Here is a 57671-nt window from a genome sequence, read left to right as displayed (position 1 = left end):
TAAACTGACAGCCATTCCATATATAGATGCCGTACCAAGGTTGTTAAAAGAACAGTTTTTTACAGTAATATCTTCTATTCTAACAACATCGTCTGCATCATGGTTTACAGTCTCAATTGCCATTCTACCTATATCCTGAAATTTACTATTAATTATCACTATATTTTTGGATCTGTAAGGTCCTTGAGAAACAAATTTTAGTCCATTGGTATTTGTGTAAGGACAAGTAAAGTTACATCCATCGAAAAGGATATTTTCAGCACTTGCATTATTAAAATAAATAAGGCCACCATAATCAAGTGATTTTGAAGTATAGATTGAATTAAAACCTATATTTTTGAAAGTAATATTTTGTGCTTCTTCTTCAAATCTTATTAAATTTTCCAAGTTTCCCTCAATTATAACCCCATCAGCCCCTGAAATATTTAGGTTATATATGTTTCTTAAGTTAATTCTAGAAGTTAGGGTATAAGTGCCTGAAAGCAAATACAAAGTAGCTCCTGATTTTATATTTGCAATAAGTTGTTCAACCGTACTAATAACTATTGCGTTTTGGGGAATTGTTTCTTGAGTTTCCTCTAAGGAATAATAATAGTTCTGTCCAATTAGGGAATTACCACCCACAAGGAAAAATAAAAAATATAGGAGTACTCTCATTATAATACAATATACGTGTTTGTTCCTGTTTTTCTTAGAATTCCTCCTGTGTATGCCTTATTATTTCCTATGGTTGCATTCCCTGAATTTACACCATTTAATATAACTCCTGAACCTTCTAATGTTAATGTAGTTCCATGAACTTCAATATTGATAACATCGCCAATTTTCATAGCCGAAAATCCGGCATTGATAGTTAACGTAGCCGAGGAGGTGCATGCAATTGTATTCCCAATATCCGATTGCGATATATTCCTTGAAGAAGGAATAATAATTACAGTTGGTTTTTTTAAATACGCGTTATCAACTTGTATTAAAATTTCTGTTTTTATACTATCAACTTCCGCTTGGGTATACAATTTTGGAGCATTTTTTAAACTGGTGTACTCACTGTCAAAATCATCGCTAGCATCGGTATCCCAATTCGCAAAGGAAATCGAGTTTCCACCAGAAATGGAAAGTTCTGTGTTTTCCAAATTTAATGATTGAACAACACTTCCACCACCATCAAGATTTACCACCAAGCTATCTACCTGGTTTTTGGTATATAATTCGGGTACCTCGGTTAAGTCTTTAAATTTGCCGCTAAATAGGGAAGGAGTGTTTTCTAAGTCTATATAATTTCCACTAAATAGTGCGGGGGCGTTTTTTAAGTCGGAATAAATTCCGGAGAAGTCATCACTAACGTTGGTATCCCAGTTTTCAAAAGAAATAGCGTTTCCTCCAGAGATAGAAAGTTTAGTGTTTTCCAAAGCTAATGACTGGGCAACTCCGCCACCACCATCAAGATTTACCACCAAGCTATCTACTTGGTTTTTGGTATATAATTCGGGTACCTCGGTTAAGTCTTTAAATTTGCCGCTAAATAAGATAGGAGTATTTTCTAAATCTATATAATTTCCACTAAATAGTGCAGGGGCGTTTTTTAAGTCGGAATAATTTCCTGAAAAATCATCGTCAGCGTTTGTATCCCATTTTTCAAAGGAAATAGAATTTCCTCCAGAAATGGATAAGGTAGCTTGTTCTAAGTTTAAATTTTGAGGCACACTACCTGTTGTTTCAATTCTACTAATAAGATTGTCAATTTCCAGTTTGTTATAAAGCTCTGGTTTATCCAGAAGATCACTAAATTTCCCTGAGAAATCATCGTCAGCGTTAGTATCCCATTTTTCGAAAGAAATAGAATTTCCTCCAGAAATGGATAAGGTTGCTTTTTCTAAGTTCAAATTTTGAGGCACACTACCTGTTGCTTCAATTCCACTAATAAGATTGTCAATTTCCAGTTTGTTATAAAGCTCTGGCTTATCCAGAAGATCACTAAATTTCCCTGAGAAATCATCTTCAGCGTTAGTATCCCATTTTTCGAAAGAAATAGAATTTCCTCCAGAAATGGTTAAGGTTGCTTTTTCTAAGTTCAAATTTTGAGGCACACTACCTGTTGTTTCAATTCCACTAATAAGATTGTCAATTTCCAGTTTGTTATAAAGCTCTGGTTTATCCAGAAGATCATTAAATTTCCCAGAGAAATCATCGTCAACGTTAGTATCCCATTTTTCGAAGGAGATAGAATTTCCATTTGATATTCTAAGTTTTTCACCATTCAATTCCAGCATTTGAGGAATATCACCTGAAGTTTCAATTTTTGCAAGCAGCGCATTTATTTCCTGCCTATTATACAATTCTGGTAAATCATATAAATCCACATAATTGCCGCTAAAAAGCTTAGGCTGGTTTTTTAAATCTTGATAATCTCCGGAAAAATCGTCTGTAACATCGGTATCCCAATTGGATAATTTTATACTATTTCCACCAGAGATGGAGAGACGATCATTAATCAAATTTAAAGTTTGGGCTAACCCACCATCAACATTCACATCTACAAAAAGTTTGTCTATTTCCTCTTTAGTATAAAAATCTGGTAAACTAGTTAAATCCAGATAATCGCCAGAAAAGTCATCCTGTGCATTTTTATCCCAGCCATCGAAAGTAGAATTATCGGCATTCACTTTGAGATCTAAATCTGAAATTTGAGACATAGAAATATTACCAGTAAAAGCATCTGCAGTTTTTGCATGCAAAGCATAAGGTACGCTAAGCATTTCGCTAATTCCGGTTATTGAATAATCCCTACCACCATTTGGATCCACTTTGCTTTCTATAAAATAAGGTCCCTGTGACCAATTAATTTTTGAAAATTCCCCAATTATTTTGGTTCCTGTTCCAATTTGGAAAGAAACTAATCCATTAGCATTTGTTGCTATCAAATGAGATTCCTCATAAACAATTGAACCATTTGCTGAGCCTTGTTTAATCAGTATCTTAACAGTAACATCTGAAGCACTAACAAGTTTATTACTACTATTTCTAATAACACTTTGGTAACTCATTTTATCAGGAGTTTGGGCAACAACCTCAATAATTGTAGTAGCCATCAATATAAAGCTAAGTATCCATTTCATTTCTTTATCTCTTTATCTCTTTAATATTTTAACTGTTTTCATATGCTGGCCATCTTCTGTAAGATAGAGAAGATAAAGTGCCGATTGAAGATTATAAGTATTTACTGTTGTTTTTGGTTTTATGAGTTTACTTTGCATAATCAATTTTCCAGAAAGGTCGAACAATTTATAAGTGATATTTTTATCTTTCAAGTCAGAGGTTTCAATTATAAAGTAATCCACTACAGGATTTGGATAGGTTGATAATTTAATTTTAGTTTCTGTTAAGGCTGGTTTTGCAGCTGTATTTTCAATATCAGGCTGTTGTATTCCTTCGTATACAATATAATCGTTATCGGAATTTACATTGTAAAAGATCTGACCAACAGAAAAAGCTATAGAACCTCCATTGCCTACCCCATCACCTCCTGCGGTATCAGTTATCGCCGATAATATAATAGATTCGTCTTTATTAGCAAAATCGGTGGGTTGACATTGAGGTATAGCATATGCCAGTAGTGCACATACCAAGGGTAGGTATTTCATATAGATTGTAGTGGATTTGGGGCACTTATGTTCGGGGGGAGGGAACTAAATCAGGATATTATTACAATAAAAAATACCCTTATAATGCTTAAAAAAGTCCTTTAAAACTTTTAATTTCAGGGTTAAATTTATAATCGATGTTGGCTTTATTCTGAAAGTCATAACATATCTCTAACAAGAACATACCCAATCTATTTCCATTATATTCCAAAATAAAATCACCAGGAAAATCCTCATGGAATATTTTGTTGCATTTTTCTATTGCGTTGAGTAGTAACTCAGAATTATTTGCTAATAATAATTCGCGGGAAAGAACTGATTGAACCTTCAAAGATGCAGAAAGCATCTTTTCTTTTTCCAGTATTGTACTTATATTCTCACCTAAATTTTGATTGAAGCTTTCAGGGTCAGAAACTAATCTATTCCAAAAACTGTTTAAAGTTTCAATGCCTTCAATTTTCCAGTTGTAGGAATTTGTCTTTTTTTCAACATTCAATGAGGAAGCTTTTTGCTCAATTTCGTTTTTGAAGAAAAATATCTTATTAAAAATAAAATGAGAATTTGCTTTTAATTGATCTATAGAAAAAGAATCTCCGCTCATATATGTAGTTTTATATCGGTCAAATATATTAAAAAATCGTTAAAGAGCACTATTTAAATAATATTTAACATTTTTAACGTTATGATAGTAAACTAATTAGAATCGTTCTGAAATCTTTATATACTCTTTTGACTTTTTTTAATGTTAAAAATTATTTCGGATAAAATGCAATGTTAATTGCTTTTAAGGATGGAAACGAAAATTTTGAAATAAAAGACTGAACCCGTATTTATACGATAGCGTAAAACCAGTATACCACGATAACTACGTAGAGTTTGATATAACTAAAAGCGCTTCAGAAGGTTTACAAGCAAATGCTTATTTTTTTAAGAATTCCGAATGGGCATAGGAATATTTAATCTACTGTCATAGGGATGTTGAATTTATCAGTCTATGGAAAACTGCACTTGGAAATTATTCTGATAAAATCGTAGTAGATTTAGGATGCGGGCCTGGGAATGTCTTTGCCAATTTTGAAGAAAAGCCTAAACTTTTAATTGGAATTGACGTTGCAGTAAAATCTTTGGATTTTGCAAAAAAAATCAGGATATCTTCCCGTTCTGGCAGATGTATCTAACCTCCCTTTTAAAAGTGGTTTTGCAGATACTGTAATTTTAAATGCTGCTTTGCATCATTGTGATGATATGCCTGCTGTACTTTCAGAAGCAGCCCGTATTTTAAAACCCTGAGGAACTATTATTACCGATCATGATCCTCAAAAACCTGCATGGAATTATAAAGGTTTGGCCTTATTGCTTTGGAAAAGCAGAACTCTGTTTTATAGACTAACCGGATATGGATTCCATAAGGAAAAGGGACAGCAATATTGGGCTTTAAAAACGGAAATCCATCATAAACCGGGTCATGGTGTTTCAAAAGAACTTTTTGAAAAGAGCTTAAAACCAAATGGTTTTGATGTGAAAATTTACACTCATAACCATACTGTAGACACCAAAATATTTGATGGAAATATTGATAAGGCAGCCTTTAAATATAGATTAGGTGATATACTTTTCGGGAGAAATCCAAATTCGCAATTTAGTGCACTTCCTTTAATGTGTGTAGCCAGGAAAAATATGGACGCTACAATTACCATGAATATGGCTTAGAAAACCGGGTAAACTGTAATTATAAAATGCTGACGTCCTTTATAATCCCAAGTGATAGTTTTTTTTAGCTTCTACTGCAGGGGAAAAAATCTCTGAAGGACCAAATAAATTTTATCGACTTAAAATTCTGTTTCTATATCTTCTATAGCTTCATCAAATGACGCATAAATAAGTTATTAAGTGTAGTTTCTCCAGGGTATTTAAAAATCTTCAATTGATGCCTGACATTATAGTTTCTAGAATAGTCTTTAGATAATTAGATATCTTTATATTCCATCAATATAAAATCCCTGCTTTAATGCTGTAAATCAGTAATTTAGTCTTGATGTTTATCAATTTATTAGTTGCTTAAGAATTCACAAGGACTTGCTAGATTAAATTGTCGAGTTTCCTAAAGTTCTATTTTCAGTTAACTTCTTTTCAAATTCACAGTTTTATTGTGTTATTTTTATTTCTCCACGGAATACGCGCGCAGCGGAAAACCTGTTAGATATTTTATTAGGAGAGATAGTAACTTTTCCCATAATAATTTTTCAAGGGTAGCTGTTTCATCGAAAATTACGGTGAAAACTAATTTGGTTCCTAGAGCAACAACTGGTTAATTAATGATAGGACTTTCTATAAACCATTCTATTTTCAGCCGCAGTATCCTTATCAAGGATCGCAAGTAGAATAAAAAATACCGGTGTATTGCTACAAGCGCAATTTTACAACTAAACAATGTTGGGGATTTAATCTTGAACTTTAAATATAATAGGTATTGCATATTGAACTATTACAGGATTTCCTCGTTGCTTTCCTGGTTTCATTTTTGGTAATGCCTGGATTACTCTCTGTGCTTCCAGTTCTAATTTTGGATGAGGAGCTCGAGTAAGTACATCTATAATATCACCATTGGTATCAATTTTAAACATTACATTTATTTTGTTGATGCCTTTTAAGCCAAGCTGGCTTCCAAGTTCTACATTGAATTCTTTATTGATGAATTTGGTGATCTTTTCACTCATACAATCTTTCCGTTCTGTGTTATTGCTTAAATTTTCGCAACCGGGAAATATTGGAACGTCTTCAATTAAAATAAATGGAACCGTTTCGATCTCATCGTCCTTTTTTACTTCAATAATAGCATCTACATTGGCTATTGGTTCAGTATCTATTTCTGAAGATTTAATAAGGTCTTCTTCCTTATCTTCATCATCGGGGATCAATTTAATTTCATCTGGAGCCACGGGCAACTTTGGGGGTGGCGGAGTAGGTAGTATCGTTATTGGTATTTCCAATTCATCTACTGGCCCATTTAAGGATTGATCTTGCACTATTTCTGCTTTTTCGTAGCAACGCCATTGTACAACGAAATAGGCGATTAAAAGCACCAGGATTAGACCAATTTGCAAGAATAATACGGTTCGCTTGTTAAGATCTGCTTTTGTAGTTTTTTTTTACTTCCATAATTTTGAAGGTTTAAAAAATATATAGAAAGGCTGAATTAGTTGCATTTGAGAATTATCAATTAACATGCCTAATGTTTATGTTATTAATATTTAATTGTTTATTTCATGAATATAATGACGGACTTAATCTAAAATGATTGAATAAATGCATAAAAAGTTTGGAAAGTGTTTTAGGAGATCAATAAATTGATTCAAAATGATGCTAAGCTTTTTGTTTTCAAAATCGATAACAGAAATGAATCTAAATCATTGTCGTCCGACAAAAGATATTAGATCGCTGCGCTGCAAGATTCAAGACGTCAGACTTTATTCCAACTAACTAAAAATAAATATTTTAATCTGTATGAATTTTCCAAAAAGAGAAAAATAATTCTGTGTTCCAATAGAAAGCTCCTAAACATTGAAAACAGTCTTAATCCACGTAACTTCTAGCCCCACTGAAATCCTGAATTTTTTTACCTGACAGTACTAAATCTAAATATCAAAATTATTATGATTTCTGAATCATAGATTTTTACTCAAATAGTATATAGTTGATTTCCTTATAGTGTTTTATTTTGGGGTATAATTATAGATTAATAATATAATTATAAGTTTAGCCTAATCATCATAGTTTTTATCGATTGAAAATTTAATATTATAAATAAATATTATCATAGATTTGAATTATAAATAATATAAAACTTTAAAAATGTCTAACGATAATTCTAGCAATCCAGATAATCACAAAGTTTGGGAAGTAAACGAATCTAGCAAGTGTCCATTTATGGGAGGAGCTAAAAATTTCTCTGCAGGTAGTGGAACTTCAAATAGTGATTGGTGGCCAAACTTATTAAATTTAAAAATCTTACGGCAACATTCTAAGGAATCTAATCCTTTGGGGACAGATTTTAATTATGCAGAAGAGTTTAAAAAATTAGATCTGGAAGCAGTAAAGAAAGATCTTTTCGATCTAATGACAGATTCACAGGAGTGGTGGCCTGCAGATTATGGTCATTATGGACCATTTTTTATTAGAATGGCATGGCATAGTGCAGGAACTTATAGAATAGGTGATGGTAGAGGTGGAGCTAGTTCTGGTTCTCAACGTTTCGCACCCTTAAACAGTTGGCCAGATAATGCAAATCTTGATAAAGCACGTTTACTACTATGGCCAATAAAACAGAAATACGGAAATAAAATATCTTGGGCAGATTTAATAGTATTAACAGGAAACTGTGCTCTAGAGTCTATGGAGTTTAAAACCTTTGGTTTTGCTGGTGGACGAGAAGATATTTGGGAACCAGAGGAGGATATTTACTGGGGATCTGAAGGAGAGTGGTTAGGAAATGAAGAGCGCTACTCTGGCGATCATGAGTTAGAGAATCCACTTGGGGCTGCTCATATGGGTCTCATCTATGTTAATCCAGAAGGACCAAATGGAAATCCAGATCCAATTGGATCAGCACGCGACATTCGTGAAACTTTTGGTCGTATGGCAATGAATGACGAGGAAACGGTAGCACTTATTGCTGGAGGACACACCTTTGGAAAAACACACGGCGCTGCAGATCCTGAAGAATATGTAGGAATAGAGCCAGCAGGAGCAGGGATAGAAGAACAAGGATTAGGATGGAAAAATTCTTTTGGTACAGGAAATGGAGCTAGCACTATAACTAGTGGTATAGAAGGTGCATGGACAGCATCTCCAGCAAAATGGACCAACATGTATTTTGATAATCTTTTTAAATACGAATGGGAATTAACCAAAAGCCCAGCTGGTGCATACCAGTGGAAACCAAAAAATAATGAAGGAGCTGGGACTATTCCTGATGCACATGACCCTACTATAAGTCATGCTCCATTTATGTTAACTACAGATCTTTCTTTACGTGAAGATCCAGCATACCTTAAAATTTCCAAGCGCTTCCATGAGAATCCTGATGAGTTTGCAGACGTATTTTCTCGTGCTTGGTATAAATTAACGCACCGTGATATGGGACCAGTATCACGTTATTTAGGACCAGACGTTCCAAAAGAAGAACTAATTTGGCAGGATCCAGTTCCAGCAGTAGATCATGAATTAATAAATGATCACGATATAGTAGAACTAAAGAAAAATATTCTTGATTCTGGATTAACTGTTTCTCAGTTAGTATCAACTGCATGGGCATCAGCTTCTACTTACCGGGATTCGGATAAACGTGGTGGAGCAAATGGCGGACGTTTGCGTTTAGCCCCGCAAAAATATTGGGAGGTGAATAATCCTTCAGAACTGTCAAAAATATTGGATACTTTGAAAGAAATTCGCTCTAATTTCAATAACAGGCAATCCGGAAACAAACAGGTTTCTATTGCAGATTTAATTATTCTTGGAGGAAGTGCTGGTCTAGAAAAAGCAGCAAAAAATGGAGGACATGAAATAAATGTAGAATTTACTCCAGGTCGTACAGATGCATCCCAGGAGCAAACAGATATTGATGCATTCGCACCTTTAGAGCCGAATGCCGATGGTTTTAGAAACTATTTTAGAAACCAAGATCATATTGCTGCTTCTGCTGAACAAATGTTAATAGATCGTGCACAATTGCTTAAACTTAGTGCCCCAGAACTTACAGTTCTTATAGGTGGTATGAGAACTCTGAAAACGAATTTTAATGATTCTAAGCATGGTGTGTTTACAGATAGACCAGAAACTCTTACGAATGACTTTTTTATAAATCTATTGGATATTCGTACGAAGTGGCACCCGAATCCTGATGATAAAAATGTATTTGAAGGTTCAGATCGTACAACAGGTGAGGCTAAAGGAACTGCAACCAGAGCAGACCTTGTATTTAGTTCCAACTCGGAGTTACGTGCAATAGCTGAAGTCTATGGTTACAAAGATTCACAGGGAAAATTTGTGAAAGACTTTGTAAATGCTTGGACCAAAGTGATGAATTTAGATCGTTTTGATTTAAAATAATTTAAAATACAGCAATTGTAGCAAAGAAAATAATCCCGTAAACCTAGTGTTTATGGGATTTTTGTATTTTTGAATTATTGGAAAATGGCTTAAAAAGGTTGGATAAATATTAAAGCAATAATTAATTTACTGTAGTTAAATTTTATTGTGATTTTAGTTTAGTCTAAAAATACAGAAAGATGCCATCAAATTTGTTTTGGGCTTGCCCTGTATTTTTAACTTACATTCATTTTTTAGGCAGTGAAAATTAGTCCTTGAAAGTTAGTACGAAGGTAGTTCCCACATTTACTTGGCTGGTTACAGCTATTTTACCACCTAAACTTTCCATGTGGCTTTGTACAAGATAGAGCCCTATTCCCTTGCTGTCCCCATTATTATGAAAACTTTGATGAAGGCCAAATATAGATTCTCCAACCTTTTCCATATCGAACCCAATTCCGTTATCCGAAAATGATAACTGGATCCCATTATTCACTTTTTTTGATTTTATAGTAATTGCTGGAGCTATTTTTGGGTTGCAATACTTAATTGAATTAGAAATAAGATTAAGCAGAATGCTCTGTAAGTAAAAAGAACTAAAGTTTACTTCGGGAGCTTCAGAGAAATCTGCGTTGAAAGTAGTATTCGATTTTTGAATCAAGGTATTTATCGAATTAAGAACCATGAAAAGGGTGTCTTCCAGACTTATAACTTCAACCTGAATATTTATTTTTTTCTCTTGACTCACAGCATCTACATACTTGTCTAGAGTGTTTTTCATTTGAATTGTAGAAGAATTAAGCAATTCTATATATTCCAGCGTTTGTTCATCTTCGATCTTAGAAAGATCTAATAAGCTAAAAAGAGATAGAAGATTGTTAACAGGTGCCCTTAGATCATGTGTTGTGGTGTAGGTGAATTTTTTAAGATCGGCATTTAATTTTGCTAGATCTATTAGCAGTAAATTTCGTTCTTCCTCCAGTTTTTTAACATGAGTTATATTTTTTGCAATGGCATATATCAATTTACTTTCGGGCTCCGAGATCGATGTCCAGGAAAGCCATATAATATTTCCACTTTTCGTGAGATACCTATTCTCAAAATTTAAAACAGGGTTTTTCTCTCTAAGATTATCTCTAAAGCGAGAAGTTTTAAGTCTGTCTTCAGAATAGATAAAATTGCTAACAGGACTATCAAGTAGTTCCTCCATGCTATATCCAAGAATATTTGAAAACGCAGGATTTACTTTCTTTAAATTTCCATTATGGTCTGCAATGCAAACAATATCTGGAGTTAGTTGAAAAAACTGCTCCAGGTTAAAAGAAATTTCAGCTGTGGAATCTGGGAAAATTGAATTGCTATCGCTTTGCATATGAAAGGAAAATTGAAATTTAACTTATCTTCTACAAGATAGTCTAATAATTGTTTGGAGCCATACATAGAAGCAGTTACTAATAACCTCAATAAATTTAGATGTAATATTTAAATTAAAAGTAATCATTTCACTTCTGCTATATTGAATATTAGATTTTCAAAATATTCTGAAAGCGATCAAATATAATCGTTCTAAATTCTTTCATTACAAGTGGGGTAGTGACAGTTGGTAATCCAATTTTAATTTCAACAAATTTTGAATTAGCATTAAGTCTTTTCAAAAGAGATGAAACTGAAATACAAACCCTATTCACGCCAATAAGAGATAATTATAGCTTAAATATTTTTTGTAAGTTTAGTAACTGAGAAAAAATTAAATGAAAATCATACATATAAGTGCCGAATGTTATCCTATTGCTAAAGTTGGCGGATTGGCAGATGTTGTAGGAGCTTTACCTAAATATCAAAATAGCGCAGGAACTTCAAGTCAAGTAGTGATGCCATTCTATAAAAATAAATTCACCCAAGCCCATAAATTTAAAACTGTATATGAAGGGCATTTAAAAATGGGGAATGAATCCCTGAGTTTTAAAATTTTAATTCCAGAAAAAGAGAACTTAGGATTTGAGATTTATTTGGTAGATATTCCCGAATTATTATTTAAAGAATATGTGTACTCTGAAGATGACACCGAAAGATTTTTGGCCTTTCAAATTGCTGTCTTAGATTGGATAATTCAGAATAAACAATTGCCAGATGTTATTCATTGCCATGATCATCATACAGGGCTGATCCCTTTTATGATGTCTCACATAAATAAATACAAAAAATTAAAGAACATACCTTCCGTATTTACCATTCATAACGCACAATATCAAGGTTGGTTCTCTCATGATAAAATAGATCTAATTCCAACATTTCCCTTATCTCATATAGGACTGTTAGATTGGGATAACAGTATTAATCCGCTGGCTACAGCCATTAAAAGCGCTTGGCAAGTTACCACTGTTTCTCCAAGTTATATGGAAGAATTGAAAGTTAAAGCGAATGGATTGGAAAGTTTAATTAGTTCTGAAAGTCAGAAATGTAGTGGGATATTGAACGGAATAGATACAAAGGTGTGGGATCCGGAAACGGATGATATGATAGCGTCGAAATATGGTATTTCAAACTGCGATTCCGGAAAGCAAGCTTCTAAGGATTGGTTATGTGATAAATTTGGATTAGAGCCAGAAAAACCATTATTCGTTTTTATTGGTAGGCTTGTAGAAGAAAAAGGAGCCGATCTTTTCTATGAGTTGTTTGAGATGGCTTTAAAAAATCTCGATATTTCTATACTTTTATTAGGTTCTGGAAACAAAACGCTTGAGGAGCAACTGAAGAAGCTTACCAGCAAATACCCAAAAAAGTATAACGCATTTATAGGCTATGATGAGGTGCTCTCTCATGAAATGTATGCAGGAGCGGATTTTTTATTGATGCCTTCTCGTGTGGAGCCTTGCGGACTTAATCAGATGTATTCCATTAGGTATGGAACAATTCCCATTGCAAATAAAATAGGAGGTTTAAAAGATACAGTGGTGGATATTTCTGAAGGTGGGTTTGGTTTTTTACACACTGATAATACGGTAACGGGAATCTATAAATCTATAAAAAGAGCAACTCAGTTTTATAGCGATTCTTCAAAGTTAAAAGAAACCAGAAAGATGATCATGCAAATAGATCATTCCTGGGATGCATCGGCTGAGAAATATATTAATTTATACAAATCTTTAATTCAGTATTCATGATCAACGACAAGGTATTAGCAATTATTATGGGCGGTGGCCAAGGTTCCAGATTGTATCCATTAACAGCAACAAGGTCTAAACCGGCAGTTCCAATAGCAGGGAAATACAGGTTGGTAGATATTCCTATTTCCAACTGTATCAACTCAGATATAAAAAGAATGTTCGTGCTTACCCAGTTTAATTCAGCATCATTAAACACGCATATAAAGAACACCTATCATTTCAGTTTTTTTAGTTCTGCCTTTGTAGATGTGTTAGCTGCTGAACAAACTCTTCAAAACAACACTTGGTTTCAAGGAACTGCAGATGCTGTGAGACAAAGTATGCATCATTTTTTAAATCATGATTTTGAATACGCACTTATACTTTCAGGAGATCAATTGTATCAGATGGATTTTAATGACATGCTGAAAGAGCACATAGAACGAGATGCTAAAATATCTATCGCTACCCTTCCGGTTTCTGAAAAAGATGCAACCTCATTTGGAATTCTTAAAACAGACGAAAGTAATTTGATTACCTCATTTATCGAAAAGCCAAAAACCGAACTATTAAAAGATTGGACTTCACCGGTAAGTGAAGAGATGGAAGCAGAGGGAAGAAATCATCTGGCCTCGATGGGTATCTATATTTTCAATAAGGATCTTTTGGTAGAACTCATGAATGATAACTCAACCGTTGATTTTGGAAAAGAAATAATTCCGCAGAATATCGATAAACATAAAACGCTAAGCTATCAATTTGAAGGTTATTGGACAGATATAGGGAATATAGAATCCTTTTTTGAAGCTAATCTTGGCTTAACAGATGATATCCCAAAATTTGATCTTTATAATAGTTCGAAACGAATTTATACCCATGCACGCTTACTTCCTACTTCCAAGATCTCTGGTACTATTCTGAACAAAGCGGTAATTGCTGATGGTTGTTTGATAACTGCTGCCAAAATAGAACGTTCCGTAATTGGAATTCGTTCTCGAATAGGAAGTGGAACTACTGTAAGTAATACCTATATGATGGGAAGTGACAGCTATCAAACTTTAGAGGATTTGGAACAAAGGGACACAAAGATCCCAATGGGAATTGGTGAAAACTCCAATATTAATAACGCCATTTTAGATAAAAACTGCTGTATTGGAAATAATGTAAAAATTAATGGTAGTGCGCAGTTGGAAGAAAAGGAAACTGATACTTATTTTATAAAAGAAGGAATCGTAGTAGTGAAAAAGGGAGCAATTATTCCAGATGGCTATGAGATTTGAGATTATTACTCATTATAGAGATCTCGTCACCCTGAATTCATTTCAGGGTCTCAACTAATTGTAATGATTAACAGTTTTACGAGATTCTGAAATTTCCGAAGCGTCGGGACAGAAAGACGTCCCTTGTAAGTTTATGAAACTTTACAGACAATCAAACATTTTAATTAGCAGCCCAAAAATATGTCCAAGGTAAAAGCTCACAGTTTATTTACAGATTTTGATATTTCTTTATTTAGAGCGGGTAAACATTTTAAACTTTATGAAAAGTTTGGTGCACACTCTATGCAGTTTGAAGGAGAGGATGGTGTGTACTTTTCGGTTTGGGCACCTTCTGCAAAATCTGTTGCAGTGGTGGGCGATTTTAATTTTTGGGATGGAAAGGAGAATATGCTAAATGTGCGTTGGGATTCCTCCGGAATTTGGGAAGGATTTATTCCTTTGGCTAAAAAAGGAATGCGTTATAAATTCAAGATAACTTCCAATAACAATAATATAATTACCGAAAAAGTAGATCCTTATGCACACTATTTTGAAAAATCTCCAAATACTGCCTCTATAATCTGGGACATCAAAGATTACAGCTGGAAGGATAAGAACTGGATGGGTTATAGGAAGGACAAAAATGACCTTGATAAACCATATTCTGTATATGAAGTACAGCTTGGGTCTTGGAAGAAAAACCCGGAAGGGGAATTTTTAAGCTATAGAGAACTAGCGGTTGAACTGGTGAATTATGTGAAGGAAATGAACTTCACTCATGTTGAGCTAATGCCTATCATGGAATATCCTTATGATCCTTCTTGGGGCTATCAGCTTATAGGATATTTTGCACCTACTTCTCGTTTCGGCTCTCCTCAGGATTTTATGTATTTAATAGATGCTTTTCATCAGAATGATATAGGAGTAATTCTGGACTGGGTACCTGCGCATTTTCCTGCAGATGAACATGGATTGGGCTTGTTTGACGGGACTAATCTTTATGAACATCCAGACACCAAAAAAGGATATCACCCAGATTGGAAAAGTCTGATTTTTAATTATGAGCGTAATGAAGTGCGTTCATTTTTAATAAGCAATGCTCTTTTCTGGCTGGAATATTATCATATAGATGGACTGCGGGTAGATGCAGTAGCTTCAATGATATATCTGGATTATTCCAGAGAAGAAGGAGAGTGGGAACCAAATATATTTGGAGGTAATCAAAATTTGGAAGCTGTATCTTTTTTGAAGGATTTCAATACTGCGGTGTATAATAATTTTGAAGGAGTGCAAACCATAGCAGAAGAATCTACTGCTTTTTCCGGTGTTACAAAACCTGTAGGTCAGGGAGGTTTAGGTTTTGGAATGAAGTGGATGATGGGATGGATGCATGATACGCTGGCTTATTTCAGCAAAGATCCTATCCATAGAAAATTTCATCAGAATGAGTTAACATTTAGTCTGGCTTATGCATTTACGGAAAACTTTATGTTACCGCTTTCTCATGATGAAGTTGTACACGGTAAAAAGTCACTTTTAAGCAAACAGACCGGAGATGAGTGGCAGCGATTTGCAAATTTAAGAACCCTATATGCATTTATGTTTATGCATCCTGGTGCGAAGCTCTTGTTTATGGGATCCGAATTTGCTCAGTATGAGGAATGGAATTTTGAAAAGAGTTTAGATTGGAATTTATTGGAATTCTTACCGCATAAAGGTATGCTGAATTTCGTAAAAGATCTCAATCTATTCTACAAGGAAACGCCGGCGCTCTATGAAAAAGCATTTAGTACTGAAGGATTTGAGTGGATCGCATATGATGACAATGAAAATTCGGTGCTTTCCTTTTTAAGAAAGGGTCATGATTCCCAAAATGATGTATTTGTGGTTTGTAATTTCACTCCAAGCCTAAAGGAAAATTATAAAATCGGACTAAACAAAAGAGGATATATCAAGGAGATCTTCAATAGCGATCTACTGCCTTATGGAGGTAGTGGGGTTAAAAATGCTGAAAGTGTTGAGGTATCCCAAAATTCTTGGAATCAAGGAGGATTTTCAGCAAATATTACGCTTCCACCTTTAGGAGTGGTAGTTTTTAAGCACATAGATGAGTAATAGTAAAATGTTGGAAATTAGGCGCTTTAATTGCATTTTAAGTAATAAAAGGACTTTATTATTATGGAATAGTAACTAACAGATTTTGGTTTTTTTAGTACGTTTATAAATTATTTTTTAGAACCCTATCTATGATCACTAATACAGAATTAGCACTAAAAGGAAATCAGTTTCCTAACAATATAGTTTCCTATAATAAGAACATTGACGTTCTGGATTTTCGAACGGAAAATGATGTAACGCTTCAAATAACCATTGTTCGAGATAGTGTTATAAGATTCCGATATTCCACAACATCCAACTTCGACAAAGATTTTTCGTATGCCATCACTAAATATGCGAGGACTGGCTATAATTACTTAGAGATCGAGGAAGCGGCGGAAGATTATATAATCACTACTCAAAAACTAATCTGTCACATAAATAAAATAAATCTAAAAGTAAATATTTATGATGCCAAGGATAATACCTTGATTAGTCATGATGAGTTAGGATTCCATTGGGAGGAGAGTTATGAGTTTGGAGGAGATATTGTTAAGATGAGCAAAACCTCTCAGGATGGTGAAAGCTATTATGGCTTGGGGGATAAGCCTTCGCATTTGAACCTTAAAGGAAAAAGATTTGAGAATTGGGTAACAGATTCTTATGCCTATGGTAAGGATACAGATCCAATTTATAAAGCAATACCGTTTTACACGGGCTTACATCACGGGAAATCTTACGGTATATTTTTCGATAATACCTTTAGAACCTTTTTTGACTTCGCTCATGAGCGTAAGAACGTAACCAGTTTTTGGGCACAGGGAGGGGAGATGAATTATTATTTTATCTATGGTCCAAAAATGACCGATGTAGTTGCTAATTATACCGATCTAACTGGAAAGCCTCATCAACTACCAGCACTGTGGACGCTTGGGTATCATCAATGCAAATGGAGTTACTATCCGGAATCTAAAGTTAAAGAGGTAACAGCCAAATTCAGAGAGCTACAAATACCATGTGATGCTATCTATTTGGATATAGATTATATGGAAGGCTTTAGATGCTTTACCTGGAATAAAGAATATTTCCCAGATCCAAAGCGAATGGTGCAGGAGCTGCTAGAGGATGGATTTAAAACCATAGTGATCATAGATCCGGGAATTAAAATAGATAAAGATTACGAGGTTTTTAAAGAAGGATTAGAAAACGATTATTTCTGCAGACGAGCCGATGGTCCTTATATGAAAGGAAAGGTATGGCCGGGAGAATGTTATTTCCCAGATTTCACGAATCCGAAAGTGAGAGATTGGTGGGCTGGATTATTTAAAGAACTTATAGAGGATATCGGAGTAAAAGGGGTTTGGAATGATATGAATGAACCTGCAATAATGGAAGTTCCCAACAAAACCTTTCCAGATGATGTAAGACATGATTACGATGGAAATCCATGTAGCCATAGGAAAGCACATAATGTTTACGGAATGCAAATGGCTAGGGCCACTTATCAGGGATTAAAAAAGTTTGGATATCCTAAGAGACCATTTGTAATAACACGTGCAGCATATGCTGGTACACAACGATACACTTCTTCTTGGACAGGAGATAATATAGCTACCTGGGAACATTTATGGATCGCTAATGTGCAGGCACAGCGAATGGCGCTTTCAGGATTTTCATTTATTGGAAGTGATATTGGAGGATTTGCAGAACAACCTAACGGAGAGCTATATGCACGTTGGATCCAATTAGGAGTGTTTCATCCTTTTTGCAGAACTCATTCTTCAGGAGATCATGGAGAACAAGAACCATGGATGTTTGGAGAGGAGATCACTAGAGTAGTTAAAAAATTCATTGAACTTAGATATCAACTTTTACCTTATTTGTATACCTCTTTCTGGCATTATTTAAATGAAGGAACCCCCATTTTGAAATCTTTAGTTTTATATGATCAGGAAGATATTCAAACTCATTACAGAACAGATGAATTTATATTTGGAGACCAGATACTCGTGTGTCCAATTATAGAAGCTAATTCTAAAGGGCGAAGATTATACCTTCCTAAAGGGAACTGGTATAACTACTGGAATAACAAGTTCAGTTCTGGCGGTAAGGAGGTTTGGGTAGAGGCAGATCTGGATAGTATGCCGCTATTTATAAAAGAAGGAGCTATAATCCCCAAATACCCAATTCAGCAGTATGTAGGAGAAAAGGAGATTAATGAGGTAGTATTAGAGGTCTATTATAAAAAGGGAAAAGAAAATTCGTTTCTGTACGATGATGCTCATGATGGTTATGATTATACCAAGGGCAGATTCAGTTTAAGAACCTTCAAACTTACCGGAAAAACGAACGAGTTGATCATTCAGCAACACAAAGCAGGTACTTTTATCACAGGTTATAAAACTTTCAAATTAAAATTGATTGGAGTACCGTTCAATATCTCCAAAATTCAGATAGATAATGAAGAAATAGATTTTGAGGCGGTAAAAGTAAATGGAGACAACACCTTGATCATAGATAAAGATTTTACCTCGCTTCATATCATGCAGTAATGGATTGTTAATTAATGAAATGTCTGTTAGATAAAGAAATTTAGCTTTGTGCTTTCTATTCTAAAAGTCATTAAACAAAGAATTTCCATCAAGATTACTTGATGGGAATTTATAATTTTAATCCCTCATTGAGGGTTTAATTCCCCGAGGCTTGCCTCGAAGTTTTAAAAGTATTTCCCTCCCGAACCATCGGGACATTAGCTCGTGGGCTTGCCCCGAGGTTCTTGATTTCAATCTAGAACTACCTTAGGCTCGGCAACAACCAATGGGATTTTGTTTAGTATTTGGAGTTCTAATAAAGGAACAAAATTTCTATTTCAAGAGGTAGCTATAGCCTCTATTTTCACAATTCATAGAACCATTTTACTGTTACTAAGTTTAGCTTTTAGCTGTTTGAATTGGTCTAAAAATTAAAATAATATATTCTCAGAGGTATGTGCAGTAGAGGTTATTTTAATGTGCTTATGCGTTGTGCATTCAAAATAATAAGCACCAAGATTATTGCAGTAACAAAGAGAATAGATCCGAATGATATTCCCATATCCATTAGCGTTCCAAAAATTAGCGGACCTAAAGCCGTACTTAAAACCATGAACATGGTGAAAACGCTTCTAATGGTTCCTAACTTTTCGGTTCCGTAAACTTCCGCCAGAACTGCAGATTTAACCGTTCCAGCCATCCCAACACTAATTCCGGCAAGGATTAAAAAAGCCAGGGCTCCAAAAATACTATCGGAAAATGCAAATGGGAGTAATCCCAAAGTAAAAGGGATCAGGTAGTAGCGAAACATTTTCTTGCCAGAATGTTTATCTACTAATACGCCCCCGTAAATTGAAAATATGACTCTGGTTAATGCGTATACGGTGAAAAAACTGGCATATAATGAAACCGACCATCCTTTATCTTCCACCACCACATACTGATAGAAAAAGACAGCGGTTATGGTAAAACTGAGTGCAAAGCTTACCGGCATTAAGATGAAAAAGGCTTTGGTTTTCAGTAGATTTTTGTACTCCTTAATTAAGGATCCTGCCGAAGGTTTGGTTGCCATTTCCAATGCTTTATCAAAATGTGTAAGATCAGAAAAATATAATCTGAATAGATATAACAATAGGAAAGCTGCACTGGCCATCGCGGCAACTTCATAATCATACCAAAGAATAAGTGTTGAAATAAAAATAGGGAAAATAGCCTCACCAATGGCGTAACCTAGCGAAGCGATACTCAAGGCTTTTCCTCTATCCAGATCATAATGTCTTGACATGACCGTTAGGCTGATATGGCTCATTAATCCCTGACCGGTTAATCTTAGCCCAATAAGGGCAATTATAAGAATAGCGATACTCAAATGAGAAATTCCTAAAAGAAAAGAAGAAACAGCAAGTAATGCTACGGTAATTGACGTTATTATTTTAATAGGTTTATGATCCACAAGATGCCCTACAGATAGCATAATGACTGAAGAAGTCACTGTTGCGATCGCATAAATACTTCCAAAAAGCCCATTAGAAATGTCGAAAGTTTTTAGTATTTCAGGTACATAAATAGAGATCAAAAAAGTTTGCCCAAAACTGGATAGAAAAGTGAGCATCCATCCAAAACCTACTTCTTCCCTGTTCTTTCTAAAAAATTTGATTAATCCTGCCAAAAATAATGTTTATAAAATTTCTAAAACTTCCAATTTGCAAAAGTATGAATACAAATTAGATTTTGGTGAACGGCTTTTTCTTAGGCTTTCTGTCAAAGAAACAAAGTAATAATAGTTTATAAAAAAAAGCCACTTATTCAAGTGGCTTTTAAATTTCTTAATCCTGAACTTGAAAGACAAATTCGAGGGAATACTAGAGCATAAGGATATTTAGAAATACGCTGTTAAGCTAAATATTCTTTTAAACTCTTTTTTATGATTTTGAAGATAAATTATCTCTAGGTTCTGTATGTTCCCTTTTATCCTTAACCTGGTGGTTTATTTTCTTTCCTTGCGTGGCTTCGTGATTAATGGATTGTTCTTTTTTACTTGTTTTCTCTGGGTTTGGACTGTCTTTACTCATAATTATGTTATTTAAATTATTAGATTTAATATTTTGATTTAGTATAGATAAGTGAGGCTTTTACAAAATTTAAAAAAGATATTGTTTTAATTTTATAATTTTAATCCCTCATTGAGGGTTTAATTCCCCGAGGCCTGCCCGAAAAGAATTTCATTCAGGCGGGCTTGCCTCGAATTTTTAAAAGTATTTTCCTTCCGAACCATCGGGACATACCTCGTGGGCTCGCCCCGAGGTTCTTGATTCTGAAAATTCACCTCTTACAATATTATCCTCTACTTTTTTTTGCCCTCTTCTTTTTTCTTGTCACCTTCTTTCTTCTCGTCTTTTCTCTTTTCGTCTTTAGCGATTCCTTCGGCATGAGGGATTGGGTGCTTCCCTACTTTATCATCATAATTTGGTGTTTTCATTTTGAATATTTTTAAATTAAATACTATTTTGAAGAAACTTTTTCTCCTTTTATTGAAATTACTTTTTATAAATATTATTTTAAATTATACTAACATTCTTTAACATTTTTATGTTAAATCTAAGTTTATTTGAAGCATATAAATTCCTTTAAAGACGTTCTTAGTTGCTTTTTTAATCTCTTAGGGTTTAATTCCCCGATGCTTGCATCGTACGAAGAGGAAAGTTTGAAAACTTAAGGTTTTCATCGAGAAACCTTTCTTCTACTAAATACCTCGTATGCTTGCATCGAGGAACTTTATTGATATAAAGAACTCATTTCACAGTTCAAAGAGTAGTATTTTTTGGTATGCTGAAGGTGGAGAGGATTATTTTCCAATAGAAAATATGGGATATATAGGAACAACTTCTGGTCACTGGAGAGGTTCCATGCTTTACAGATTTCTGTCTTTCGTAATTTACTAAGTGATGGCCTCAAGAGAAATTAGTCAAAGTTTTACTAAATCTAATCGCTCTTTGTATCAATTTGAAAAATGAAACTTAACTTGGCACATTAATTAAGAATTATATGGCATCTGGATTTTTTGCACTATTAGACGATATCGCTGCCCTAATGGATGACGTATCAGTAATGACTAAGGTCGCCGGTAAAAAAACGGCGGGAATTTTAGGGGATGATTTAGCGGTAAATGCCGAAAAGGCCTCTGGGTTTATTTCTTCGAGAGAGCTCCCGGTCCTTTGGGCTATTACCAAAGGATCTTTACTCAATAAGGTCATAATTCTACCGGTAGCATTTCTGCTAAGTGCGTTTGTACCCGCAGCGATCATCATAATTTTAATTTTTGGTGGTTTATATTTGGCTTATGAAGGTGCAGAGAAAATCTATGAATATTTCTTTCCACATGCTCATGCCTCAGAAAAGCCGGTTTTAGAAGAGCTTTCAGAAGAAGAAGTTTTAGCGAGAGAAAAGGGAAAGATCAAATCGGCAGTTATTACTGATTTTATACTCTCGGTAGAGATCATTATCATCGCTTTAGGTTCGGTGGCCACTCAAGTTCTTTCAACGCAAATAATTGTGGTTACTATCATTGCTTTGATCGCAACTGTGGGAGTTTATGGTATTGTAGCACTGATTATTCGTATGGATGAATTTGGAGCAAAACTGATCGACTTCAATGATAGTGAGGATAGTTTTTCTGATAAAATTGGAAAATTCCTGGTAAGTGCCTTACCAAAAGTGATCAAAAGTTTATCGATAATAGGTACAATTGCTTTATTACTCGTTTCTGGTGGGATTTTCTCTCATAATATAGATTTTCTACACGGACTTTTTGAAAGTATTCCTTCAATCATCGTGGAGTTTTTACTGGGTCTGGTAGTTGGTATTATCGTCCTGGCAATTGTAAGCCTTGGTAAAAAGATATGGAAATCGATGTCCAAAAAATAATACTTTAACTTGATGATCTCATGAGTGTATAGAGAAAGGGATTATTTGCTGGTTGTTTTCCAGTTCATTCTTTTCCTGCTTTTTTATTTTAATCCCTCATTGAGGGTTAATTCCCCGAGGCCTGCCCGAAACATTCAGGCGGGCTTGCATTGAATTTTTAAAAGTATTTATCTCCCGAACCATCGGGACATACCTCTTGGGCTCGCCACGAGGTTCTTGATTTATCCCTTTTTGAAATTTGAACTCCCTGCCTGGATCAAAGCCATCACACTAAGGGTTTCTGTGCTTGGAATCTTAATTTTACATTGGCCATGCTTCTCGTCGTTTATTGAAATGGTAAAACAGCAAGAGTTAAATCATATATTGGCTTCCTATGTCTCTGCTGTAAACCAAGTCCTGACAAAAATTGTATATTTATTTTAAGGTGGTGACCTTCTTTCCTTTAAGTATTTAATATTAGATAAAAATTCTTTTAAAGAATCAAAAATTACTTAACTTTAAGTATGAATAAACAATATAATATCATCATCGCAGGTGCTGGCGGGATTGCTCAGGCAGCTGGACTTATGCTTGCGGAATTAAGTGCGGTATGTCCTAGGCTTTTTATAGCCAACCGCAATCTGGACAACGCAAAAAAAATGGCATCTTGGATCAAACAGGGTGCTTCCAGGAAAATTGAGATCGAGTGTTTTGAATTACCCTTAGATGATATCACAGACAGTCAAAAAGAAATTCTTAATAAAGCGGATATTCTTCTTGATTGTCTTCCGGGTAGTCTGGCGCCCAAGATGGCGTTATTGGCAAAAGATTACTCTATGCATTATGCGAATCTCACCGAATATGTTTCAGAAACCGAAAGCATAAAAGCTTTGGCTCAGGATGCAGATACCGGCTTCTTATTACAAACCGGACTGGCGCCCGGTTATATCGATGTTTTAGGGCACCATCTCTTTCAAGAATTTTGTGAAAAATATAAGGTGAAACAAGTGGATTCTATCGCTCTTAAAGTCGGCGCACTTACTAAACACGCGGTAGCCCCACACTATTATGGATTCACCTGGAGTCCAGTGGGAGTGGCCACAGAATATTTAAAAGATGCGGTAGTAATTCGCGATAACAAAGAAAGCACTTTACCCTCCCTTTCTGAAAGAGCACTTATTATCATTGACGGAAAAACTTATGAAGAAGATCTAACCTCCGGTGGTGCAGCAGATTTACCTAAATTTCTGGAAAACCAGGTGAAATCCCTGGATTATAAGACCCTTAGGTTGCCGGGACACTACGCCTGGGTTGGGGAGCAATTGAATTCCATGGGGAAAAGCAAAAATGTATTGAAACAATTACAGGAAAGAATGGAAGCGGTGATCCCTCATATCGAGGAAGACCAGATCATCCTGTTTGCTTCAGCAGAGGGGAAAGACGATAAGGGCATCAGGCGAAAAATCGAAGTTTCCAACAGGATCCTGCCTCAAAAAATAGGAAAGCATTGGCTTCGTGCAATTCAAACTACTACCGCAGCTCCTTTACTGCAATCTGCGCTGCTTTTGCTGGAAGGCTCAGAAAAGGGAGTGATCCTCCAAAGCCAGGTCCATACCAGTGATTTTTTAAATGGTTATTTTATTAAGCCTGTGTACGGAGAGATCAGGTTATGAATATAATTTTTCTGTATGTCCGCTTTTGTTCCAGTAAATAGTTTTTTATTAATTGATTACAGGTTGTTACCGTCATGCTGAACTTGTTTCAGCATCTCAAATATGTGGTATAAGACCCTGAAACTCCCGATGGTTCGGGACTGGGTGACGCGACCATTTCAGATGGGATAATTTGGTCACTGTACTCTAAACGGACATACAATTAATTTATTTATCGTTTCATAGGTCAAAATTTTATTAATTTAAAGATCAATTGAAGCTTTTTGTATTTCAATTCATTTCGGTCGACATCCTTTTTCAAACCTCCACTCTGTACTTGTAGTGTAAATAGAATCAAGATGAGAAAACTTGAAATAACCCTTACCGAAGAGCACTATCAACATATTCAGGGAGAGCCCAAATATGCTAACTGATTTCATTCGTCTGAAGATGTCTTTGGAGGATATGAACAATGCTTAAGTTTAGACATACTAAATGTTTTGAATGGCATCTCGAATCGAAATTCAGAAATAATTACTACCTCGACCTACAAATGTTTCGATTCCCATAGCGTTTTCAGGTTTTTAGACAATAAGAAATGAAACAAAGAAACCCGCCGGAATGGCGGGTTTCTTTGTTTACACTAACTCTTGAATTAATCTATAACTTTTTCCGTTTTAAGATCAATAGGTTGTTTAACTTCATTTCCTTGCTTATCCAGCACTTTTACTTCATCAAAGCCCATTTCCTTAAACTGTTCCAGCTGAGTAGCTGCATCACCAACCACCAGGTAAGCCATTTTTGACTCATCCAGATATTTTTGCGCCAGCTTCTTGTGTTGCTCCAAGGTCATAGAACCAATAATCTTTTCTTCTTTCTCAATGTATTTAGGATCAAGATCGTAAGCACTCATTTCCTGTAGCATTCCAAGTAATGATCCCTGAGTTTCAAAACGAAGGGCATTAGATTTTATTAATGCGTTCTTTGTGAATTCCAGATCTTCTGGAGTTATACCCTCTTTATATTTAGCGATTTCATCCTTAAAAATCCCTACAGATTCTCCGGTGGTATTTGTACGCACACTTGAGGAAGCAGTAAAGGTTCCCGGAATTTTTGATCCGCTAAAACCTGAACGAGCACCATAGGTATATCCTTTTTCCTCACGCAGTATAAGGTTGACATTTCCAGAGAAGGATCCTCCAAGTTTGTAATTCATTACCTCTGCCGGGAAGAAATCTTCACTGGTTCTTGGTAAAGCGATGTATCCAATATTGATAACTGATTGCTTTGCATTAGGAACATCTACAAAATATAAGGAGGACTTGTCACGATCATTGCTAACATCAAATTCGGGAATATTTACCTCTCTAGGTTCCCATTTTTCTGCCAGACTTTTTGCAGCTTTTAAAGCTTCAGCTTTAGAAATATCACCTACTATATGCATACGGCTCACAGTAGGAGAAAAATATTTATTATAATATTCTTTTAGGTCTTGAATTTTAATAGATTCAACAGATTCTACTGTTCCTGAAGTTGGATAAGCAAAAGGATGATTCTCACCATACAGCACCTTGTTGTAAACCTGGTTTGCAATTACGTTAGGATTAGCCTCATTTCTTTTTATCCCATTAATAGTACTGGTTTTTATGCGGGCGAATTCCTTCTCATCCCAACGAGGTTCAAGTAAAATTTCCGAAACCAGACCCATTGTTTTATCAAAGTTACGCGTAAGGGTATTCCCACGAATAACGATAGATTCGTTGGTGGTATACATGTTTATACTAGCACCAAGCATGTCTATTTCTTCTTCCAGTTCGGCAGGAGTTTTATTGGCAGTACCTTCCATCAGGATATCTGTCATTAAATTTGCCACTCCATTTTTACTTAAGTCGTCCAGTAAATGTCCTCCTTCAATAACAATACTGAAATTCACCAAAGGCAATTCAGTTTGCTCTATACCGTAAACCTTAAGTTGATTACCAAGTGTTGCTTTCCAGGAATCTGGAATATTTAATTTAGGAGTTTCACCCATTTCAGGTTGCACTGAACGATCAAATTTTGAAGGCGTCTTTTGTATTTCTTGTTGTACTTCGGCTACTTCAGATTCCACATTCTCTGTAATCTCTTCTTCAACCACTTCGGCTTTTTCAGAATTTTCAGCAATTAGGTCCAAATTTCCCTTAGGCACAAAGCTTGTAAGAATAAAAGGCTGATTTTTAATATATTTCTTGTAAACACGCATTACATCTTCTTTTGTCACAGCACGAATGTTTTGGATGTCTTTTTCTATGTAACCGGGATCTCCAGTGAAAACATCGTAACGGGCTAATTGGAAAGATTTACCAAGAACACTGCTTATACCGTTGTAAAAGTCGGTTTCCTGGCCTGCCTTAATTCTCTCGATATCTCTTTCAGTTACACCCTCTTTTTCAAATAAAGCAAAAGCTTCCTCGATACCTGCTTCTACGCTATCAAGATCTACACCTGCATTTGCTGTAACAGAGATCTGGAATTTACCGGCAATCTGGCTGGCACTATTGTAGGCGTATGGTTGGGAGGTAAGCTCCTTTTCTTCTACAAGAACCTTGTATAATGGAGCTTCTTTACCGTCATATAGTATTTTCCCAAGGAAATCCAATGCATATGCGTCTTTGGTGTATTGCTCAACTACTGGCCAAACCATATTAAGTTGAGGAGCTGTTGCGAAATTATCCTCGTGATAAAGCCGTTTGGATTCGGCAAGAGTTACAGTTTGTATTTTCAGAGGTGCCACTTCCTGTCGTTTTTTAATTTCACCAAAATATTTTTCTATCATGTTCTTGGTTTCTGCTTTGTCAAAATCTCCAGCAATAACCAATGTTGCATTGTTAGGTCCGTAAAATTTGTCGTAGAATTCTTTTACATCAGCTACGGTGGCATTTTGAAGATCTTCAAGTTCCCCAATTACCTGCCAGCTATAAGGATGTCCATCTGGGTATAGATTTTTATCAATCACCCAGCCGGTGTGGCCGTAAGGGTTGTTGTCCACCCGCTGACGCTTTTCGTTTTGTACTACTTCTTGCTGATTTGCAAAGGCAGTTTCAGTTACGGTATTAATTAGGTAGCCCATCCTGTCAGATTCCAGCCACATTACCATTTCGAGTGCATTCTTTGGTACAACTTCGTAATATACTGTTCCATCTTGCCAGGTTCCACCGTTTAAAGTACCTCCGGCGTCCTGGATCTTTTTAAAGAACTGATCCTGCGGAACATTTTCAGATTCCTGAAAGAGCATGTGCTCAAAAAGGTGAGCAAAACCTGTGCGTCCCTTTTTCTCGCGGTTAGATCCTACCCCATATTGAATTGCTAAAGAAACAATTGGATCCGATTTGTCCTGATGAAGGATTATATTAAGACCGTTATCCAGCTCATATTTTTCGAATTCGATTGATAACTCGGGATCTTGATTAGCTTTTTCTTGCCCCATAGCCTTGTCGCAGTAAACAAAAGCTACCACGCTTAAAGAAAGCATAAAAGCCCTCAGTTTAAACTTTAAGTTTGTCATATTAAAATGTTTTGATTTTTGATTGTTAAATATAAAGAATTGAGTTTTAGTAAATTGATTATTATTTAAAGAAGTGGAGTATAAAATACTTTTTTCTCACTTATTGAGTGAAAAATCAATTAAAATCAAGGACATAATTGTTTAATGAAAAAGCATCATATGGAAATAGCTAAAAAAGGGGTTCAATGTGCTTTCGGATTATCGCGACCAGGGAATTATTAAAGCTTGGGGAATGGGTATAAACAAAATACGGCCTATTCTAGATTGTATGGAAGCGGCAGATCTCGATATCTGTCTTTCCGCAACCCAATACTCTATTTTAGAGCATGAAGATGCCGTAGATCGCTTGTTGCCTGCTGTAAATAAAAATGGGGTAAAGCTAGTTTCCGGCGTTGCATATAACTCTAGGTTTATGGCCGGTAAGAATCGATACAATTACAAGGAACATATTCCAAAAGGCATGGAGGATAAACGCGCCCGCATAGCAGTCATTACTAAAGATCATGGCACCGATATCATTACCGCTGCAATGCACTTTGTATTGGCTTCAGATGAATTTGCAGCAATAATCTCAGAAATGAGTAAAACAACGTAAGTGGTAGATAACGTTGAGGTATTTTAAAGAAAGATACCAAACGATTTTTGGAAGGAGTTAAAGGAAGAAGGTCTTATATATGAAAAAGCCCAAACCTCTTAAGAAAAATAAAAAGCTTCCATATTAAAAATCAGCGAAACAGTTGCGAGAGATTGATTTTATTCAGTTGAGAATTCTAATATGGTCTTTGCAGAATTTGAATCAGAGCATTCAATTACAACTGTGTTGAGTAATGCAATTAGCAGGAATATGGATTCGTCCTGAAAATTATCGGGCTTGTTGGCTTAACTATTTTCTTTCTTGGTTTCTAAAATCGCGCTTTTTAGATTAAATCCGTTAGTTGCGATAAGTTCATATTCCCTAGGGTGTTTTATCATTTTAAAAATTGAATTTTTATTGGATTCTTAATATGCTATAAATTCTCATACAATTTACAAAGTATTGTTAATTGCATTTTTAATTTCTACCGATTACTTAAATTTAATACAAACTAATTTTAACCTAAATGTATTATTATGAGAGCATTATGTTATTACGGAAATGAGGATGTAAGAATCGATAACGTTCCAGATCCAAAAATTGAAGATCAAAGAGATATAATCATAAAGGTTACTTCAACTGCTATTTGCGGATCAGATCTGCACATTTATGGAGGTTTAATGCCTACTATGGAAAAGGGGGATATTTTAGGTCACGAATTTATGGGGGAAGTCGTAGAAATAGGCAAAGATGTCAAAAAATTTAAAAAAGGGGATCGGGTTGTAATTCCTTTTACCATTGCATGTGGACATTGTAATTACTGCGATGAAGATCTTTTTTCGCTTTGTGACAATTCTAATCCCAATGAAGAACTTTGTAAAGAAAATTTAGGTCATTCTATATCTGGACTTTTTGGTTTCTCTCATATGTTGGGAGGTTTTTCTGGTGGCCAAGCAGAATATGTTCGGGTGCCATATGCTGATGTAGGGCCTATAAAAGTTCCGGATTCGTTAAGTGATGATCAAGCTCTCTTTTTATCTGATATTTTTCCAACAGGATATATGGGGGCCGAAAATGCTAATATTAAGAAAGGTGATACCGTAGCAGTATGGGGATGTGGTCCAGTAGGACAATTCGCCATTCAAAGTGCTTGGATGTTGGGTGCTAAACGCGTAATCGCCATAGATGTGGTCAAAGAAAGACTAGATATGGCAGAGAAGCATGGAAAGGCAGAAGTAATAAGGACAGTTGATGCAGATGAAGTGTACTCGAAATTAATGGAAATGACAAAAGGAAAAGGCCCCGATTGCTGCATAGATGCTGTTGGAGCTGAAGCTCACGGTGCTGAAGGTTTCCAAAAGAATTTAGATGCTTCCCAACCAAGTGCATTAGCACAAATTTTCAAATCCTGTAAAAAGGCTGGAAATGTTTCTATTCCTGGGGTATATCTTGGAAAGGTAAAGGAACTACCCTTCGGGATTGCAATGAACAAATCCCTCAATTTGAAAATGGGCCAAACCCACATGCAACACTATTTGGAACCGCTTCTTAAAAAAGTTGTAGAGGGTAAAATAGATCCTTCATTTATTATAACTCATCGAATGAAATTAGAGGATGCACCTGAGGCTTATAAAAAGTTTAGAAATAAGGAGGATGGCTGCGTGAAAGTGGTATTGACTCCCTAATTAATTTTTTCACCTCTAATTAGAAATTATAAAATATGAGATCAATTTGGAATGGTTCCATTAGTTTCGGACTAGTGTCAATACCTATTAAGTTATATTCAGGTTCTGAAGATAGAAAGCTAGACTTGGATATGCTGGACAGGCACGACAAGGCTCGAATTAGATACAAAAGAGTAAATGAAGAAACCGGCAAGGAAGTAGAATGGAAAGACATTGTAAAGGGTTTTAAAAAAGATGATGCTTATATAGTTTTGGAAAAAGAGGACTTTGAACAAGCCAATTTAAAGAAAAATAAAACCATAGATATAGAAGAATTCATCAATGAATCTGACGTGGCTGATGTGCTTTTTAAAAAGCCCTATTTTCTAGAACCTCAAAAAGAAGGAGGTAAATCCTATAATCTATTGCGAGATGCTTTAAAAAAAACTAAAAAAGTGGGAGTTGCTACTTTCGTAATGCGCCAAAAGGAAAATCTTTGTCTTATTGGTATCTATAAGAAAGCACTTGTTCTGCATGTAATTAGATTTGATGATGAAATTCGAGATCCAGGTGAGCTTAAATTACCTACCATCAAGATTTCAAAAAAAGAAGTCGAAATGGCCATCAGTTTAATTGAGCAGTACACAGATAAATTCGATCTTGAAAAATATAAGGATATTTATAATGAACAGTTGATGAAGATCATTAAGTCAAAATCTACCGGGAAAGTTAAGAAACCTGAGAAATTTGAAAGTAAACCAACTCCTGCCACAGATCTAATGGCACAGCTTAAAGCCAGTTTGGAGAAGAAAAAGAAGAGTAAAGCTTCCTAATATAATGGCACTTGAAGATTATATTAAAAAGAGAGATTTTAAAAAAACACCTGAGCCTCCGGCAGAACTAAGCCATGATAATGCGGACAGGTTTGTGATTCAACGTCATAAAGCTAGTAGATTACATTATGATCTACGCCTAGAGCTAGAAGGAGTTTTAAAAAGTTGGGCCATACCTAAAGGCCCTTCAATGAATCCGGATGATAAGCGACTAGCTATCCAAACAGAAGATCATCCTGTGAAATATCTAAGCTTTCATGGTACAATACCAAAAGGTAATTATGGAGCTGGTATTATGAAAATTTGGGATGAAGGTAGGTATAGAATTGCACCGGAATATGGAGATATGGATCTTATCAGGCAATTTGAAAAAGGCGATTTAAAAATTGAATTTTTTGGCAAGAAGGTCAAGGGTACCTTTGCTTTAGTGCATACCAAACGCCGGGATGCAGATAATCACTGGTTGCTGATCAAGAAAAAAGACAAGTATTCTACAGACCTTGATTATGATGCTGAAGTTTTTATAGATGATTCCTCTCTTGCAAATAAGAAGAATACTGCAGTAAAGAAACTTAATCCTGACGAGTTTGTAAAGCCAATGTTAGCATCATCCATCAAAGATATTTTCAATGATAAGTCATGGGTGTATGAATTAAAATGGGATGGATATAGGGTTATGGCACATATTGAAAACGGGGAAGTGCATCTATATTCGCGAAATGGTATTTCTTATAATACCAAGTTCAAAGCACTGGCAAAGGATCTGGAAGGAGTAGAGCATGATGTGATTCTAGATGGAGAGGTGGTAATTGTAAATGAGGATGGTATCCCCCAGTTTCAAGCTTTGCAAAATTATGATGAAACGACTTCTGGAAGCCTGAGATATTATGTGTTTGATATGCTTTATCTCAATGGTCATAGCATGCTGGAACTTACTCTACTTGAAAGAAAAAGCCTGATTCCTGAGGTTATTGAAAATTTATCTTACACGCTTTATTGTGACCATATTGGAGGAATGGGGACAGCACTTTATAAAAAAGCCATTGATGCTGGAATGGAGGGAGTAATGGCCAAAAAAATCGATTCCACCTACTCACCGGGTTATCGCAGTGAGAATTGGTTAAAGATAAAGGCTGTGGAAACTGAAGAAGCTATAATTTGTGGATATACAGATTCTGTTGGGGGTGGAGGCGTATTTGGTAGTTTGATCTTGGGGATGTTCGTTGACGATAAAATGAAATACATTGGCAATTGTGGCTCAGGTTTTTCTGCTAGAGATCAACGGGAATTACTAGATCGATTTAAAAATCTTGAAGTTGAGGTTCATCCTTTTCAGAAAAAACCAAATTTAAAAGGCCGGAATCCTCATTGGGTAAAACCACTCTTGATTTGCGAGGTAAAATTTTCTGAATGGACAAAAAATGGGATCATGCGTCATCCGGTTTTTAAGGGAATTCGCAGTGATAAAATCCCTCAGGAGATTTCAGCTCCAATCATAAAAAAGCCAAAGAATACTACTAACATTTCTAAAACTAGCTCTAGCATTTTAGAAGTTGGAGGACTACAGGTTCCTATCTCTAATTTAGAAAAAGTATTTTGGCCGGATGATGGCTTTACCAAATATGACCTTATTGATTATTATCTCAATATCTCAGATTATATATTACCTTATTTAAAAGATCGGCCACAAAATCTCCACAGACATCCCAACGGCATCAATAGCCCTGGGTTTTATCAAAAGGACAATGAAAATCTACCTGAGTGGATTGAGACGGAAGATGTATTTTCAAAATCTTCGAATAAGATCATCAGTTATCTCTTATGTCAGAATGAAGCGAGCCTTTTGTATATGGCTAATTTGGGATGTATAGAGATCAATCCATGGCACTCTCGTGTAAATATTTTGGACTATCCAGATTATACTATTATCGACCTGGATCCTTCAAAAGAAAACACTTTTGAGGAAGTGATAATAGTGGCACAAGCCGCGAAAGAGGTTTTAGATATTGCTGAAATTAAAGGATTTTGCAAGACTTCAGGTTCTAGTGGACTGCATATTTATATTCCATTAAAAGCTCAATACACCTATGAAGAAGCCAGGAATTTTACTAAACTCCTTTGCTATTTCATTGAACAAAAAGTGCCAAAATTAACAAGTATGGTTAGGGCGGTGAAAGACAGAAAAGGAAAGATCTATCTGGATTATCTTCAAAACAGACAGGGGCAAACTATAGCTGCACCGTATTGTGTAAGGCCAAAAATAGGCGCTCCCGTTTCTGCACCTTTGGAGTGGAAAGAGGTTAAGAGCGGACTAAAAATCTTAGATTTTAATATCAAAAATTTTCAAACCAGAATTCAGGAAAAAGGAGATCTATTTGCTGAGGTGTTATCGCAGGAAACAGATATGATGGACGCGATCCAAAGACTAGAAAACTAGCATTAATTATTTTATTCTAAAAATCTCTTCCCCAAGTTATTTTGATTTTATTTCTCAGGAAAAATCCATCCCTGTAGACAGATCGATCTTATTGGGGGTGAGAATATCTCTAGGTTTAATGATACTAAAAGGGTTAATAATTTGATCTATAAGATTCTCAGGTAATTTCTCCAGAAAGTACTTAGAGGAAGCATCAGAAGAATTATCGGAATTATTCACTGTGTTTATTGAATTAGTATCGCGAGTAATATATAATTCATTCTTAGCTCTGGTTAAAGCAACATATAAGACTCGTCTATCTTCTTCAATACTTTCTTCACTATGGAGATTCCATGCGCTTGGATACACTTTAGGTGATACATTCAGCACATAGCACACATCAGATTCTAATCCTTTAGCTGAATGCACGGTAGATATTATTACATGATCTTTAATTTCACTATCATTTAACTGAGATCCCTCTAAAACAGGTTCCCCATTCAATTGTTTTGCGTTTTCAAGAATACCTTCAGAAATTAGCTGACCGATTGTTGAGTAATTGTCACCAAGCATTTCTAATACTGGGAAGTCAGATTTTCTTTTCTCCTCCCAATCCTTTCTATATTTAAAAGCCAAGGGCAACTCCATTTTGGAATAGGTTTCCTGAATGGCTTTCTTAACGTTCCCAGAATTTATAAAGATCGTATTATAAATTTCTCCAATTTTTTCTCCATCTGTACCACCAATAACATCTTCCAAATTCTGTGCGCATTCTAAAGGATCTTTAAATTCTAAGATTTTAGAAATATATTTACCTGCCTTAATTTCTCCAATACCATCCCAAAAAGTCAGAAATCGCATCCATCCAATTTCGTCATACACATTGTTAACTACTCTAAGGGCAGAGATCACATCTTTTATATGTGCCGCTTCCATGAATTTTCTTCCGCCGTAAGTTACATAAGGGATTTTCTTCTGAATAAAAACTGCCTGAAGAGGTTTGGTGTAGTAGGTGGATTTTGAAAGTATTAAATGATCGATAAAGTTTTTATTATTTTCTGTGAAGTTTTCAAGAATATTTTCAGCAATAAAGTTTGCCTCTTCCCATTGGCTGGCAACATTTATTAATTTGGGTTTAATACCCTCACCTCTTGTCGATATTAATTTCTTGTTGTAATCAAGACTTGATTCTTCTATCAACCAATTTGAAAGATCTAATATTTCTTGTGTAGATCTGTAATTTTTATCTAGTATTAGAACTTCAGATTCTGGAACTCTTTCTTTAAAAAGATGGACATTTTTAAAATCGGCACCTCTAAAAGAATAAATGGACTGAGCATCATCTCCAACACAATAAAAATTAGCAATTTGTAAGAAGGGTTCGAGTAAATACCATTGGAGCGGATTGGTATCCTGGAATTCGTCAATCAATAAATGCTTTACCTGATGAGAAAGAATAGTTCGTGCCTCTTCATCATTTCGCAATCTATTTGCAACTATCAATAAAAGATCATCATAATCCAGATATCTCCCATCTCCTTTTTTTATTTGATAAGCTTTAAGTAGGACTTCAACTTTAGGTCTAATAACAATCCTGTCCTAAATAAATTTTAACCACCTAAAAATTAATCATTTTACTGGTCTTCACCGCTGTTTTTATAGATTTTCAAAAAAGAACCCCTTGTATGCATTTATTTGGAGGCGGTTGTTCCTTCGCAAAAGGATTATCGAGCCATTGGTATAAATCCACTTTCACAAAAAGGTTAAGTCTAATAAAGGCTACCAAATTTGATAAGTACCAAGGGTGTTTTGCCTGTGTTTTAAGTGCTTTCAGGATTAGAATGGTAATCAGCGCAGTCCAAATCTGTATCATGACCGCATTTTGGCTAGTTCCAATGAAGGACTTTATGTGCAGTTGTTGTTTTATGTCCCTAAAAAAGATTTCCACTTCCCATCTGGCCTTGTAGAGTTCGGTTATGGTGTTTGCTGTCCAAGACGTTTGATTGGTAATGACCTCAATGGTCTGTTGGTTTTCCTCGTCCCATAGGGCAACCCTGCGCAATCTTTTAGGATATTTCCCTTTTGTTTTGGCGCCTGTCAGTTCAATGATCTCATCTTTTAGAAGGTGCTGGTGTTTGTTCTCTGGCAATTCCAGCTCTTTGATGGTTTTGAACTTTATGTTGTCCTTATGCCTGACCACAAAATAAACCCCGTTGCTGTCCCAAACATTCAGCAAGGCAAAATCATTGTAAAATCTATCGGCAACAATAACACTTCCTTTTAAAAGCGGAACATCGTAAGCCCCTTTGTTATCCGCTGTCTTGCCATCTGTAATATTTACATAGGCAGGTAGATGACCATCATAATCAAGAAGGGTGTGCATTTTTACCGCTCCCTTTTTAGTCTTGTATTTTGCCCAATCAAAAAGGCTTAGACAAAGACTTATGGTGGTAGCATCCAATAAGAATATTTTTGACTTTATTTTGAACTTGGTTCGCTTCATTTGCGCTTGCTGTCCCAGACTCTCCAACAACACGTAATAATAATCCCTAAAAAGCTCCCAGCTACGGTTTTTATTTTGATAGCTGACTGTAGATTTCGAGGGTGCTTTCAGCATCCCTAAATGGTTCAGGTTGCCTGTGGCAGAGCGAAGTCCATTGCTGATATCGCGTACAGATTGGCTCTTGGCAAATTGACAGAATAGCATTGAAACTAAGTGGGACCAACTATCGAATCCTTTTTGATGCTTATCACTTTGATGTGATTTTACTAATTTCTTGAATTTTGATGTGTCTAATTTTGAGATAATTTGAGAAAACAGGGTTATATTTATCATCAGAGAAAGGTTTTTTGTGTTGCACCATAAAGATAACTTTGTGGAACAAAATTTCCTTTCTCTTTTTTAAGCGTTTAGGACGCTATTGGTCTAATAATATCTATTTCGTCATTTGTTTCTTCATCCTTTTTCCCTTTAAAGACCTTTTCACGGATGGAGTTGGAAAGATTTTGTCTCGTATTTCTTCCATAAGAATATATATCGATTAATTGCTGGGGTTTTATGCGTATTCCTTTATACTCAATAACCTGATCTCCGCAAACCATCTTCATCACACTAAGTTGATCATCTGGATCTATCACTGTATAATTGGAAGCACCAAATAAATTGGGGTAACGCACAATTAACTGATTACACCAGGAATGAAAAGTAGAACCATTAAGGCTTTGTGCTTGATTATCTGATAAGGAAGATTTTACGCGCTCCACAATTTCATTTGCAGATCTCTTTGTAAAGGTGAGAATCTGTATTTTTTCTGGCGGCGTTCCTTGATCAATTAAATAAGCTGCTCTCCCAACAATACATCTGGTTTTCCCAGTTCCCGCCCCTGCCAGAACTAAAAGGTGTTTCCCTTTAAATTCAACAGCTTTTTTCTGTTTCTCGTTAAGGATATGATTCTCCAATTTCTTTTTTTGTAAAGATAAGAATTATTAAGCAAGTTGGAATATTTCCAATATGCGGAAAATTTCCTATTTTTGACGGAATGATATTTATCTATATTCAGTATATTCCACTAGGGGCAAAGACAAAAAATCCTTTCCGTTTAGTTCTTTATTCAAAGGACTTTGATCAGGATTATAGAGTTTTTACTATTAGACCGGAGCAGCCAATTCCTAAAAAGATTTATACGTTGTATGATCTAAATAGATTAGAATTATTAGCTAGCGAACCTTTTTGTAATTCCGCAGATGAGTTGATCGATTTATTTCGAGATCAAGAATTAATTTTTAGTGAAAGACTTCAATTCGATCTATTAAAGTCACAGTTTAGAAATATAGGCTATAACTTTAATCTGAAGCCAATAATTCTTTGGCCTTCAGGAAAAGAAGGGAACAGGAATTTAGAACAGATAAAAGAATTAGTTTCTGAGCGCCAACCGCTTAATAGTTTAGAATATGCTGAAGTCTTTTTAGATGTGATGAATAACTTCAAAAATCAGAAAAGCCAGCAATTAGAAGATTATAGGAATACAGATTTAAAACCTCAAAGTCATGAATTATCAAAATATAATAAAACACCTGGAGTTTACTTTTTCTTGAACGAACATGATGAGGTGATATATGTGGGCAAAGCGAAAAATATCCGAAAACGATTGCAAAGCCATTTTTCCAATACCTCTACGCAAAGTAATATTGACTATTCACAAGTAGAAAATATTGATGTTATCTATACCGGTAATGATATCATTGCACAACTGGTGGAAACTGCCAATATCAAAAGCTTAAAACCAAGCTATAATTCCCAACAAATATTAAATCCTGACCCATATATTATTACTTCGGCCACTACCGCAAAAGGCATTTCTAAAATAAAGATCACGCGAAAAGAATTTGAAGATAGCTTACCAGAAAAATATTTTAATAGAAAATCTGTGGTAGAATCTTTGGCAGACTTTTGTCAGGAATATAATTTGTGTAGGAAACATTCAGGTCTGGAAAATGTAAAAGGTCCCTGCAGTAATTTCACTAAAAAATTTAAGGGGTGTGTATGTTCGGGCGGAGAATCAATTGAGGAATACAATAAAAGATTTGAAATTGCCTTTGCTCAATTCCGAAGAAAAAAGACTAGAAAAATCTATAAATTGAAAGGTAGAAACAAGTCTGAAGATGCTTTTGTATATGAGTTAAATGGAATATATGAAGGATATGGATATATCGAAAAATCAGTTCCTATTTCAAGTTATAATGACATTTTGGGACACTTGATAAAACAAAATAATAATTACGATACCACTAGAATTATAAGTTCTTTAGGTATAATTGTGAGCAAACAAGATATTCTTTACATATAAAACACACTAAGTTTATTGTTTTAATTAATAGATTTGAATCATAAACTTCGTGGAGCAAAGTCCATATCCGTCCATTATCCAAGAAGAGTATTTCTGCAAATCATTAAGATATTTACTTTCTTGATTTTTATATTTTTTAACTGATATACTTATTTATTATTTTTCCCAAAAATGTAATAAAGCTTTCGCCGCTGGTCCAGCAGACAAAGGATTTTGACCTGTGATCAATAAACCATCAATTTTTGTGTGCGAAATAAATGGAACGGTTCCAGTATGATAATCTGCACCCAATTCCTTTAAACGGTCTTCCAATGTATAAGGGATATTATTGGATCTTAAAGCTAATTTTTCTTCAGTATTGGAAAATCCAGTAACTCGTTTTCCTTTTAAGATTGAAGGATCAAGTTCTGCTGCCTTAATCAAAGCTGCGGGACCATTACATACAGAAGCCACGGGCTTACCGTTAGATAGAAAATCTAAAATCAACTTTCCACTAAGTTCATTTGAAGCTAGATCAAACATTGGTCCATGCCCTCCAGGAAAGAAAACTGCATCATAATCTGAAGATGAAATCCCTTGCAATAGGAGAGTAGTGTTTAAAGCATTTTGAGCAGTAGGATCATCCTGAAATCTTCTGTTAGAACCCGTTATGTTTTCTGTCATTTCACTCATTGGGTCAATAGGAGGTTTACCGCCTTTAGGACTTGCCAAAGTAACTTGATGTCCGGCATCTATAAATTCGTAATAAGGGTCTGTAAATTCCCCAATCCATAATCCTGTCTTATTATCCGTATTTACTAAATCTTCATGAGATGTTAGGATCATTAATATTTTTTTAGAAGCCATTTCTATTATTTTTAATGCTTAGCTGTCGAGTTTCACAAGGTTGTTGATTAAGATCAGATTGTAAACTTAGGATTTTATTTTTAAATTCATTGGGTGTTGTTTTAAATAATTCAGGTTCTATTTTGTACCATTTTTCAACTGCTTGAAAAGGAGTTTTCACATTAAGTTCTTTTCTCAAAGAACCATGTCTCCTGTACAAATTATAGTAGCACAGGAACTCCATCATATCCTTCCCCATCTGCTGTTTGTTTTGATATTTTATTTTTAGGATGGTATTGTTTTTAATCGTTCCGTTGGCTCTTTCCACCATACCGTTCGTTTTTGGTGTTGCTGGTTTTGTAAGCCTATGTTCAATGTTGTTCTTCATGCATTTCACATCCATTTTAGAAGGCTTGTCACAAAGTTTTCCTTTTTTGGACATAATAAGCCTATTGGTGAATTCAAGTCCATTATCGGTTAAGATATGAGTGATATGGACCGGAAAGAAATCCAGGCATTTGTCCATGAAATCTTCTGTGCTCTCAGCCTTTTTATTTTCATAGACCTCATAGAACATAGTCCTGGTGGCCCTATCTATTGCCACAAATAAATAATATGACTGCCCTTCGAATTTGGGCAAATAGGTTACATCTATATTTAGGTACCCTGGTTTGTAGGCTTTGAATTTTTTGGCAATATCCCTCTTTTCCTGAGGTACTTTATTGATGTTTTCCTTCACAAAACAACGGTAGACAGAACTTCTTGAAATTGCCGGGTTACCCTCCAACAAAGATTCCCAGACCTCATCAATGGGTAGCCACGTGGAACTCCTCAAACTTATGGCAAGCGCTTTTTCCAAATCGGTCAAAGCATATATAATGTTATGGGGCGCACAGGAAACATCTTGGACGAAATCCCTGTTTTTCCATTTTGAAATAGTTTGTTTGGAAACGTTGAACCTTGATGCCAATTCGGAATTTGTAGCAGAATTGGTTTGAATTTGGGTACGAATATTTATATTCGTAGTGGCATTGAAATGATAGATTTGTTGCATAATTATTTTTATTTGTGGTAAAACAAAAATAATCAACTTTTTTATCTGACCCTTTCGGGGTTTTCTTTTTCGGCTACGCCTTCAAAGAAAACCCCGAAAGGGATGAAATGCCATCAACATTGTAGTGAAACTTTACAATTAATATTATAAAGTTAGTATATTATTTTGGTAATGATTAGAATGAAATCTCAGCGATTTTAAGTTAGTTGGACTTTCAACAAAACTTTTTCCATCACTATAAATTTTATGTTATTCTCTATTACTACTGCTGTGTATATTTTTAAAACAGCGGTTTTTTTTACAGATGAATTCACTTCAAAAGTCTAAACCATCTGAGGATAAAAGCTTGGTTATACCTTTTATCAAATTTCATTATCCTCATAGAGCTCTGTGATTTTTTCAATCTCTACATTAATTTCAGAATTTTCTGAAATAGCAGAGAGCCAAACTTCTGTCAAGATCTTACTTGTTGCACTGCAGGCCTGTAAACCATAAGAATAAGGTCTGCACCCGGAAGTATGAGTAAAGCTGATGTCATAAATATTATCGTTCGGATTGCCATTTTTATTTATTAACCTATATGCAGCATCAATATCTAAACCTCCAGTGTAAAGCAGAAGTTCGCTTTGTTCTTGAAAGACCAAATCCTTATTTATACTTTCTGGAAGTTCGTTAAGGTCTTTCAACGTCTTAAACTTGGCTCTGGCTTTTCTTACTTTTCCATCCTTGATGAGTGAAGGGAAAGGAAACTGTTCCAGTTCAATATTTTTCTGCCCGGCACAGTTAACAAACATTCTATAATTATACGTTTCCTTTGTTCCAACTTCCTTTTCAACTTCAATAAGTGTTCTATCGTCTTTTCCACTATCTTCAATCACTTCAGCTTTCCCTGTAACCAAATCTATACAACCTTCATCATAAAGTGCTAAAATGATATTGGCTGAAGCTAAAGGCAGCGCGGCGATTACATTCATCAGGAACGTCATTACTTCCCTACGAAAAAACAAATGATCTTCTGCAGGTAATAGCTCTGCATGAAAATTAAGACAATACATCAGGTCATCCAGTGTTTCCTTCCAATATATAGGTTTATTGTTATTTACAGAGTTTCTCGCTGCCACCCTTTCTTTGCGCATTCCTTCAAATGAATCGGAATATTCGTGCTCATCTGACATTATCTGAACAAAATCTTTGAAGCTTATGTTATCACTTTCAAGCCTTTCAACAATTTTAGGCATTGTATCTTTTTCAAAAGATCGAATTAATGCTTGTCTGCAAATCTTGTCAAAAAATGTATGTATTCTCAAATATCCATCATTATCTATAAGGGATAGTATTTCTTCCCTTTTAGCATGCCGGTATATTTCACGCATTGCATATTCCTGTTCGTATTGTAAATGCGGAAGCCAGCCTTCAGCCGAGTGCATTACTATCTTAAAACCTTGGGCATCGGGATTGAGTTTATAGATTAGCTCATCACCTTTTTCACTGAAGACCCCATGTCTATGTGCCAAAGAGCTTACAACATCAAAGGCGCTTAAGGATGCGCCTAGTGTACCAATTGAATAATTATAATATTCTCCCGATTCTGGCAATAATTTATGAATAGGCCAAGGGGATGAATAATATCCAATTTTCTCATTATCTTCTTCAAACCAATGATGCCCTGTGGAAATAATTACCTTTTCAAAATCTCTTGAGCCACCCTTTGAAGTTTTCACAAGTACTCGGTTAGTTTTCTCATCCATTAATATATCGAGAACTTCTTCCTCGTTAATTTGATGAACATTAATACCTTTCTCAGTTAACTCTTGAATGAGGATTGTGTATTGCTCATGAAAATATGCCCCTAGGGAGATGCGACTGTAAACCTTTGAATCATCGATAGGAAGATCTTTAATGTTCCAAGAAGCAAGCATTTCAGGTTTCTGCTCTCTCAACCAGTTGCCAAAGGTTTCTGGCAAATCCGGGATCTCTTCAGAGGAAATATTAGCAAGATTGTAGATATCGGTTGTCTCAGGATTATAAGGCATGCCCATTCCCATATGAATTCCCTTCTCAAAAACACTGATCTCCTGAATGAAAATTTTGAGCTTTTCCAGATGATCAATTATATGTTTTAGTAAGTAAATTGCAGTGGCACCAGAGCCTATAATTGCAATGTTTTTTTTATCCATGAGATATCTTAGGCATTAGATATTAAAGATATCTAATTCATAAATCCGTTAGAGTTATAGAAAATATAAATTTTAATGCAATAGGATTTATTTTAAATAAGCTCTGTAAGAATTTATTTGATTGGAATAAGGTAAATAAATTGTATATCCGTTTAGAGTCCAGTGACCAAATTATTCTATCTGAAATGGTCGCGTCACGCTGTCCCGAACCTTCGGGAGTTTCAGGGTCTTATACCACATATTTGAGATGCTGAAACAAGTTCAGCACGACGGTAACAACCTGTAATTAATTAATAAAAATTATTTACTGGAACAAAAGCGGACATACAGTAAATAAAAAAGGAAAATTGAAAACGGATAATTGTGAGTTGATTAAATAAAATGAAAATGCTTTCAAAAGAGAAGGTTAATCTGATGGATTTAAATCACAAACTCTTCATAAATTCATATAATAATAGCACATCTTCAACTGGATTTTTTAAGGATCGCGCTTATTTTTATTAATTTAGAACAAACCTTTTACCATGAACGAGAAAAATTCTGTTGAAGCGATTATTGAGAAGCATGAAGCTTCCGGGAAATATTTTGATATTAACGGCATAAAATGTTTTGCGCTTGACCAAGGAAGTGGTGAAGCCGTTCTTTGTCTGCACGGTGTTCCCACTTCTTCTTTTTTATACCGAAAAATTGTACCGGCACTTGCCGAAAAAGGTTATAGGGGCGTGGCAATTGATTTTCCCGGATTAGGGTTTTCTGACAGACCAGAAAATTTTGATTATTCTTTTTCTTCTTTTGCTAAGTTTGGTGCCGAAGCGGCTAAAAATCTAGGTTTGGATAAATATCACCTGCTAATTCATGATGTTGGTGGCCCTGTTGGTTTTGCGCTTGCTGCAGAAAATCTAGATAAAGTTTTGTCCATTACTATTCTTAATACCTGGATAGATGGGGTGAATTTTATAAAGCCTTGGCCAATGCGACCTTTTGAGAATTCTGTTTTGGGTGAGATAGAACTGGCTACCCTGATACACACTACCTGGCAAATAATGTTCAACAAAATGGGGGTAAATGATAGTTCGGGAATTCCGAAAAATGAAATTAATGCTCATCTCGATATTTTAAAACGTGACGATGGTGGGGATGCTTTTCTAAAACTTATGAGAAATTTTGACGATTCAAAAGAATTTAGAAGTTTGTGTTATAAGGCAGTGCAAGAGGTGCCTTATCCAGTTCAGGCAGTCTGGGGAGCAGACGATCCATTCTTAACCCTCGATCATCACGGACAGGAAATCAAAAAGGCGGCGGGACTATCAAAAATTCATGAATTGAGTTCACGTCACTTTTTACAAGAAGAAAAGCCTTTGGAAATAGTAGAAAAGCTTGAAGAGATCATTGAATTATCTAAGCAAATGATGCCAAGATAAAGTCATATTTTAGAAGCTTTTCGTTTCAATTACCACCAAATATAACGGCATTATTTAATTTATATATTGATATATCACGCATAATGAGGTATATCTCTAGCTAGATGCCATATACTATTTAAGATCACGAATTATTATCTGCATGAAAAAAGGTCTAGTTTGGTTTAAGAATGATTTGCGACTACATGATAATGAGGCACTCTGCCAGTCCATAGCCAATTGCGATGAGTTAATTTTTTGCTATTGTGTAGAAAAAAGTTTATTCAAGGATCTAAAATTGGGCTTTAAGAAGTCTGGAATAAATAGATTCAAATTTCTTGAAGAATCGGTAAACAATCTAAAATTTAAACTAGAAGGATTAGACGGTCACCTTCTTATCAGTGAGATTACAGCTTCAGAATTTATTCCAGAGATTATAAATACGTATGATATTACCGAAATTTTTGGTGAATGTGAATATGCTTATGAAGAATTACAATTAGTTGATTCCGTTCAGAAAAAATTACCCAAAGTCACATTTAATTTTTACTGGGGTAAAACATTATATCACATAGATGATATTCCTTTTAAAATTTCTGAAATCCCGTTAACTAGTAAAGCTTATAGAATACCAACCTCCAAAGAATCCAGTCCTAGAATTCCTTTTCAGGCTCCGTCGATTTTGAAATCGATTCCCAATATTTCCAGTACTGATTTTCCTAGCTATGCTGATTTCGGATTTTCGAAAGCTGAATATGATAATGTTTCGGTGTTTGTAAAAGGCGGAGAAGATAATGGTCTGGAACGATTACAATATTACACTTTCAATTCTGAATTACTTACCGGTTACAGATGGACCAGAAATAAATCTTTGGGCTTGGATTACAGCTCAAAATTTTCTCCATATCTGGCTCTGGGCTGTTTATCTCCAAGAGAAATTTATAGTGCTGTTAAAAAGTATGAAGAGCAAATCAAGAAAAATCAAAGCACCTGGTGGATAGTTTTTGAACTTGTTTGGAGAGATTATTTCACATTTAAAGGTATGCGATTTGGAGACATGATATTTAAAACTGAAGGCTTCAAGAAAAAGAAAGTTGAGTTTGAAAATGATATTAAACTCTTTAAAAGATGGTGTGAAGGTCAAACTGGAATTCCGTTTATTGATGCACATATGAGACAGCTCAATGAAACTGGTTATATGAGCAATAGAGGGCGAGTGAACTGTGCGAGTTATTTTGTGCATGACTTAAATATCGATTGGACCTGGGGGGCAGCATATTTTGAAAGCAGACTTATAGATTATGATGTAAGTGCAAACTGGTTAAACTGGCACGTACAAGCATATGAAATTTACTATACCAATCCTGTGCACCAATCCAATAAGTATAAAGCTCAGGAATATATTAGATTATGGATTCCAGAGTTAAAGGACAAAAATGATGTAGAAGTTCTAATTCCTTGGGAATTTGAAATTGCATCCTATCCAAAGCCGATTGAAATATATAAGAAATGGACAAGAGCAATTAATCTAATTAAGAAATTAGAGATTGAATAAATTATTGTCTTAAAACCAATCGGCTAAAAATTATAAGCTGATACTTAAAATTTTATTCCATATATCTTTTTTTGTTCGATAACAAAATATAGACAGTAAAATTGATGCCGTCACTTTGTCCCAAACCCTTCTGAGTTTAAGGAACTCAATTTCTACAAAAAATGCCTATTTTAATATTCAATGATTCCTATCAAAATAGCATCACAGGAATCATTGAATATAATTTGTTGAAAACTGCCCACTGGAACTAAAGCGGATACAGATCAAATTTTCTTTTTCAAAATAACTTAAATATTAATACTAATTTCTTAAAATCTGCAAGAGCACCAGTAGCCATAGTAATTATGAATGAATAGAAATTAAATGATTTTAGATTAAACTTATCTATTCCCCAAAAAATTAGAGTAAGAATTGGTAAAATAAATAGCGCTATTATCATGGGTAGCCATAAAATTTCGAATACTGCACCCACTACTGCAAAATGATACACATCGATAAATTGAACCAGACACCAGAAAGCAGAGGTCAGGAAACTCAGTATAAAAACTATTTTAGATTTAATTAATTTAACCTCTGCAGTCATGTTTAATAAAATTCTTGTCCTTTATCTGTAAAATCAAATCTGCTCAACAAATTTCGAAAAGACTTTTTTATGATGATCAAGATCCAAATTAGGAGATACTGATACACGGGCTATATAATCTTTGTCACCTTCCTTAGTTGTCCCTTGAGTAGATGTTGCAGGTATCGTCCAATAGCATCCTTTTAACTGACCATAGCTCACACAGTACTTACTTTCATTCGGGATTTCTGTAATCATTAAATTGATTAATTCAAGATTCAACTCCCTTTTGTAAGCTTCTCTTTCTTCATCAGAATTCCCTTTAGTTGGAAGATCTAATGAAAATACAGATGGGGTAAAGCCTTCTTGTGCTAATTCTTCTGAAACAAAATTGATTTTTGCAGTTGGTAAAGTCTGCTTGATAAAGTTTACAAATTCACGTGTATTCTTATAAGCATCATTAATCCTTTGATTCATTGAAGGTAGCTGTTTTGCTAATATTTCAACCTGAAGATCTGTAGCTTCGTTATCGCAAAGCCTCAAATGCTTATCTATTTTTTCCATCAAAGCTTCCCCTTTTTTATTTGCTACACAGTAGCCGGCAGTACATTTTCCTCCACTTGGAAATTTCGATCCACTTACATATGAAATCGTTCTGATCGCTGAGAGGATTCCATCTTTACTTAGAAATTGTATGTTAGGACAAAATGTTTGATCTAAAATAAAAACAGGATCGATAGCAGCTTCACCAGATTCAGTTTTACGAGTTTTACTTAAAACATCTCTTAATTTTTCTAGATCTGGAACTTCAACTCTGGGGTTTGTTGGAATTTCAGCAATTATATATGGGATAGCATCTTCGCTAGCAATTTTATCTAAAACGGTATCGATACTTTGCACCATATCGTTATCACCATCCACTGGTAAGTCCACTACTTCAACATTATCAGTACAAGCAGCAACTCGCCTTGCCTGGTCATTTGTGCCGCCATAACAATTTGGAGGAACAATAAATTTGATAGCTTTTCCTTTATGATTTTCTAAAGCATCGTGAATGAGCCCCATCATAATCGCGTATTGAACAGATAGGCCACAAGAACCAAGCAGCGCTTTTGAATTTGTAGCGGTAATCTCCTTAATTGAATCTACTACACTTGCTTCGTTTATTTCGGGATTACTTTTCTCATAATTAGAAGAAGACTTTCCTATTAATAGCTGCAAGGCAGAAAAACAATCGGCTGGTGTCATCGCAATGGTCTCTCTTCTTCGAACATGCTGAATTTCTGATATATAACTCTCATTTTCTTCAGCATTTACGACTAAAACACTTCCAAGCTGTGAGTGTAGGCTGATAAAAAAGTCAATATTTTCTGAGAGTTCTATAGCGCCGATTTCATTTTGTTGCGAAATGAAGATGGTACTGCCTTTATCCCGATAGCTATCGGGACTAGAAATGGCTGAAGCTTTCTCTACTTCCTTTAGTTCAAATTTATAACCATAAACTCGGCGCACTACTTCAGCATCAAAAAAGTCAGGTAATTCACCTGTATATATAATTTGTGTGTTTTTATTATCTAATGAATTTTTTCTTAGAATAGCTAAAATAGGTATTGTCTTAGATGAAAAACTTATTACATTATTTGGTTTTATATTATTTAAGTTAGCAATTCCCCATTCTAATATACAAGATAAGGGATGACCTAATCTAATATAGTCGTAAGCTGTGGGTAATATATTTAGTGCAGATGTATCAGAATTATTGCTTTCATATAAGGTTTCAAACTGTTCTAGGAATTGAGTTTTTGCCAATCCTTCATCATAAATATCCAGTCGATGCGTTGTTAGATTCAACCAGCTAGTTGGCATATTCTCTAACACATCTTTAATATAATTTAGCATTTTATTGTCTTCCATAATTTCAACTTTTGATATGCCGATAATATACACAAATCAGATTTTTTTAAAGTGTTATAAGTCGCTTTTTAATTTGAAACTAACGCGATATTATATTAAACTTAACTTTTAAAAAGATGCTAGCTTTTAGGTATACTACCGATCCGTCCCGACGTTTCAGGATTATATTTTGTTTTAACTTATCAAAGCACCTGTTTTTCAAAGATGTCTTCTAATGTTTTTTGTGGATTATCGCTTAAACCCGGATGAGTTTTAGAGCTTTGAATAATGGTACTTCTACAAGCTGTTAACCATCTGAACCGATCTGATAATTCCATAGCGCCTATTTTTCCTCCAGCAGCTGCGCCATCGCAAACTAATTCCCAGGCCTTTAAATAATCTTCAAAGAAATCTAATTCTAAACCTGGGGAGAAAGCTTTTAATTTATCTGGATTAATATGGTATTTGATACCTATAAACTTTTTCCGTTTGCAAAATAAAATAACCCCGACGTTAAAGAATTCTTCTCGTTCTACTCTGGGAACAATTCTTATTATCGCATATTCAAATGTATATTTATCTTGCATCTATAGCTTCTTTAATTAGTAGATCAATCTTAGAAAGACGTGTGTTTAGAAATTGAATATATGCTTCCCTCATTTCGCTGCTAGTCATAGTATCAGATTCGCTCAAGAGCCAGTCTTCTGGTATGCTAGAGATGATTTCTATAATTCTATCTTGATTGATGAACTGTAGAATCTCTTTTGAAGCTTCTTCCAATTGGGTTGCCTTTTGCAAAAGTACATGGTCCTTTATAAGAGGAAAAGTTCTAGTAAGATGATTTTCCCAAGTTTTCCAATCATGATGGAAATAAAAACTTGCACCATTATCAATCACCCAAAGCTCCTTATTCCAGTGTAGTAAATTGGTGTTTTTGGCAGTCCTGTCTATGTTGCTAATAATACTATCTAATAAGACCACTTTTGAAGCGGTTAATGCATCTACTTCACTTACCAAAGGGTCAAATGTAATGGAACCTGACAAAAAATGTAAACCAAGATTTAATCCGACACTAAATCTAAGTAGGTCTTGAATCTCCTCATCTGGTTCTGTCTTACTGAATGAATCATCCAGATTCATAAACACCAATTCAGGAACTTTTAAACCTATAGAGCGTGCCAGTTCTCCACCTATAAACTCGGCTATGAGTGCTTTTTTACCTTGTCCAGCACCTCGAAATTTAATTACATAAAGGAAACCATCATCTGCCTTAACAATTGCTGGTAGGGAGCCGCCTTCTCGTAAAGGTTGTACATATTGCACCACATTTACCGTGCGAATATCAATTTTATTCATAGATCTAAATTACTAAATATATAGAAGGTGGGTCTAGGTTTTTACTATGGATCTACCGTGGATATATCTTAATATTTATGCGAAGTTTTGTAAGTCGATTGGTGAAGAATCAATAGCTTGAATCTGTGATCTTAGACTAATAGTATCTGAAATTAAGGAAGAAAAGTTTAGTTTTTCACCTCAGTTCCTAGTTAATCACTGGCTTTTTTGTTTCAGCCTTACCAAATCCTGCTGAATTATTCTTGGGTGCTTTTGCTGCATGTATGCTGAAGAATGTTGAACGTTTTTCAGATATAATGAAATTTGCCTATACAAATGCTATTCTAGAAGTCAATGGGGCACGTCTTGAAAATCCGCCAAGGATGGACAATATAGATTACAATTTAACTATTCAAAGTTGCGATAATAAGATTAATACAGCTTTATTAAAAAAGAACATTGAAAAGTTTGGCACTATCTACAATACCATGAAAATATCCTGTTCCATTTCAGGCATTATAAATACGGTTAATAATATTTGATTGGGTACAAAATAGAGTAGATTGGTTGGTCTATAGTATCTTAAATTTCAATAAAGGACAACTTACATTGGCAGCTCATTCCCAACAACAGGATTGGGTGATTTCAATTTTTAGTAGTTAAGACGTATAGACATTTGCAGAACTCCGCCGTCAAGTCAAAATGCCAATTTGCCAGCATGTTGCAAAAGTCATCTTTAAAGTTGCAATGTCAAGTCGTCCTATCGCCAAAACGCAACTTTTACTCGACAGCCTATTTAATGCAAATCAAATTATTGAAGTATTTCTTTGAGCACTAAACACAAAAACCTTTTACGCTTAATGGTTTAACTAAGATTTTCAGGAAGTAGCCACTACTAACTCGAGTCTATTACTCCTGATTGAAGATAGAGGAATTCTTTGACTTACCAATCTCATGGATTTCATAAGTCATTAAAGACAATTTATATATCCAACGTCCGGAGGGCCGCTCTATCCATATTTAAAGTAGATTTTTTTCTAAAACATCTAGTGGTATGGTCACGAAAAAATTACCTTAATAACAATGAGTTATTTTACATATTTTTCTAAGAACTGCTTTTTGGAGTCTCTGTAAGAAGAGACCGCTCCTATTTTTGAAAGGCAATAGATATAAATCCACGCAGTGTCAATTTGATAGGGGAGAAATCCAGCTCTTGCACTACCTGGGTAGAGGTGATGGTTATTATGCCACTCTCCTGAAAACAAGCCCGGCCTAGTCTGGTTGATGGACAAGTTTCTCCTGTCGAAATCTATACCATCTTTATGGGCTACTTTCCCCTTTCCGTGCCCCGTATAATTAAAAGCACGAACTAGAATATACCAAAACATGGCTCCACTAAAGGTGGTGACCACCAAAGCACTGCCGCCTATGGCATAAAAAACAGAAATCCAAAAAGCCCAATTAATTGCCCATAAACCAAAAGTATATAGCGGTGTGGCGAGCGTCCCCCATTTTTGGTAATTTTTATAGCTATGTATTTGCACACCCGTATTTGATAAAAAATGTTTCAGCTTTCCATATTCTCTTTCATCCAAATTCCTTGCAATGCTTTGATGATTAAAATCTGCAAGCATGCAATACCAAAAACCAGCTTTGGCATTGTAAGGGTCTCCTGGTAGGTCGGATTTTGAATGGTGCACATGGTGGGAAATCACATATACCTCTTCTGCGAAGGTTCTAATGACTAGGTTTTGGGTAATGAACCTCCAGATAGGGTGACTGAAGGTATAAGACTTATGGGTGCTATACCGATGGTACCAAATGGTGCCATGAGTACTCATGACAATCATTGCATAAAATAAGAAAATAAATAAAGTAAGGAAGCTCAGGTATTGGGTTATAAAAAAATAAAAGAAAGGCAACATGCAAGCAAGCATTAATATTCCAGAAGCAGGGAGCCAATTTTTTCGACTTTGGAATATATTTGTCTTTTTTAAGGCTTCACTAAAAAGCACCTTGTTTGTTGGGGTCACTAATGCCCCAGTTTTATCTTTCCAGCCATAGGATGGTTCATGAAGTATTTTGTCTATAAATGCCATAGTTTGTTTTCAATCTTCTAAAGAACAATTGCCTTCACAAAAGTGTATGCTAAGGGGGCAAGATATACTTTATACCTCCCTGATCCACCAAATGGTTTAGTTCGCGGCAAGATACTCTTTTCATAGGATACGTTTTGCCAATAGTATTTTTTTAAGATAATCACAAAGTGAAAATTTATTATTTAATCCCTCATTGAGGGTTTAATTCCCCTGTGCCAATAGCTACCGGGATGCTTCGAATTTTCAAAAGTATTTTCCTCCCGGATCATAGGGATATACCTCGTGGTCTTCCCCCCGAGGTTCTTGATTATACATATTTTTGACGGTATAGTGCTTTCTTTGGGTTTCTTTTTGCGGTCTTAGGAGTCGATTCCAAAAGATAAATTTCAGCTGCTCATTCTGGCAGATTCGAACATGATTTGGAATTTTTCTCTTCCTGCTGTTAAATCAACCCCAACCGCAGGATTAGGTAATTTTAAATTTTTAGTAGCTAAGATCTATAGACATTTGCAGAACTCCGCCATCATATAAAAATTCAGCGTCAGAAAAAGAAGGAGCACTCAATGTGACCTCTGCACCACTGGAAAAACCATAACCTTCCTTCGGAACACCGAAAAAATTTTTATCAAGTTCACCATTGTAGTTTTCATCATGGATCACTGAAATGGCATATTTTCCTGGTAGAACATCTGAAAACTCAAAACTCGCATCTGTTCCGCTTATTTGTGTTATCATGACCTTAGATGCATATTTCAGGAATTTGCCGGGGAAACCTTCCTCGGATTCAAAAATCGCACAGGCGATAACCCCAGTATTGTTACTTATATTTTGAATTTTCACATTAACAGATGGGCATTCTGTTTGAGCAAATCCATTTGACGGCAGCCATACTAAGCTTAGAGCCAGCCAAAAAAGGAGTTGTGAAAATTTTCGGGAAATCCGGGGCATTTCAGAATGCCCGGTATTTTTAGAAAAAAACTTAAAAAGTAGATTATTTAACATTTTACTATTTTTTTTAGATACACTAATTTAATGATAATGTTGTTAAAATGCAATTCGGTAAGAAGAAATAACGACTGTTTTTATATCAATTTTTAATCCCTCATTGAGGGTTTAACCCGCCTGACCGGCTGGGCAGGTTCCCCGAGGCCTGCCCGAAAAGAATTTCATTCAGGCGGGCTTGCTACGAATTTTTAAAAGTATTTTCCTCCCCAAGCATCGGGACATGCCTCGTGGGCCCGCCCGTACCGTTCGGGCGGGCTTGCCCCGAGGCTCTTGATTGTTTCAGGTTCTTCTATATTTATGCAATCCGTTTAAGTTTCAGAGGGGGGAGTTGAGACGCGCCTCGATAGCTAAAGGGATTATCGGCTTTCTTGTTTGTAACTTGATCTCTAAAATATTACTTTTCAGCGGATTACTCACTATTTGCGATAACCGATGTTTTCCACTGGCTTTTTTGCTTCATTTATCAAAAAAACGTCAATAAATATCCAATTATTGCACCGCCCAAAACGATAAATGCGCTATTCAATTTTTTTAAAACAAAGACGACAATTAAGCTTGCAACAGCAATTACTGTTGTACGCCAATCTGTTATTGTGTCCTTCGCCATTTCTACAGAAACGGCAATTATCAATGCAACTGCTGCGACATTTACTGCATCTAAAATAACTCCTATAATCTTTGACTTCCTCATTTTGGGTATTAAAGGATTTAATATTAAAACAAAAATAAATGAGGGAAGAAATATCCCGACAGTTGCAGCAATTGCTCCCGTAATTCCGTTCATTTGCCAACCAATGAAAGTTGCAGTAGATAAAACTGGCCCTGGCGTTATTTGTCCAATAGCGACTGCGTCAATCAATGCCTGTCTTGTCAGCCATCCGTTTGCAACTAATTCAGCGTCCAGAAAAGCAAACAAGACATAGCCACTACCATAAAGAATTGCCCCAACTTTTAAGAAAGTCTGAAATATTTTGAATGCTCCGATTTTCACAGGATCAATTGCCTGAAAAAGAAAAAATGGAATTAAACTTTTTAAACTACCTGTATTTTTTTTGAACAAATACATAACAAAACCAAGTAAACCGCAACCAAAAAGAGCGATTATTTCGTTTAATCCTAATAAACAAGCAACTAAAGTTATACTACCTAAAATTGCAAGTTCTATGTTTTTTACCGCTTTTTTTCCAAGTCGGAAAGCCGCGATTATAATGATTGCAATAACTGCTGGTTTAATTCCGTAAATAAAAGGATCAACTTTTGGCAATTGTCCATATTCTTGGTAAAGCCAAGCAAAAATAGATGTGATTACTACTGCCGGAAAAATGAAACAAAACCCTGCAACAAAAAGACCTTTCCAACCTGCACGCTTGTATCCGCAATGCATTGTCATTTCGGTTGAATTCGGACCAGGAATTAAGTTGGTTGCACCAACAAGGTCAAGAAAGTGTTCTTGTGTCATCCACTTTCTTTTTTTAACAACTTCGTCTTCCATCATTGCGATATGTGCTGCTGGACCATCAAAAGCAATGCTTCCGAGCTTAAAGAATAATTTTGCTATTTCTAAAAGTTCTTTCTTAATTGACATAATGACAAGGTTAGAATATTGACTCGCTTTAATAGCAAAAACAAGGTTGAAAATCATTGTCGTCCGACAAAAGATATAAGATCGCTGCGCTGCTAGATTCAAGACGTAAGACTTCATTTCAACTAATTGAAAATCAATATCTCAAACTGTATAAATTTTCAAAAAGGAAAAAATAATTCTGTGTTCCAATAGCAAGCTCCTAAACATTGAAAACAGTCTTAATCCACGTTACTTATAGCCTCACCGAAATCCTGAATTTTTTTACCGGACAATACTAGTTGAAAATATAAATATTTTGAATTTGTTATGTTGATATTAACAATAAATAAAATGCCTTCTACAAAATGTATGTAGAAGGCATTTCCTTTGGTACAAAGAAAAGTGTGACTAATTCAAATCTATTGTACCGTTACGTTAAAGGTTGCAGCAATATCTGTTTCTCCTCCAGCATCGTCAAGACCTGTATTTGGTTTTGTAGGTTCGTGACGCAGTGTAAACGTTAATTTTCCTGAACTCGCTGCACCAGCTGTAAGGGTGAATTGTGTTCCCAAGTTATTTCCGTCTCCATCTAAATTGGTATACATTGTCGTCACATCCAGCCCACTACCAATAGTGTAGAAAAACTGGTGTTCCTCTGATTCTTCTTCTACTTCTTCAGTAATATTTTCAGGTGGATTCACAGTTTCGTTGAGCAGTACAATGCTACCATTGTATGTAACTCCAGTTGCCAAGTTTCCGGAAGTAACAATGGGTGCGTTAGGACCATCACCATCCAAATCACGGGTTTGCAAGGTGATGGGCGTTCCACCACCATTGGGTATAAGGGTTACTGTTAAAGTGGTAATTACCTCTTCTTCGTTTACTGGTTCTGGCGTATCATCATCACTTGAACACGATATAAATAATACTGTTGCAAAAATTGCTGTTGCTAAAAATTTTACTTTTTTCATTTGTTTTGGTTTTAAAAAATTAATAATTGAGTTTTAGATTTAATAAAAAGTTTCTGCCCAAATCGTCTGCATAATAGCGCAGTCGGTTTAGGTAATTGCGGTAAGAAATGTTCAATAAATTGGTGATTCCAAAACCTACTGTGAGTGTTGATTTTTGAGTGACTTGAAAATCAATGCTTGAATTAAAATTGAGCAAATGATATGCATTGGGCGGTGTGCTTAGTTCAACGGTTTCCATAGTTTCGGTCTCTGGAATAAACACTTCAAAATTGTTATCGGGATATTCGTTCTGACGGAATACATACTCGCTCTGCAATGCTAAACGTAGATTTTTTAACTCTGGATTTTGATAGACAATTTCATTTTTGGTATTTATGGGTGGCATATTTATTAAGAATTCATCACGAGAACGGTCGTAGCCTTTTACCAATGAGAACTGGTGATTGAAATGGAAATTTTCAGAAAAAGCATAAGATGCATCAAAATCCACTCCTAACAATTGTGCATCGGTCTGTCTGTACTCCCATACTTGAAAATTTCCCCTTACCGTTTGCTGGATTTCTGTAGGTTCGATAACCATGAAATCTTTAATAGTGTTTATGAAAGGACTTACTGAAAAGCTGAAATTTTCATTTTCTCGCTGAAAAGTCAACGATACTTTATGTCCAATTTCTGAATTAAAGCGTAGATCGCCCAGTTCTATACGGGAAGCAGAATGATGCAAGCCTTCGCTAAAAAGTTCGGAAGGATTGGGCGCACGGGATGCTATTGAATAATTGAAAAATAGTTTATAATTCTCCTCAAAAGCGTATGTTGCTCCCAAAGTTGCTGAAGCGTTATAAAAATTCAGTTGTGGATTAGTCAAAATCTGATTGTTCAATTCTTCGACTACAATTTCAGGGAAGAGTTCGTCATAATTTCGAGATTCCCAAAAAGAGGTTCGATAGAATTTGAAAGTGTCCATATACGTATAATCAAATCGCCCGCCTGCTTCCACAAGGAAGTTATCATTCAACTGGTAATCTGCTATGGCGTATACCCCTAAATCATATTTATCATAATCTGGTATCAATCTGCGCACTCCTGTATTTGGGTTTGCAAAGTTGTTTTGATAGCCTGCCATTAGACCAGTCTTTAGGCTTATTGCATCGGTCAAGTTAGAATCCAAGTCGAGTATTAATGTGTGGGTGTCCAGTTGTAAGTCCAAAGATGCGTTATCCCTATCTGCACCGCGTCTAATATCAAATTCCAAGCGGTTGTTGCGTTGAAAGTCATATTGTAAACTCACTTTCCCGAAGCCATCAAACCTTTTGAAGCCTTTTATACGGGCTAAATGGTGTGCTATATCTTGTTTTGGCGTGTTGATTTGATATGTAAAATCATTGATGATTAGAGGCCTGCTGCTATTTATGGCTCGAATTTGGTCTTGCGCACCACCCAGATGGGATGCTCTTAAGATTCCGATTTCATTTTTAAAGAGGGAATAATAGGCTTCGATGCCGTAATCGAACCGATTAAGTCCAACTTGCAAAGAAGCATTACGTTCAAAAATCCCAGTATTGCTCAATACATAATCTGGTGCTTCAAAATCGCCAAAACGTTTCAATGTTCCTTGTACTGTTGCATACCATCCGCTTTTATAGCTTTTGGTTAATTGGGACGTCAGCGAAGAACCGCGCCCATTTGATGCTGCCGTAAACAACGTCTTTCCGTAGAGGCTATCTTTTACTGGAACTTTTGAAGCTTCTGCTACAATAACCCCCCCCACTGCATCGCCACTGTACTGCAAGGCACCTGCCCCTTTTATTAGGGTAATGTTGCCAGCCGAATTGATATCAACGTTTGGGGCATGCTCTGCACCCCATTCTTGGTCTTCCATTCTAACACCGTTATTTATGATGACAACACGACTACTGTGAAGGCCATTAATCAAAGGTTTTACAACGGTATTTCCAGTATTGAGGGAAGAAACACCGCTCAAACTGTTAAGGGCATCGCCGAGCGTACCGCTGCTAAAACGTTCCAGTTCTTCCTTTGAGACAGTGTTTTCAAGAATTGTTTTGGACTTGTTTCTGTAGGCTTTTCCCTCAACAGTAATTTGGTTAAGTTCTTCCAAATGATGCTCCAGTTTAAAAGTCTTGGTCGTGTTACCTAATATTTCAACGGTGAATCCTTTAGACAAGCAATAGGGATGTGACACCTGTATGGAATAAGTGTCATTACAAAGATTTGAAATGGTAAATTGCCCATCGAGGTCTGTCTGCACAGCTTGTTCAGAACCTGCAACAATAAGCGTTGCACCTGCAAGTGAATACCCATCGTGAAGGTCTGTTACCGTACCAGAAAGTGTGTTGTCACAAGTTTGTGATATAGATGGAATACTGCTTAATAGCAGTATGAATAATACATAAGTTCGCATACAAATTCTTAATTAACATAATAACAAATATATTTTTGTTTATTAAGAAAGAATGGGTGGTGCGCGAAGCTGAGTATTGGTTATTTTAAAGGAATGGAATTGTAAGGAAGCGAAGTCTGCTTCAATCTTTACAGGAATATCAGGTTGTAATAAAACAGGATATTGATATATATCGTAGTTGAAAGATGCCAAGTGAAAATGGCCTATCTCACACTTTACACTGGATTTATGAATATGAGTTGTCTGTTCCGTGCAAGCAATGTGGTCATGCCCTTCAAAAACATGAAAAAACTGAATGGCAGTAGGTAACATTAAAGCTACAAAGAGCAATAATGCGGCTATATTTTTGCCAATCTGTTTTTTATATTCCATTGTTTTCCTTTATATCGAAAACGTAAAAATAAAGAATCATATTGGAATTAGGACAATAATTACGCAGGAATAAACGTAAGTTGGATTCTTAATAGCTAAATGCAAATTCTATTTTGAGGATTTGAGCGTTAGCAAAAAACAGCTCTTTTGTTTTTTTGTAATTGACTTTTTAGATGCGAAAATATAATGGGGTAGGTTGCGTTTTGGCGTTTTTCAGTTTAGATTTTTGGCTTTTGGGTAGCCTCG

At 35.4% G+C, this 57671-nt stretch carries 44 protein-coding genes (1 of these 44 cut by a window edge); 18 read left to right on the top strand and 26 right to left on the bottom strand.

What is annotated here, in order from left to right; genetic code table 11:
• The 4 genes from H033_RS0117260 to H033_RS0117245 all read right to left on the bottom strand — a co-directional run.
• Nucleotides 1-657: the 5' portion of a hypothetical protein gene (locus H033_RS0117260; RefSeq protein ID WP_026839412.1), read on the bottom strand. 567 nt of this gene lie to the left of the window's left edge; only the first 657 of its 1224 coding nucleotides appear in the window; its start codon is at nucleotides 655-657; its stop codon lies off the left edge, out of view.
• Nucleotides 657-3116, bottom strand: coding sequence for a hypothetical protein (locus H033_RS21075; protein ID WP_155827869.1), 2460 nt, complete (start codon nucleotides 3114-3116; stop codon nucleotides 657-659). Before H033_RS21075 ends, H033_RS0117260 begins: the two co-directional genes overlap by 1 nt.
• A 12-nt stretch (nucleotides 3117-3128) precedes the next feature.
• Nucleotides 3129-3641, bottom strand: a complete 513-nt coding sequence (locus tag H033_RS0117250) for a T9SS type A sorting domain-containing protein (protein WP_026839411.1) — start codon at nucleotides 3639-3641, stop codon at nucleotides 3129-3131.
• An 88-nt stretch (nucleotides 3642-3729) separates the two neighbouring features.
• Nucleotides 3730-4242 (bottom strand): hypothetical protein, encoded by a 513-nt coding sequence (locus H033_RS0117245; protein WP_026839410.1) that lies wholly within the window; start codon nucleotides 4240-4242, stop codon nucleotides 3730-3732.
• Nucleotides 4243-4772: 530 nt separating this feature from the next.
• Here H033_RS0117245 and H033_RS21875 point away from each other — a divergent pair.
• A complete protein-coding gene (locus H033_RS21875; RefSeq protein ID WP_196809467.1) occupies nucleotides 4773-4931 on the top strand; it encodes a class I SAM-dependent methyltransferase in 159 nt (52 codons plus the stop codon).
• Between the two features lie 54 nt (nucleotides 4932-4985).
• Nucleotides 4986-5351: a hypothetical protein gene (locus tag H033_RS21870; RefSeq protein ID WP_196809466.1), complete on the top strand. Its 366-nt coding sequence runs from the start codon at nucleotides 4986-4988 to the stop codon at nucleotides 5349-5351.
• 731 nt (nucleotides 5352-6082) lie between these two features.
• Here H033_RS21870 and H033_RS20575 read toward each other — a convergent pair.
• The gene (locus tag H033_RS20575) at nucleotides 6083-6745 is read right to left on the bottom strand and encodes an energy transducer TonB (RefSeq protein ID WP_231367654.1); all 663 of its coding nucleotides are present in this window, start codon (nucleotides 6743-6745) and stop codon (nucleotides 6083-6085) included.
• 748 nt (nucleotides 6746-7493) lie between these two features.
• Here H033_RS20575 and katG point away from each other — a divergent pair.
• The gene (gene katG / locus H033_RS0117230) at nucleotides 7494-9749 is read left to right on the top strand and encodes a catalase/peroxidase HPI (RefSeq protein ID WP_026839409.1); all 2256 of its coding nucleotides are present in this window, start codon (nucleotides 7494-7496) and stop codon (nucleotides 9747-9749) included.
• Between the two features lie 247 nt (nucleotides 9750-9996).
• On the opposite strand, the gene H033_RS0117225 is transcribed toward katG, so the two are convergent.
• Complete coding sequence (locus tag H033_RS0117225) at nucleotides 9997-11100, bottom strand: PAS domain-containing sensor histidine kinase (protein ID WP_051228049.1); 1104 nt, start codon at nucleotides 11098-11100, stop codon at nucleotides 9997-9999.
• A 379-nt stretch (nucleotides 11101-11479) separates the two neighbouring features.
• On the opposite strand from H033_RS0117225, the gene H033_RS0117220 reads away from it, so the two are divergent.
• The 4 genes from H033_RS0117220 to H033_RS0117205 all read left to right on the top strand — a co-directional run bounded on the left by H033_RS0117220 (nucleotide 11480) and on the right by H033_RS0117205 (nucleotide 18782).
• On the top strand, nucleotides 11480-12892 hold the full coding sequence (locus H033_RS0117220; protein ID WP_026839407.1) for a glycogen synthase: 1413 nt from the start codon (nucleotides 11480-11482) through the stop codon (nucleotides 12890-12892).
• The gene (locus tag H033_RS0117215) at nucleotides 12889-14154 is read left to right on the top strand and encodes a glucose-1-phosphate adenylyltransferase (protein WP_026839406.1); all 1266 of its coding nucleotides are present in this window, start codon (nucleotides 12889-12891) and stop codon (nucleotides 14152-14154) included. The genes H033_RS0117220 and H033_RS0117215 overlap by 4 nt, the downstream gene beginning before the upstream one ends.
• A gap of 180 nt (nucleotides 14155-14334) precedes the next feature.
• Entirely contained in the window at nucleotides 14335-16248 is a 1914-nt protein-coding gene (glgB, locus tag H033_RS0117210; protein WP_026839405.1) for a 1,4-alpha-glucan branching protein GlgB, read from the top strand.
• A gap of 131 nt (nucleotides 16249-16379) precedes the next feature.
• Entirely contained in the window at nucleotides 16380-18782 is a 2403-nt protein-coding gene (locus H033_RS0117205) for a glycoside hydrolase family 31 protein (RefSeq protein WP_026839404.1), read from the top strand.
• Nucleotides 18783-19230: 448 nt separating this feature from the next.
• On the opposite strand, the gene H033_RS0117200 is transcribed toward H033_RS0117205, so the two are convergent.
• The 3 genes from H033_RS0117200 to H033_RS22330 form a co-directional block, all read right to left on the bottom strand.
• On the bottom strand, nucleotides 19231-20430 hold the full coding sequence (locus H033_RS0117200; RefSeq protein ID WP_026839403.1) for an MFS transporter: 1200 nt from the start codon (nucleotides 20428-20430) through the stop codon (nucleotides 19231-19233).
• Nucleotides 20431-20683: 253 nt separating this feature from the next.
• On the bottom strand, nucleotides 20684-20833 hold the full coding sequence (locus H033_RS21865) for a hypothetical protein (RefSeq protein WP_196809465.1): 150 nt from the start codon (nucleotides 20831-20833) through the stop codon (nucleotides 20684-20686).
• A gap of 272 nt (nucleotides 20834-21105) precedes the next feature.
• Nucleotides 21106-21240, bottom strand: a complete 135-nt coding sequence (locus H033_RS22330) for a hypothetical protein (protein WP_262489321.1) — start codon at nucleotides 21238-21240, stop codon at nucleotides 21106-21108.
• Nucleotides 21241-21517: 277 nt separating this feature from the next.
• Between H033_RS22330 and H033_RS21700 the strand changes: the two genes are divergently transcribed.
• The 3 genes from H033_RS21700 (at nucleotide 21518) to H033_RS0117180 (ending at nucleotide 24337) form a co-directional block, all read left to right on the top strand.
• Nucleotides 21518-21703 carry a hypothetical protein gene (locus H033_RS21700; RefSeq protein WP_155827868.1) on the top strand — a complete coding sequence of 62 codons (186 nt, stop codon included), beginning with the start codon at nucleotides 21518-21520 and terminating at the stop codon, nucleotides 21701-21703.
• A gap of 103 nt (nucleotides 21704-21806) precedes the next feature.
• Nucleotides 21807-22685: a DUF808 domain-containing protein gene (locus H033_RS0117185; RefSeq protein ID WP_026839402.1), complete on the top strand. Its 879-nt coding sequence runs from the start codon at nucleotides 21807-21809 to the stop codon at nucleotides 22683-22685.
• A gap of 503 nt (nucleotides 22686-23188) precedes the next feature.
• Nucleotides 23189-24337: a saccharopine dehydrogenase family protein gene (locus H033_RS0117180; protein ID WP_026839401.1), complete on the top strand. Its 1149-nt coding sequence runs from the start codon at nucleotides 23189-23191 to the stop codon at nucleotides 24335-24337.
• Nucleotides 24338-24971: 634 nt separating this feature from the next.
• Here the strand turns inward: H033_RS0117180 and H033_RS0117175 are convergent.
• Complete coding sequence (locus H033_RS0117175) at nucleotides 24972-27860, bottom strand: M16 family metallopeptidase (protein ID WP_026839400.1); 2889 nt, start codon at nucleotides 27858-27860, stop codon at nucleotides 24972-24974.
• A gap of 187 nt (nucleotides 27861-28047) precedes the next feature.
• On the opposite strand from H033_RS0117175, the gene H033_RS20570 reads away from it, so the two are divergent.
• From H033_RS20570 to ligD, 4 genes are all read left to right on the top strand, one after another.
• Nucleotides 28048-28455, top strand: coding sequence for an aldo/keto reductase (locus tag H033_RS20570; RefSeq protein WP_196809464.1), 408 nt, complete (start codon nucleotides 28048-28050; stop codon nucleotides 28453-28455).
• Nucleotides 28456-28970: 515 nt separating this feature from the next.
• Nucleotides 28971-30119, top strand: a complete 1149-nt coding sequence (locus H033_RS0117165; protein ID WP_026839399.1) for a zinc-dependent alcohol dehydrogenase — start codon at nucleotides 28971-28973, stop codon at nucleotides 30117-30119.
• A 35-nt stretch (nucleotides 30120-30154) separates the two neighbouring features.
• Complete coding sequence (locus H033_RS0117160; RefSeq protein WP_026839398.1) at nucleotides 30155-30931, top strand: Ku protein; 777 nt, start codon at nucleotides 30155-30157, stop codon at nucleotides 30929-30931.
• A 4-nt stretch (nucleotides 30932-30935) separates the two neighbouring features.
• Nucleotides 30936-33368, top strand: a complete 2433-nt coding sequence (ligD, locus tag H033_RS0117155) for a DNA ligase D (protein WP_026839397.1) — start codon at nucleotides 30936-30938, stop codon at nucleotides 33366-33368.
• A gap of 54 nt (nucleotides 33369-33422) precedes the next feature.
• Here the strand turns inward: ligD and H033_RS20565 are convergent, their stop codons facing one another.
• The 3 genes from H033_RS20565 to H033_RS0117140 all read right to left on the bottom strand — a co-directional run bounded on the left by H033_RS20565 (nucleotide 33423) and on the right by H033_RS0117140 (nucleotide 36806).
• On the bottom strand, nucleotides 33423-34934 hold the full coding sequence (locus tag H033_RS20565) for an ATP-dependent helicase (protein WP_262489326.1): 1512 nt from the start codon (nucleotides 34932-34934) through the stop codon (nucleotides 33423-33425).
• Between the two features lie 79 nt (nucleotides 34935-35013).
• Complete coding sequence (locus tag H033_RS0117145; protein ID WP_196809473.1) at nucleotides 35014-36186, bottom strand: IS4 family transposase; 1173 nt, start codon at nucleotides 36184-36186, stop codon at nucleotides 35014-35016.
• 71 nt (nucleotides 36187-36257) lie between these two features.
• On the bottom strand, nucleotides 36258-36806 hold the full coding sequence (locus tag H033_RS0117140) for a UvrD-helicase domain-containing protein (RefSeq protein ID WP_026839395.1): 549 nt from the start codon (nucleotides 36804-36806) through the stop codon (nucleotides 36258-36260).
• Between the two features lie 80 nt (nucleotides 36807-36886).
• Between H033_RS0117140 and H033_RS0117135 the strand changes: the two genes are divergently transcribed.
• Nucleotides 36887-38194: a GIY-YIG nuclease family protein gene (locus H033_RS0117135; RefSeq protein WP_081661896.1), complete on the top strand. Its 1308-nt coding sequence runs from the start codon at nucleotides 36887-36889 to the stop codon at nucleotides 38192-38194.
• A gap of 156 nt (nucleotides 38195-38350) precedes the next feature.
• On the opposite strand, the gene H033_RS0117130 is transcribed toward H033_RS0117135, so the two are convergent.
• The 3 genes from H033_RS0117130 to H033_RS0117120 all read right to left on the bottom strand — a co-directional run bounded on the left by H033_RS0117130 (nucleotide 38351) and on the right by H033_RS0117120 (nucleotide 42250).
• Complete coding sequence (locus tag H033_RS0117130) at nucleotides 38351-39040, bottom strand: type 1 glutamine amidotransferase domain-containing protein (RefSeq protein WP_026839393.1); 690 nt, start codon at nucleotides 39038-39040, stop codon at nucleotides 38351-38353.
• Nucleotides 39030-40073 (bottom strand): DDE-type integrase/transposase/recombinase, encoded by a 1044-nt coding sequence (locus H033_RS20560; protein WP_051228041.1) that lies wholly within the window; start codon nucleotides 40071-40073, stop codon nucleotides 39030-39032. Before H033_RS20560 ends, H033_RS0117130 begins: the two co-directional genes overlap by 11 nt.
• Before the next feature lie 362 nt (nucleotides 40074-40435).
• Nucleotides 40436-42250: an FAD/NAD(P)-binding protein gene (locus tag H033_RS0117120; protein ID WP_026839392.1), complete on the bottom strand. Its 1815-nt coding sequence runs from the start codon at nucleotides 42248-42250 to the stop codon at nucleotides 40436-40438.
• A 524-nt stretch (nucleotides 42251-42774) separates the two neighbouring features.
• On the opposite strand from H033_RS0117120, the gene H033_RS0117115 reads away from it, so the two are divergent.
• Nucleotides 42775-43671, top strand: coding sequence for an alpha/beta fold hydrolase (locus H033_RS0117115; protein WP_026839391.1), 897 nt, complete (start codon nucleotides 42775-42777; stop codon nucleotides 43669-43671).
• A 142-nt stretch (nucleotides 43672-43813) separates the two neighbouring features.
• Nucleotides 43814-45205, top strand: a complete 1392-nt coding sequence (locus tag H033_RS0117110; protein WP_026839390.1) for a DASH family cryptochrome — start codon at nucleotides 43814-43816, stop codon at nucleotides 45203-45205.
• 277 nt (nucleotides 45206-45482) lie between these two features.
• Here the strand turns inward: H033_RS0117110 and H033_RS0117105 are convergent, their stop codons facing one another.
• From H033_RS0117105 to H033_RS0117090, 4 genes are all read right to left on the bottom strand, one after another.
• Complete coding sequence (locus tag H033_RS0117105; protein ID WP_026839389.1) at nucleotides 45483-45788, bottom strand: hypothetical protein; 306 nt, start codon at nucleotides 45786-45788, stop codon at nucleotides 45483-45485.
• A gap of 33 nt (nucleotides 45789-45821) precedes the next feature.
• Nucleotides 45822-47681, bottom strand: coding sequence for a PLP-dependent transferase (locus H033_RS0117100; protein WP_026839388.1), 1860 nt, complete (start codon nucleotides 47679-47681; stop codon nucleotides 45822-45824).
• 182 nt (nucleotides 47682-47863) lie between these two features.
• Nucleotides 47864-48247: a DUF3037 domain-containing protein gene (locus H033_RS0117095; protein ID WP_026839387.1), complete on the bottom strand. Its 384-nt coding sequence runs from the start codon at nucleotides 48245-48247 to the stop codon at nucleotides 47864-47866.
• Nucleotides 48237-49016 carry a HipA family kinase gene (locus H033_RS0117090; protein WP_026839386.1) on the bottom strand — a complete coding sequence of 260 codons (780 nt, stop codon included), beginning with the start codon at nucleotides 49014-49016 and terminating at the stop codon, nucleotides 48237-48239. Before H033_RS0117090 ends, H033_RS0117095 begins: the two co-directional genes overlap by 11 nt.
• A gap of 194 nt (nucleotides 49017-49210) precedes the next feature.
• On the opposite strand from H033_RS0117090, the gene H033_RS20555 reads away from it, so the two are divergent.
• Entirely contained in the window at nucleotides 49211-49537 is a 327-nt protein-coding gene (locus H033_RS20555; protein ID WP_262489325.1) for an OsmC family protein, read from the top strand.
• Between the two features lie 546 nt (nucleotides 49538-50083).
• On the opposite strand, the gene H033_RS0117075 is transcribed toward H033_RS20555, so the two are convergent.
• The 6 genes from H033_RS0117075 to H033_RS20550 all read right to left on the bottom strand — a co-directional run bounded on the left by H033_RS0117075 (nucleotide 50084) and on the right by H033_RS20550 (nucleotide 57425).
• Nucleotides 50084-51094, bottom strand: coding sequence for a fatty acid desaturase (locus tag H033_RS0117075; protein ID WP_026839385.1), 1011 nt, complete (start codon nucleotides 51092-51094; stop codon nucleotides 50084-50086).
• Between the two features lie 483 nt (nucleotides 51095-51577).
• On the bottom strand, nucleotides 51578-52096 hold the full coding sequence (locus H033_RS0117070) for a DUF2141 domain-containing protein (protein ID WP_026839384.1): 519 nt from the start codon (nucleotides 52094-52096) through the stop codon (nucleotides 51578-51580).
• A gap of 466 nt (nucleotides 52097-52562) precedes the next feature.
• Complete coding sequence (chrA, locus tag H033_RS0117065) at nucleotides 52563-53684, bottom strand: chromate efflux transporter (RefSeq protein ID WP_026839383.1); 1122 nt, start codon at nucleotides 53682-53684, stop codon at nucleotides 52563-52565.
• Between the two features lie 398 nt (nucleotides 53685-54082).
• Nucleotides 54083-54634 carry a hypothetical protein gene (locus H033_RS0117060; RefSeq protein ID WP_026839382.1) on the bottom strand — a complete coding sequence of 184 codons (552 nt, stop codon included), beginning with the start codon at nucleotides 54632-54634 and terminating at the stop codon, nucleotides 54083-54085.
• 19 nt (nucleotides 54635-54653) lie between these two features.
• Complete coding sequence (locus H033_RS0117055; RefSeq protein ID WP_026839381.1) at nucleotides 54654-57053, bottom strand: TonB-dependent receptor; 2400 nt, start codon at nucleotides 57051-57053, stop codon at nucleotides 54654-54656.
• 42 nt (nucleotides 57054-57095) lie between these two features.
• Entirely contained in the window at nucleotides 57096-57425 is a 330-nt protein-coding gene (locus H033_RS20550; protein WP_034886441.1) for a hypothetical protein, read from the bottom strand.
• Between the last annotated feature and the right edge of the window lie 246 nt (nucleotides 57426-57671).

This window comes from Gillisia sp. JM1 (assembly GCF_000424645.1).
Classification (GTDB): domain Bacteria; phylum Bacteroidota; class Bacteroidia; order Flavobacteriales; family Flavobacteriaceae; genus Gillisia.
Note: the sequence above shows the minus strand (reverse complement) of the source record. Positions and strands in the feature narration are given on the sequence as shown.

What these genes read in the sequence shown, in the direction of transcription:
- H033_RS0117100 (WP_026839388.1), bottom strand. Translation starts at nt 47,681, where the DNA reads ATGGAAGACAATAAAATGCTAAATTATATTAAAGATGTGTTAGAGAAT.
- chrA (WP_026839383.1), bottom strand. Translation starts at nt 53,684, where the DNA reads ATGTCAATTAAGAAAGAACTTTTAGAAATAGCAAAATTATTCTTTAAG.
- katG (WP_026839409.1), top strand. Translation starts at nt 7,494, where the DNA reads ATGTCTAACGATAATTCTAGCAATCCAGATAATCACAAAGTTTGGGAA.
- H033_RS22330 (WP_262489321.1), bottom strand. Translation starts at nt 21,240, where the DNA reads ATGAAAACACCAAATTATGATGATAAAGTAGGGAAGCACCCAATCCCT.
- H033_RS0117120 (WP_026839392.1), bottom strand. Translation starts at nt 42,250, where the DNA reads ATGGATAAAAAAAACATTGCAATTATAGGCTCTGGTGCCACTGCAATT.
- H033_RS20550 (WP_034886441.1), bottom strand. Translation starts at nt 57,425, where the DNA reads ATGGAATATAAAAAACAGATTGGCAAAAATATAGCCGCATTATTGCTC.
- H033_RS0117165 (WP_026839399.1), top strand. Translation starts at nt 28,971, where the DNA reads ATGAGAGCATTATGTTATTACGGAAATGAGGATGTAAGAATCGATAAC.
- ligD (WP_026839397.1), top strand. Translation starts at nt 30,936, where the DNA reads ATGGCACTTGAAGATTATATTAAAAAGAGAGATTTTAAAAAAACACCT.
- H033_RS21865 (WP_196809465.1), bottom strand. Translation starts at nt 20,833, where the DNA reads ATGAGTAAAGACAGTCCAAACCCAGAGAAAACAAGTAAAAAAGAACAA.
- glgB (WP_026839405.1), top strand. Translation starts at nt 14,335, where the DNA reads ATGTCCAAGGTAAAAGCTCACAGTTTATTTACAGATTTTGATATTTCT.
- H033_RS0117095 (WP_026839387.1), bottom strand. Translation starts at nt 48,247, where the DNA reads ATGCAAGATAAATATACATTTGAATATGCGATAATAAGAATTGTTCCC.
- H033_RS20560 (WP_051228041.1), bottom strand. Translation starts at nt 40,073, where the DNA reads ATGCAACAAATCTATCATTTCAATGCCACTACGAATATAAATATTCGT.
- H033_RS0117180 (WP_026839401.1), top strand. Translation starts at nt 23,189, where the DNA reads ATGAATAAACAATATAATATCATCATCGCAGGTGCTGGCGGGATTGCT.
- H033_RS0117135 (WP_081661896.1), top strand. Translation starts at nt 36,887, where the DNA reads ATGATATTTATCTATATTCAGTATATTCCACTAGGGGCAAAGACAAAA.
- H033_RS0117115 (WP_026839391.1), top strand. Translation starts at nt 42,775, where the DNA reads ATGAACGAGAAAAATTCTGTTGAAGCGATTATTGAGAAGCATGAAGCT.
- H033_RS0117220 (WP_026839407.1), top strand. Translation starts at nt 11,480, where the DNA reads ATGAAAATCATACATATAAGTGCCGAATGTTATCCTATTGCTAAAGTT.
- H033_RS0117185 (WP_026839402.1), top strand. Translation starts at nt 21,807, where the DNA reads ATGGCATCTGGATTTTTTGCACTATTAGACGATATCGCTGCCCTAATG.
- H033_RS0117225 (WP_051228049.1), bottom strand. Translation starts at nt 11,100, where the DNA reads ATGCAAAGCGATAGCAATTCAATTTTCCCAGATTCCACAGCTGAAATT.
- H033_RS0117250 (WP_026839411.1), bottom strand. Translation starts at nt 3,641, where the DNA reads ATGAAATACCTACCCTTGGTATGTGCACTACTGGCATATGCTATACCT.
- H033_RS0117060 (WP_026839382.1), bottom strand. Translation starts at nt 54,634, where the DNA reads ATGAAAAAAGTAAAATTTTTAGCAACAGCAATTTTTGCAACAGTATTA.
- H033_RS0117055 (WP_026839381.1), bottom strand. Translation starts at nt 57,053, where the DNA reads ATGCGAACTTATGTATTATTCATACTGCTATTAAGCAGTATTCCATCT.
- H033_RS0117215 (WP_026839406.1), top strand. Translation starts at nt 12,889, where the DNA reads ATGATCAACGACAAGGTATTAGCAATTATTATGGGCGGTGGCCAAGGT.
- H033_RS0117105 (WP_026839389.1), bottom strand. Translation starts at nt 45,788, where the DNA reads ATGACTGCAGAGGTTAAATTAATTAAATCTAAAATAGTTTTTATACTG.
- H033_RS0117245 (WP_026839410.1), bottom strand. Translation starts at nt 4,242, where the DNA reads ATGAGCGGAGATTCTTTTTCTATAGATCAATTAAAAGCAAATTCTCAT.
- H033_RS0117075 (WP_026839385.1), bottom strand. Translation starts at nt 51,094, where the DNA reads ATGGCATTTATAGACAAAATACTTCATGAACCATCCTATGGCTGGAAA.
- H033_RS0117110 (WP_026839390.1), top strand. Translation starts at nt 43,814, where the DNA reads ATGAAAAAAGGTCTAGTTTGGTTTAAGAATGATTTGCGACTACATGAT.
- H033_RS0117070 (WP_026839384.1), bottom strand. Translation starts at nt 52,096, where the DNA reads ATGTTAAATAATCTACTTTTTAAGTTTTTTTCTAAAAATACCGGGCAT.
- H033_RS0117205 (WP_026839404.1), top strand. Translation starts at nt 16,380, where the DNA reads ATGATCACTAATACAGAATTAGCACTAAAAGGAAATCAGTTTCCTAAC.
- H033_RS0117090 (WP_026839386.1), bottom strand. Translation starts at nt 49,016, where the DNA reads ATGAATAAAATTGATATTCGCACGGTAAATGTGGTGCAATATGTACAA.
- H033_RS0117175 (WP_026839400.1), bottom strand. Translation starts at nt 27,860, where the DNA reads ATGACAAACTTAAAGTTTAAACTGAGGGCTTTTATGCTTTCTTTAAGC.
- H033_RS21700 (WP_155827868.1), top strand. Translation starts at nt 21,518, where the DNA reads ATGCTTGCATCGAGGAACTTTATTGATATAAAGAACTCATTTCACAGT.
- H033_RS0117130 (WP_026839393.1), bottom strand. Translation starts at nt 39,040, where the DNA reads ATGGCTTCTAAAAAAATATTAATGATCCTAACATCTCATGAAGATTTA.
- H033_RS21075 (WP_155827869.1), bottom strand. Translation starts at nt 3,116, where the DNA reads ATGAAATGGATACTTAGCTTTATATTGATGGCTACTACAATTATTGAG.
- H033_RS0117160 (WP_026839398.1), top strand. Translation starts at nt 30,155, where the DNA reads ATGAGATCAATTTGGAATGGTTCCATTAGTTTCGGACTAGTGTCAATA.